Source organism: Streptomyces sp. NPDC017991, assembly GCF_044328075.1.
Taxonomy (GTDB): Bacteria; Actinomycetota; Actinomycetes; order Streptomycetales; family Streptomycetaceae; genus Streptomyces.
Window position 1 is genome coordinate 286,180 of sequence record NZ_JBIRGP010000012.1, and the last position, 57,671, is coordinate 343,850.

The 57,671-nt window shown below is 71.2% G+C and carries 47 protein-coding genes (2 of these 47 only partly in view); 31 read left to right on the top strand and 16 right to left on the bottom strand.

Features of this window, described 5'->3' with window-relative positions:
• On the bottom strand, positions 1 to 531 hold the 5' portion of the coding sequence (locus ACH4DZ_RS31980) for a LysR family transcriptional regulator (RefSeq protein WP_398291007.1). The gene continues 429 nt to the left of window position 1, outside the view; only the first 531 of its 960 coding nucleotides appear in the window; it begins with the start codon at positions 529 to 531; its stop codon lies beyond the left edge, outside the window.
• A 190-nt stretch (positions 532 to 721) separates the two neighbouring features.
• Here ACH4DZ_RS31980 and ACH4DZ_RS31985 point away from each other — a divergent pair, with 190 nt between their 5' ends.
• The 6 genes from ACH4DZ_RS31985 to ACH4DZ_RS32010 are packed head-to-tail and all read left to right on the top strand — an operon-like array spanning position 722 to position 7,721.
• Positions 722 to 1,612: an FAD binding domain-containing protein gene (locus ACH4DZ_RS31985; protein ID WP_398291009.1), complete on the top strand. Its 891-nt coding sequence runs from the start codon at positions 722 to 724 to the stop codon at positions 1,610 to 1,612.
• A 5-nt stretch (positions 1,613 to 1,617) separates the two neighbouring features.
• A complete protein-coding gene (locus ACH4DZ_RS31990) occupies positions 1,618 to 2,163 on the top strand; it encodes a (2Fe-2S)-binding protein (protein ID WP_398291011.1) in 546 nt (181 codons plus the stop codon).
• Complete coding sequence (locus tag ACH4DZ_RS31995; RefSeq protein ID WP_398291013.1) at positions 2,160 to 4,547, top strand: aerobic carbon-monoxide dehydrogenase large subunit; 2,388 nt, start codon at positions 2,160 to 2,162, stop codon at positions 4,545 to 4,547. Before ACH4DZ_RS31990 ends, ACH4DZ_RS31995 begins: the two co-directional genes overlap by 4 nt.
• Positions 4,544 to 5,569, top strand: a complete 1,026-nt coding sequence (locus tag ACH4DZ_RS32000) for an XdhC family protein (RefSeq protein ID WP_398291015.1) — start codon at positions 4,544 to 4,546, stop codon at positions 5,567 to 5,569. The genes ACH4DZ_RS31995 and ACH4DZ_RS32000 overlap by 4 nt, the downstream gene beginning before the upstream one ends.
• A complete protein-coding gene (locus tag ACH4DZ_RS32005) occupies positions 5,566 to 6,465 on the top strand; it encodes an AAA family ATPase (RefSeq protein WP_398291017.1) in 900 nt (299 codons plus the stop codon). Before ACH4DZ_RS32000 ends, ACH4DZ_RS32005 begins: the two co-directional genes overlap by 4 nt.
• A gap of 5 nt (positions 6,466 to 6,470) precedes the next feature.
• Positions 6,471 to 7,721 (top strand): VWA domain-containing protein, encoded by a 1,251-nt coding sequence (locus ACH4DZ_RS32010; RefSeq protein ID WP_398291019.1) that lies wholly within the window; start codon positions 6,471 to 6,473, stop codon positions 7,719 to 7,721.
• A 100-nt stretch (positions 7,722 to 7,821) separates the two neighbouring features.
• Here ACH4DZ_RS32010 and ACH4DZ_RS32015 read toward each other — a convergent pair whose 3' ends face one another.
• On the bottom strand, positions 7,822 to 8,841 hold the full coding sequence (locus tag ACH4DZ_RS32015; protein ID WP_398291021.1) for a winged helix-turn-helix domain-containing protein: 1,020 nt from the start codon (positions 8,839 to 8,841) through the stop codon (positions 7,822 to 7,824).
• 201 nt (positions 8,842 to 9,042) lie between these two features.
• On the opposite strand from ACH4DZ_RS32015, the gene ACH4DZ_RS32020 reads away from it, so the two are divergent.
• Positions 9,043 to 10,542, top strand: a complete 1,500-nt coding sequence (locus tag ACH4DZ_RS32020; protein ID WP_398291023.1) for a hypothetical protein — start codon at positions 9,043 to 9,045, stop codon at positions 10,540 to 10,542.
• Positions 10,543 to 10,694: 152 nt separating this feature from the next.
• On the opposite strand, the gene ACH4DZ_RS32025 is transcribed toward ACH4DZ_RS32020, so the two are convergent.
• A complete protein-coding gene (locus tag ACH4DZ_RS32025; protein ID WP_398291025.1) occupies positions 10,695 to 11,489 on the bottom strand; it encodes an aminotransferase class IV in 795 nt (264 codons plus the stop codon).
• A gap of 260 nt (positions 11,490 to 11,749) precedes the next feature.
• Between ACH4DZ_RS32025 and ACH4DZ_RS32030 the strand changes: the two genes are divergently transcribed.
• Complete coding sequence (locus ACH4DZ_RS32030; RefSeq protein ID WP_398291027.1) at positions 11,750 to 12,142, top strand: DUF6281 family protein; 393 nt, start codon at positions 11,750 to 11,752, stop codon at positions 12,140 to 12,142.
• A 111-nt stretch (positions 12,143 to 12,253) separates the two neighbouring features.
• Here the strand turns inward: ACH4DZ_RS32030 and ACH4DZ_RS32035 are convergent, their stop codons facing one another.
• Entirely contained in the window at positions 12,254 to 13,333 is a 1,080-nt protein-coding gene (locus ACH4DZ_RS32035) for a LacI family DNA-binding transcriptional regulator (protein ID WP_398291029.1), read from the bottom strand.
• Between the two features lie 196 nt (positions 13,334 to 13,529).
• Here ACH4DZ_RS32035 and ACH4DZ_RS32040 point away from each other — a divergent pair, with 196 nt between their 5' ends.
• The 6 genes from ACH4DZ_RS32040 (at position 13,530) to ACH4DZ_RS32065 (ending at position 21,471) form a co-directional block, all read left to right on the top strand.
• Positions 13,530 to 14,456 (top strand): carbohydrate ABC transporter permease, encoded by a 927-nt coding sequence (locus ACH4DZ_RS32040; RefSeq protein WP_398291031.1) that lies wholly within the window; start codon positions 13,530 to 13,532, stop codon positions 14,454 to 14,456.
• Between the two features lie 6 nt (positions 14,457 to 14,462).
• Positions 14,463 to 15,437, top strand: coding sequence for a carbohydrate ABC transporter permease (locus tag ACH4DZ_RS32045; RefSeq protein ID WP_398291033.1), 975 nt, complete (start codon positions 14,463 to 14,465; stop codon positions 15,435 to 15,437).
• Positions 15,438 to 15,514: 77 nt separating this feature from the next.
• The gene (locus ACH4DZ_RS32050; protein WP_398291035.1) at positions 15,515 to 16,855 is read left to right on the top strand and encodes an ABC transporter substrate-binding protein; all 1,341 of its coding nucleotides are present in this window, start codon (positions 15,515 to 15,517) and stop codon (positions 16,853 to 16,855) included.
• Positions 16,856 to 16,953: 98 nt separating this feature from the next.
• Positions 16,954 to 19,014, top strand: a complete 2,061-nt coding sequence (locus tag ACH4DZ_RS32055; protein ID WP_398291037.1) for a beta-galactosidase — start codon at positions 16,954 to 16,956, stop codon at positions 19,012 to 19,014.
• Positions 19,015 to 19,088: 74 nt separating this feature from the next.
• Positions 19,089 to 21,143 carry a glycoside hydrolase gene (locus tag ACH4DZ_RS32060; RefSeq protein ID WP_398291039.1) on the top strand — a complete coding sequence of 685 codons (2,055 nt, stop codon included), beginning with the start codon at positions 19,089 to 19,091 and terminating at the stop codon, positions 21,141 to 21,143.
• Between the two features lie 40 nt (positions 21,144 to 21,183).
• The gene (locus tag ACH4DZ_RS32065) at positions 21,184 to 21,471 is read left to right on the top strand and encodes a hypothetical protein (protein ID WP_398291041.1); all 288 of its coding nucleotides are present in this window, start codon (positions 21,184 to 21,186) and stop codon (positions 21,469 to 21,471) included.
• 100 nt (positions 21,472 to 21,571) lie between these two features.
• Here the strand turns inward: ACH4DZ_RS32065 and ACH4DZ_RS32070 are convergent, their stop codons facing one another.
• Positions 21,572 to 21,748: a hypothetical protein gene (locus ACH4DZ_RS32070; protein WP_210893339.1), complete on the bottom strand. Its 177-nt coding sequence runs from the start codon at positions 21,746 to 21,748 to the stop codon at positions 21,572 to 21,574.
• A 287-nt stretch (positions 21,749 to 22,035) separates the two neighbouring features.
• On the opposite strand from ACH4DZ_RS32070, the gene ACH4DZ_RS32075 reads away from it, so the two are divergent.
• The gene (locus ACH4DZ_RS32075) at positions 22,036 to 22,470 is read left to right on the top strand and encodes an ATP-binding protein (protein WP_107017340.1); all 435 of its coding nucleotides are present in this window, start codon (positions 22,036 to 22,038) and stop codon (positions 22,468 to 22,470) included.
• 123 nt (positions 22,471 to 22,593) lie between these two features.
• Here the strand turns inward: ACH4DZ_RS32075 and ACH4DZ_RS32080 are convergent, their stop codons facing one another.
• Complete coding sequence (locus ACH4DZ_RS32080; protein WP_398291043.1) at positions 22,594 to 23,073, bottom strand: ATP-binding protein; 480 nt, start codon at positions 23,071 to 23,073, stop codon at positions 22,594 to 22,596.
• A 233-nt stretch (positions 23,074 to 23,306) separates the two neighbouring features.
• A complete protein-coding gene (locus ACH4DZ_RS32085) occupies positions 23,307 to 23,678 on the bottom strand; it encodes a PRC-barrel domain containing protein (RefSeq protein WP_398291045.1) in 372 nt (123 codons plus the stop codon).
• A 282-nt stretch (positions 23,679 to 23,960) separates the two neighbouring features.
• Between ACH4DZ_RS32085 and ACH4DZ_RS32090 the strand changes: the two genes are divergently transcribed.
• Both ACH4DZ_RS32090 and ACH4DZ_RS32095 read left to right on the top strand, forming a co-directional pair.
• Positions 23,961 to 24,131, top strand: coding sequence for a hydrophobic protein (locus ACH4DZ_RS32090; protein ID WP_189767457.1), 171 nt, complete (start codon positions 23,961 to 23,963; stop codon positions 24,129 to 24,131).
• 75 nt (positions 24,132 to 24,206) lie between these two features.
• Complete coding sequence (locus ACH4DZ_RS32095; RefSeq protein ID WP_398291047.1) at positions 24,207 to 24,779, top strand: Dps family protein; 573 nt, start codon at positions 24,207 to 24,209, stop codon at positions 24,777 to 24,779.
• A gap of 104 nt (positions 24,780 to 24,883) precedes the next feature.
• On the opposite strand, the gene ACH4DZ_RS32100 is transcribed toward ACH4DZ_RS32095, so the two are convergent.
• The 3 genes from ACH4DZ_RS32100 to ACH4DZ_RS32110 form a co-directional block, all read right to left on the bottom strand.
• The gene (locus ACH4DZ_RS32100) at positions 24,884 to 25,828 is read right to left on the bottom strand and encodes an anti-sigma factor RsbA family regulatory protein (RefSeq protein WP_398291049.1); all 945 of its coding nucleotides are present in this window, start codon (positions 25,826 to 25,828) and stop codon (positions 24,884 to 24,886) included.
• Positions 25,829 to 26,119: 291 nt separating this feature from the next.
• Positions 26,120 to 26,398, bottom strand: a complete 279-nt coding sequence (locus tag ACH4DZ_RS32105) for a DUF5133 domain-containing protein (protein WP_398291051.1) — start codon at positions 26,396 to 26,398, stop codon at positions 26,120 to 26,122.
• A gap of 95 nt (positions 26,399 to 26,493) precedes the next feature.
• Positions 26,494 to 27,357: a SigB/SigF/SigG family RNA polymerase sigma factor gene (locus ACH4DZ_RS32110; RefSeq protein WP_398291121.1), complete on the bottom strand. Its 864-nt coding sequence runs from the start codon at positions 27,355 to 27,357 to the stop codon at positions 26,494 to 26,496.
• A gap of 483 nt (positions 27,358 to 27,840) precedes the next feature.
• Between ACH4DZ_RS32110 and ACH4DZ_RS32115 the strand changes: the two genes are divergently transcribed.
• The 5 genes from ACH4DZ_RS32115 to ACH4DZ_RS32135 all read left to right on the top strand — a co-directional run bounded on the left by ACH4DZ_RS32115 (position 27,841) and on the right by ACH4DZ_RS32135 (position 38,771).
• Positions 27,841 to 28,719, top strand: a complete 879-nt coding sequence (locus ACH4DZ_RS32115) for an RNA polymerase sigma factor SigF (protein ID WP_398291053.1) — start codon at positions 27,841 to 27,843, stop codon at positions 28,717 to 28,719.
• 441 nt (positions 28,720 to 29,160) lie between these two features.
• Entirely contained in the window at positions 29,161 to 33,438 is a 4,278-nt protein-coding gene (locus tag ACH4DZ_RS32120) for a HAMP domain-containing protein (RefSeq protein ID WP_398291055.1), read from the top strand.
• A gap of 220 nt (positions 33,439 to 33,658) precedes the next feature.
• Positions 33,659 to 36,046, top strand: coding sequence for a SpoIIE family protein phosphatase (locus ACH4DZ_RS32125; protein WP_398291123.1), 2,388 nt, complete (start codon positions 33,659 to 33,661; stop codon positions 36,044 to 36,046).
• A 230-nt stretch (positions 36,047 to 36,276) separates the two neighbouring features.
• Complete coding sequence (locus ACH4DZ_RS32130; RefSeq protein WP_398291057.1) at positions 36,277 to 36,660, top strand: STAS domain-containing protein; 384 nt, start codon at positions 36,277 to 36,279, stop codon at positions 36,658 to 36,660.
• 353 nt (positions 36,661 to 37,013) lie between these two features.
• Entirely contained in the window at positions 37,014 to 38,771 is a 1,758-nt protein-coding gene (locus ACH4DZ_RS32135) for a PP2C family protein-serine/threonine phosphatase (RefSeq protein ID WP_398291059.1), read from the top strand.
• Positions 38,772 to 38,777: 6 nt separating this feature from the next.
• Here the strand turns inward: ACH4DZ_RS32135 and ACH4DZ_RS32140 are convergent, their stop codons facing one another.
• Both ACH4DZ_RS32140 and ACH4DZ_RS32145 read right to left on the bottom strand, forming a co-directional pair.
• On the bottom strand, positions 38,778 to 39,269 hold the full coding sequence (locus ACH4DZ_RS32140; RefSeq protein ID WP_398291061.1) for a MarR family winged helix-turn-helix transcriptional regulator: 492 nt from the start codon (positions 39,267 to 39,269) through the stop codon (positions 38,778 to 38,780).
• A 188-nt stretch (positions 39,270 to 39,457) separates the two neighbouring features.
• Positions 39,458 to 40,426, bottom strand: a complete 969-nt coding sequence (locus ACH4DZ_RS32145) for an alpha/beta hydrolase (protein ID WP_398291063.1) — start codon at positions 40,424 to 40,426, stop codon at positions 39,458 to 39,460.
• A gap of 209 nt (positions 40,427 to 40,635) precedes the next feature.
• On the opposite strand from ACH4DZ_RS32145, the gene ACH4DZ_RS32150 reads away from it, so the two are divergent.
• From ACH4DZ_RS32150 to ACH4DZ_RS32160, 3 genes are all read left to right on the top strand, one after another.
• A complete protein-coding gene (locus tag ACH4DZ_RS32150) occupies positions 40,636 to 41,076 on the top strand; it encodes a MarR family winged helix-turn-helix transcriptional regulator (RefSeq protein WP_398291125.1) in 441 nt (146 codons plus the stop codon).
• Positions 41,077 to 41,226: 150 nt separating this feature from the next.
• On the top strand, positions 41,227 to 41,784 hold the full coding sequence (locus ACH4DZ_RS32155; RefSeq protein ID WP_398291065.1) for a GNAT family N-acetyltransferase: 558 nt from the start codon (positions 41,227 to 41,229) through the stop codon (positions 41,782 to 41,784).
• Between the two features lie 94 nt (positions 41,785 to 41,878).
• Positions 41,879 to 42,352 carry a carboxymuconolactone decarboxylase family protein gene (locus ACH4DZ_RS32160; RefSeq protein WP_398291067.1) on the top strand — a complete coding sequence of 158 codons (474 nt, stop codon included), beginning with the start codon at positions 41,879 to 41,881 and terminating at the stop codon, positions 42,350 to 42,352.
• 14 nt (positions 42,353 to 42,366) lie between these two features.
• On the opposite strand, the gene ACH4DZ_RS32165 is transcribed toward ACH4DZ_RS32160, so the two are convergent.
• Positions 42,367 to 42,570 (bottom strand): hypothetical protein, encoded by a 204-nt coding sequence (locus ACH4DZ_RS32165; RefSeq protein WP_398291069.1) that lies wholly within the window; start codon positions 42,568 to 42,570, stop codon positions 42,367 to 42,369.
• 178 nt (positions 42,571 to 42,748) lie between these two features.
• On the opposite strand from ACH4DZ_RS32165, the gene ACH4DZ_RS32170 reads away from it, so the two are divergent.
• The 4 genes from ACH4DZ_RS32170 to ACH4DZ_RS32185 all read left to right on the top strand — a co-directional run bounded on the left by ACH4DZ_RS32170 (position 42,749) and on the right by ACH4DZ_RS32185 (position 51,465).
• On the top strand, positions 42,749 to 43,699 hold the full coding sequence (locus tag ACH4DZ_RS32170) for a TauD/TfdA dioxygenase family protein (protein ID WP_398291071.1): 951 nt from the start codon (positions 42,749 to 42,751) through the stop codon (positions 43,697 to 43,699).
• Positions 43,700 to 43,844: 145 nt separating this feature from the next.
• Positions 43,845 to 47,687 carry a S8 family serine peptidase gene (locus ACH4DZ_RS32175; RefSeq protein WP_398291127.1) on the top strand — a complete coding sequence of 1,281 codons (3,843 nt, stop codon included), beginning with the start codon at positions 43,845 to 43,847 and terminating at the stop codon, positions 47,685 to 47,687.
• A 121-nt stretch (positions 47,688 to 47,808) separates the two neighbouring features.
• Complete coding sequence (locus ACH4DZ_RS32180) at positions 47,809 to 48,813, top strand: helix-turn-helix domain-containing protein (protein ID WP_398291073.1); 1,005 nt, start codon at positions 47,809 to 47,811, stop codon at positions 48,811 to 48,813.
• Positions 48,814 to 49,107: 294 nt separating this feature from the next.
• Positions 49,108 to 51,465, top strand: a complete 2,358-nt coding sequence (locus ACH4DZ_RS32185; protein ID WP_398291075.1) for a M4 family metallopeptidase — start codon at positions 49,108 to 49,110, stop codon at positions 51,463 to 51,465.
• A 187-nt stretch (positions 51,466 to 51,652) separates the two neighbouring features.
• Here ACH4DZ_RS32185 and ACH4DZ_RS32190 read toward each other — a convergent pair whose 3' ends face one another.
• Positions 51,653 to 52,297: a DUF6629 family protein gene (locus ACH4DZ_RS32190; protein ID WP_398291077.1), complete on the bottom strand. Its 645-nt coding sequence runs from the start codon at positions 52,295 to 52,297 to the stop codon at positions 51,653 to 51,655.
• Positions 52,298 to 52,474: 177 nt separating this feature from the next.
• Between ACH4DZ_RS32190 and ACH4DZ_RS32195 the strand changes: the two genes are divergently transcribed.
• Positions 52,475 to 54,223 (top strand): acyltransferase, encoded by a 1,749-nt coding sequence (locus ACH4DZ_RS32195; protein WP_398291079.1) that lies wholly within the window; start codon positions 52,475 to 52,477, stop codon positions 54,221 to 54,223.
• On the opposite strand, the gene ACH4DZ_RS32200 is transcribed toward ACH4DZ_RS32195, so the two are convergent.
• Both ACH4DZ_RS32200 and ACH4DZ_RS32205 read right to left on the bottom strand, forming a co-directional pair.
• Entirely contained in the window at positions 54,193 to 55,107 is a 915-nt protein-coding gene (locus ACH4DZ_RS32200; RefSeq protein ID WP_398291081.1) for an endonuclease/exonuclease/phosphatase family protein, read from the bottom strand. The two genes, ACH4DZ_RS32195 and ACH4DZ_RS32200, sit on opposite strands and share 31 nt — an antisense overlap.
• A 125-nt stretch (positions 55,108 to 55,232) precedes the next feature.
• The gene (locus ACH4DZ_RS32205) at positions 55,233 to 57,002 is read right to left on the bottom strand and encodes a glycosyltransferase family 39 protein (protein ID WP_398291083.1); all 1,770 of its coding nucleotides are present in this window, start codon (positions 57,000 to 57,002) and stop codon (positions 55,233 to 55,235) included.
• A gap of 172 nt (positions 57,003 to 57,174) precedes the next feature.
• Between ACH4DZ_RS32205 and ACH4DZ_RS32210 the strand changes: the two genes are divergently transcribed.
• Positions 57,175 to 57,671: the 5' portion of an NPP1 family protein gene (locus ACH4DZ_RS32210; RefSeq protein ID WP_398291085.1), read on the top strand. Its footprint extends 313 nt past the window's final position; 497 of the gene's 810 nt are visible here — the first part of the coding sequence; it begins with the start codon at positions 57,175 to 57,177; its stop codon lies beyond the right edge, outside the window.

Genomic DNA, 57,671 nt, shown 5'->3' on the forward strand with positions numbered 1-57,671 from the left:
CCGGTGTCTCAGCGGGTGGTCCGGTGCGGCGACGACGGCCAGCTGGAAGCGCAGGAACGGTACGGATTCGACGGCCGGTGCCGGGCGCGGGGCCGGACCGATCGTGACATCGGCACGGCGGTCGCGCAGCAGGTCGCCGAAGCTCGCCACCGGTACGGCGAGGGTCTCCACGTCCAGGTCGGGCTGCCTGCGCCCGAAGGACGTCAGCAGTGCGGGGAGCACCTGTTCCACACCGGCCTCGGTGGACGCCACGCGCAGATGGGTGGTGCCGGAACTCGCCTGCCGGACCCGGTGCCGGGTCTCCTCGGCGAGACCGACGATCTCGGCGGCCCCCGCGGCCAGTCTGCTGCCGCCCGGGGTCAGGCTGATCCCGCCCGCGGCCCGGATGAAGAGCACGTCGCCCAGTTCGCGGCGGAGCGCGGCGACCGCTCCGGAGACGGCTGCCTCGGTCACTCCGAGCGACTGAGCGGCACCCTTCACGGAACCCAGGCGGGCCACGGTGACGAATGCGCGCAGCTGAGTCAGCGTCATGTCCGCCATTACAACGGCTGTCCGGCCGGTAGGACCCGTTCCGTTACCGGCCGACTTAAGCATTCGCTTGAGTCGCCGTTGACCGGCCCGTACGTCCGCGCGATTGTTCCCCCGGACCCCCGGGACCCCCGGACCGCCGGACACCGGAATGCCGGACACCGGCCAGGTCCTCAAGGGGAGGGAACGTGCCGTGCAGGTACCCGCTTCGTTCGACTACCGGCGTGCGACGAGCGTGGCCGAGGCGCTGGACCTGCTGCGGCGCTACGGCGAGGAGGCCAGGGTCGTGGCCGGCGGACACAGCCTGCTGCCCATGATGAAGCTGCGCCTCGCCGGACCCGAACTGCTCGTCGACATCAACGACCTGCACGAACTCGACCACATCGAGCAGGTCGGGACCGAGCTGCGCATCGGCGCGCTGACCCGGCACCGCACCCTCCTGGAGTCGCCGCTGGTCGGCCGGTGCTTCCCCATCGTCCACGACGCGGAGAAGGTGATCGCCGACCCGCCGGTCCGCAACCGGGGCACCATCGGCGGCTCCCTGTGCCAGGCGGACCCGTCGGAGGACCTGTCCGCGGTGTGCGGGGCGCTGCACGCGCGTGTCGTGATCCGCGGGGAGGGCGGTGAGCGGATCGTGCCCATGGCCGATTTCCACCAGGGCCCGTACGAGACCGCGGTCGGCGTCGGCGAGATGCTGGTCCAGGTGCGTATCCCGGTCCTGCCGGGGGCGGGCAGCGCGTACGAGAAGGTCGAGCGCAAGTCCGGCGACTGGGCCGTCGCCGCCGCCGGGGTCGCCCTGACCCTGCGCGAGGGGCGGATCGCCGACTCGGGCGTGGGTCTGGCGGCGGTGGGCGCGGGCGCGCTGAACCTCGACGCGGTCCAGGAGCTGCTGAACGGCGGCGAGCCGTCCGAGGCGCTGTACGAGGAGGCGGGCCGGCTGGCCTCCGCGAACTGTTCGCCGGTCACCGACGGCCGGGGCAGCGCCGAGTACAAGCGCCATCTGGCCGGCGAACTCACCAGGCGGGCCCTGCGGCGGTCCGTCGCAAGGGCACGGACCGCCCAGGGCACCACAGGGGAGGCGTGAGGCATATGCGGATCACCGTCGACGTCAACGGCGAGGACCGGACCCGGGAGGTCGAACCCCGTCATCTGCTCGTGCGCTTCCTCCGCGACGACCTGGAGCTGACGGGCACGCACTGGGGGTGCGACACCAGCAACTGCGGCACCTGTGTGGTGCTGATGGACGGCGAGCCCGTGAAGAGCTGCACGGTCCTCGCGGTGATGGCGGCCGGTCATGAGATCCGTACGGTCGAGGACCTGGCGGACGGCGAGCGGCTCGACCCCGTGCAGCAGGGGTTCATCGAACAGCACGGCCTGCAGTGCGGGTTCTGCACCCCGGGCATGATGCTGACCGGCCGGGCGCTCCTCGACCGCAATCCGGACCCGTCCGACCAGGAGATCCGTGAGGCCATCTCCGGCCAGCTGTGCCGGTGCACCGGCTATCTGAACATCGTCAGGTCCATCCAGTGGGCGGCCAGGGAGCAGGCCGCTGCCGCCGCCCCGGAAGCCACGGCCTCGACAACGGCAACGGGAACGGGAACGGCCACAGCAACGGCCACGGGGAGCCGGCCATGACCGCCGTCGACGAACCCCCGGTGGCACCCCGGGAGCAGCAGCCCGAACGGCCCATCGGCTTCGGCCGGATGAAGCGCAAGGAGGACCCCCGCTTCGTACGCGGCAAGGGCCGCTATGTCGACGACATCAAGCTGCCCGGCATGCTGCACGGCGCGGTCCTGCGCAGCCCGTACGCGCACGCCCGCATCCTCTCCGTGGACACGTCCGCCGCCGAGGCGCACCCCAAGGTCAAAGCGGTGATCACCGGCGAGACCCTGGCCGGTCTGGGGCTCGCCTGGATGCCGACCCTGTCGATGGACACACAGGCCGTGCTCGCCACCGACAAGGTCCGCTTCCAGGGCCAGGAGGTCGCGTTCGTGGTCGCCGAGGACCACTACGCGGCGCGCGACGCGATCGAGCTGATCGACGTCGAGTACGAGCCGCTGGACCCGGTCGTCAACGCCCGGCACGCCCTCGCCGCCGAGGCTCCCGTCATCCGGGACGACCTGGAGGGCCGCACGGACAACCACGTCTTCGACTGGGAGGCGGGTGACAGCGCGGCCACCGAGGAGGTGTTCGCGCGGGCCGACGTCGTCGTGCGGCAGACCATGCTCTATCCGCGGGTCCACCCCGCGCCGCTGGAGACCTGCGGGGCGGTCGCCTCGATGGATCCGGTCGACGGCAAGCTCACCCTCTACTCCACCACCCAGGCCCCGCACGCCCACCGCACGCTCTACGCGATGGTGGCCGGCATCCCCGAGCACAAGATCCGGGTGGTGGCCCCCGACATCGGCGGCGGATTCGGCAACAAGGTCGGCATCTATCCCGGGTACGTCTGCGCGATCGTCGGATCGATCGTCACCGGGCGGCCCGTGAAGTGGATGGAGGACCGTTCCGAGAACCTGATGAGCACGTCCTTCGCCCGCGACTACCACATGGCCGGCGAGATCGCGGCGACGCGGGAGGGGAACATCCTGGGCGTCCGGGTCAAGGTCCTCGCCGACCACGGCGCCTTCAACTCCACCGCGCAGCCCACCAAGTACCCGGCCGGCTTCTTCCACATCTTCACCGGCTCGTACGACATCGAGGCCGCGCACTGCCAGGTCACGGGCGTCTACACCAACAAGGCGCCCGGCGGTGTCGCGTACGCCTGCTCCTTCCGGGTCACCGAGGCGGTCTATCTCATCGAGCGCCTGGTGGACTGTCTGGCCGACGAACTGGGCGCGGATCCGGCCGAGTTGAGGATGCGCAACCTGCTGCGGCCGGAGCAGTTCCCGTACGAGAACAAGACCGGCTGGACGTACGACTCCGGCGACTACCCCACCTGTCTGCGCAAGGCCATGGATCTCGCGGGGTACGAGGAGCTGCGCAAGGAGCAGAGCGAGAAGCGCGCCCGGGGCGAACTCATGGGCATCGGGCTCTCGTTCTTCACCGAGACGGTCGGTGCCGGGCCCCGCAAGCACATGGACATCCTGGGCCTCGGTATGGCGGACGGCTGTGAGCTGCGCGTCCATCCGACCGGCAAGGCGGTCGTCCGGCTGAGCGTGCAGACGCAGGGGCAGGGGCACGAGACGACGTTCGCGCAGATCGTCGCGGAGGAGCTGGGCATCCCGCCCGAGGACATCGACGTCGTGCACGGCGACACCGACCAGACTCCGTTCGGGCTCGGTACGTACGGCAGCCGCTCCACGCCGGTGTCGGGGGCCGCGGCGGCCGTGGTGGCACGCAAGGTGCGGGACAAGGCGCGGATCATCGCGGGCGCGATGCTGGAGGTCGCGCCGGACGATCTCGCCTGGACGAAGGGCCGTTGGTCGGTCAAGGGCGATCCCGCGATGACGAGGACGATCCAGGAGATCGCGCTGGCCGCCCACGGCTCGCTGGAGCTGCCGGAGGGCGTGGAGGGCCATCTGGAGGCGACGACCGTCTACAACCCGCCCAACATGACGTACCCGTTCGGCGCGTACGTCTGCGTGGTCGACGTCGATCCCGGCACGGGTTCGGTGAAGGTGCGGCGGTTCGTGGCGGTGGACGACTGCGGGACCCGTATCAATCCGATGATCATCGAGGGGCAGGTGCACGGCGGTCTCGCCGACGGCGTCGGGATGGCCCTGATGGAGATCATCGGCTTCGACGAGGACGGCAACTGTCTCTCCGGGTCCTTCATGGACTATCTGCTGCCGACCGCGCTGGAGGTGCCCGCCTGGGAGCTGGACCACACCGTCACGCCGTCACCGCACCATCCGTTCGGGGCGAAGGGCATCGGCGAGTCCGCGACCGTCGGTTCCCCGCCGGCCGTCGTCAACGCGGTCCTCGACGCCATCGGTGTACGCCATGCCGACATGCCGCTGACCCCGAGCCGGGTGTGGCAGGCGCTGCAGGGCGGCGAGGTGGAGGCCCCGCAATGAGTCCCCTCGTACCCGTCGTACCGCCGCGGGCCGGGCCGCTCGAAGCACGCATGGCCGAACTGACGGGCCGGCGGGTGCCGTTCGTGAAGGCCACCGTCGTACGCGCCCGGCGCCCGGCGAGCGCGCGCCCCGGCGACACCGCGCTGGTCCTCGCCGACGGCAGGATCGAGGGTTTCGTCGGTGGCGTCTGCGCGGAGGCCACGGTACGGGTCCAAGCCCTGCGGACCCTGCGTGACGGTGAGTCCCTGCTGCTGCGCATCTCACCGGAGGAACCGGCCGACGGGACCGGGGAACCGGTCGTCGAGGAGGGCGCGGTCAGTGTCCGCAACCCGTGCCTGTCCGGCGGTGAACTGGAGATCTTCCTCGAACCGCTGCGGCCCGCGCCCCGCGTGCTGGTGTTCGGCGAGTCCCCCGTCGCGCGGGCCCTGCTCGGCTTCGGACCGGCGCTCGGTTACGGGATCACGCCGGTGTCCGGCGCCGACATGCTCGACACCCCGGGTGCCGAGGCGCTGGCCGGGACCCGGGCCGTGGTGATCGCCTCCCACGGCCGCGACGAGGAACAGGCCCTGCTGTCGGCGGTACGGGCCGGGGTTCCGTACGTGGGTCTGGTCGCCAGTCCCCGGCGCGGGGCCGCGGTGCTCGCCGGGCTCGCCCACGAGCTGGACGAGGAGCAGCGGGCCCGCGTCCGCACTCCGGCGGGCCTGTGGATCGGAGCCCGTACTCCGGGCGAGATCGCGCTGTCGATCCTGGCGGAGGTGGTCCGGTCGGTGCGCTCGCCGGTGACCGAGGCGGTCGAGACGGAAAAGGCGGAAGGGGCCCAAGTGATCGCCCCGGTGGCGGTGGCGGCCATCGACCCGGTCTGCGGGATGGAGGTCGCCGACTCGCCGGCCACCACCCCGTACTCGGACGCGGGCGGCGCGGGCAGGCAGTGGTTCTGCTGCCCCTCCTGCCGCGAGGCGTACGAGAAGGATCCCGTCCGTTACGCGCGGGTGCGGGCGGAGACGGAGGCCGGGGCTTCGTGAGCGAGTACGTCGAGCGCTGCCTCCCGGGCGTCGGGAGTCTGCGCGCCGCGCTGGACGCACTGGGCTATCTCGCCGACGACGGCCTGGTCACCGCCCTCTTCCTGGCGCTGCGCCTGCCCCAGCCGTTGCTGCTTGAGGGCGAGGCGGGCGTCGGCAAGACCGAGGCGGCCAAGTCGGTGGCCGCCGTCCTGGGCAGCCCGCTGATCCGGCTGCAGTGCTACGACGGGCTGGACGTCGCCGAGGCGCTGTACGAGTGGAACCATCCCCGCCAGCTGCTCGGTATCCGGCTCGCCGAGGCGCGGCACGAACAGATCGGCGAGGACGACCTGTTCAGCGAGGCGTACCTGTTGCGGCGGCCCGTGCTCGCCGCGCTCAGCCATCCCGGTCCGGCGCCTGCCGTCCTGCTCATCGACGAGATCGACCGCGCCGACGACGACTTCGAGGCGTTCCTCCTTGAGGTGCTGGCCGAGGCCGCCGTCACCATTCCGGAGCTGGGCACCGTACGGGCCAAGGTGCCGCCGGTCGTGCTGCTCACCTCCAACCGCACGCGTGACCTCCACGACGCGCTCAAACGCCGGTGCCTTTACCACTGGATCGACTATCCGGAGACCGAGCGGCTCATCGAGATCGTGCGCCGCCGGGTGCCCGGAACGTCGCGCGAGCTGGCGGTCGCGGTGGCGGCGGCCGTACGACGGCTGCGGGCGCTGGAGCTGCAGAAGGCGCCGGGCATCGCCGAGACCATCGACTGGATCTCCGCGCTGAAGCTGCTCGGTGTGGACGTCCTGGACGCGGGGATCGCCGGACGCACCCTCGGCTCGCTGCTCAAGTACCGGGAGGACCAGGAGTCGGTGCGCGACCGCGGTCTGGACTGGCTGGTCGCGGGCCGGCAGCCGTGACCGCGGTGCGGGTTCCCCTGTTCGACCGGGCCGAGTTCGGCGTCCGGCTGGGCGCGGAACTGCGGCGCGCCGGGGTGGCGGTGACGCCGGAGCGGTCGGTGCGGTTCCTGGAGGCGCTGCGTCTGCTGCCGCCGGTGGACCGTGCGGCGCTGTACTGGGCGGCACGGCTGGCCTTCGTGACGGGGCGCGAGCAGATCGGTGCGTTCGACCGGGTCTTCGAGACGGTCTTCGGAGGCCTGCCGCGTTCCGTGTCGGTCTCCGTGCGCCACGACCGCGGACGGGCCGTGCCGGGGGTGGGCGCCGAGCCTGATTCCGTGGCCGGGCGGGCCTCGGTGCCGCCCCGGGCCGGTCCGGACGTCGTCACCACCGCGCCGCTGCCGGGCGGCGCCCCCGGCGCGGTGTCGGACCGCGACCGCGCACGAGAACAGGGGCGGGACGGGCGGACCGAGGCGCTGCCCTCCGTGGGCAGTGCGGCCGAGGTGCTCGGGCACAAGGACTTCGCCGCTCTCGACGCCGGTGAACTGGCCGAAGTCGACCGGCTGATCGCGCTGTTGGCGCTGCGGACACCGCTGCGCCGCGGTCGGCGCCAGGAGACCGGCGGGCGGGGGCACCGCGTCGACCTGCGCCGTACCCTGCGCGCCGGACAGCGCACGGGTGGCGAGGTGCTGTCACTGGCACGCAGCCGCGACCGGCTCCGGCGGCGACGGCTGGTGCTGCTGTGCGACGTCTCCCGCTCGATGGAACCGTACACACGTGCCTACTTGCGGCTCTTTCCGCGCGCCGCGGCCGGGGGCGCGGCGGAGGCGTTCGTCTTCGCGACCCGGCTCACCCGGCTCACTCCCGTGCTGCGGCACACCGGGCCGTCCGGCGTGGACGCGGCGCTGCACCGCGTGGGCGGCGCGGCCTCCGACTGGTCGGGCGGCACCCGGATCGGCCACGCGCTGGCGGAGTTCAACAACCGCTACGGCCGCCGGGGCATGGCGCGTGGAGCGGTGGTGGTGGTCTTCTCCGACGGGTGGGAGGGCGAGGATCCCGGTGCGGTCGGGCGCGAGATGTCCCGCCTCGCGCGGCTCGCCCATCGGATCGTCTGGGTCAACCCGCGCAGGGCGGCGGCCGGTTACGCCCCGCGCACCGGCGGGATGGCCGCAGCCCTCCCGCACTGCGACGCGTTCGTGAGCGGGCACAGCCTCACGGCTCTGACCGAGGTGATCGAGGCGATCGCGGACGACGGGAACCGGCGAACCCGCGGGCGGTGAGCCGTCTCACCGATCTCCCGTCGGGACCGGTCCGAACGGACGGGGGGCCCGGGGCACCGGCACCCTCCATGAGGGCAACGCTCGTCGGCGGTGGAGTACGTCAGTGCTCCGGGCCGGGCGGAGCTGTCCCGTGCGGCAGGCTGTCGATCGGCAGGTGTCCCTCGATCAGTGCCAGGCCCAGCGGAGTCAGGGTGTGCCGTGCGGTGTCGGCGCCCCGGTGCGTGGCGATCAGACCGGTGCTCCGCAGGACGGCGATGTGGTCGCTCGCCGACGCAGGCGACATGCCGAGCCGCCGCGCGATGTCCGCCGCTGTCGTTCTGCCGGACAGGGCGATCTCCTCCAGCACGGACGCCCGGGTCGGTCCCAGCAGCCGGGCGAGCGCCGACCGGCCCGGTCGTCCGGGTCCTGTGAGCAGGTGCAGGCCGCGGTTGGCCGGATAGACGAGGACCGGTGTCAGCTCCTCGTCGAGCAGGGTGATGGGCCTTCGCCAGCAGAAGTACGAGGGAATCAGCCGCAGCCCCCTCCCCCGGAGACGGAGCTGCTGGTCGAGGGGGTAGTCCACCGTCAGCACAGGGGGCTCCCAGCGGGCCGACGGGCCGAGGCCGCCGAGCAGTCCCTCGACTCCGCCGTCCAGGAAGTCGCCGGCGCGCAGGGTCCGTTCGGCCTCGGTCACCGCGCGGATGCGGTCCCAACGGCGGGCGAGCACGCGGTCGTGGTAGCGCTTCAGGGCGCTGCCGAGCCGGCCCATCGTCTCGGCGTCGCCCTCCGCCATCAGCCGTGTCCAGGAGGGCATCCGGCGCCGGACGGCGAGCTGCGCGAGGTCGGCACGCAGTTGCCTGCGGCCGGTGCTGAGCACGGCGTCGACGGCGGAGCGCACGTCGGGGGCACCGACGGGGGTGAGGAAGTCGGGCGAATACCCGCGGGGTGGCGCGAGCGCGAGCAGCATGCGCGTCGAGGGGTCGAGGCCCGTCAGCGTCTCGGACCTCCACGGGCCGAAGACCACGTGATCGGCCGGGCCCCCCAGGGCGTGGAGGCTCAGCAGGATCTCCCAGGCCGGATCCGGCTCCTGGGCGACGCGGATCCGGCTCAGATCCGCTGTGGAGAAATGTATGTGGAGCACGGATGATCCCCCCGAGTCCCAGAGCTCCTGGCGCGGGAGCAGGATCTCACGGCCACCGCGCCGGGCCGGGGTTCCGGTCGTGCACGGTCCGATCACGAACTCAATGAACGTAATGATCAAGCCATGGGTTTTCGCCGCGCCTCTCCTTAGCATCGGCCCCGCCGCGCAACGGTGCGCCGACGAGGAGAGGGAGAGCACGCCATGGACAGGACGAGGCCGAGTACGCCGGGGATCCAGGGCGGGTCCGGTTTCCTCCGGCGCCGCCGGGCGGCGGTGGCCGCCGGCATCGCGGGAATCCTCCTCGGCACACTCTCCGGGCCGGCCTCCGCGACCGCGGCCACGACCACGGCCACGGCCACGGCCACGGCCACGGACGCACCGGCGGCCGTGGAGTGCCCGGCGAACCTCGCGGGAAAGGCCACCTGCTACACCGGCCGGGACGCCGACGGCGCCTACTACGCGATCGCCGTCCCGAAGAACTGGAACAGGTCCCTCGTCGTGCACGCGCACGGCGGCCCCGACCTCGGCATGGAGTCCGACCCCGAGCGCAGCACGGGTGACCTGGAACGCTGGTCGGTGATGGTGGACGAGGGCTACGCGTGGGCCGGCTCGTCGTACCGTCGTGGCGGGTACGGAACCCGGATGGCCGCCGCCGACACGGAGAAGGTGCGCCGGCTGTTCGTCGAGGAGTTCGGCAAGCCGAAGCGGACGTATGTGCACGGGCAGTCCTGGGGCGGCGATGTCGCCGCGAAGGTCGTGGAGACGTACGGCGCGGGGAAGCACGGTCCCTACGACGGGGCCCTGCTCACCAACGGTGTCCTCGGCGGCGGGTCGCGCGGCTACGACTACCGCGTGGACCTGCGCGTGGTCTACCAGTACTACTGCCAGAACCATCCTCGTCCCACCGAGGCCCGGTACCCGCTGTGGGAGGGGCTGCGGGAGGGCTCGACCATGACGTCCGCCGGGCTCGGCGCCCGTCTGCAGGAGTGCACCGGCGTCGGGTCCGCGCCGCAGGACCGGACCGCTGCGCAGCAGCGCAACCTGGACGACATCCTCGGCGTCACGGGAGTTCCCGAGCGCACCCTGGAGTCGCATCTGCGCTTCGCGACGTTCACCTTCCGGGACATCGTGCACAACCGCCTCGGCGGTCGCAATCCGTTCAGCAACCAGGGCGTGCGCTACTCCGGATCCCATGACGACAAGGCGCTCAACGCGGGTGTCGAGCGTTTCTCCGCCGACCCCACCGCCGTGCGCGACCTCTCGTACGACAGTGATCTGACGGGCAAGGTCGACATTCCGGTGCTCACGCTCCACGCGATCGACGATCCGACGGCGTTCGTCGAGCACGAGTCGGCGTACCGGGACAGCCTCCGGGGCGCGGGGCGGGAGCGGTACCTCGTGCAGACCTTCTCCCGGGAGAGCGAGCACAGCGGGCTGAGCGACTCCGAGTACGCCAACTCGATCGCCGCGCTGGACTCCTGGGTGCGCACCGGCAGGAAGCCGACGCCGAAGTCGGTCGCGGCGTCCTGCCCCGCCTTCGACGCCGACCACGGCACCGGCTGCTTCTACGACCCGGGCTTCCGGCCCGGCTCGTACGCGTCGAAGGTCGATGCCCGCCCGGGCGGGCTGCGCTGGCCGGCCATGACGTCCGCCCAGGAGAGGGCCTGGAGCCGGATCGACGGTGTGGGCATCGCACCCTGAGCGCCCTGTTTGCCTCGCATGCCCTGTGCGCCCGCCTTCGCGCCACCGGTGTGCGGCCAGGCCTCGAAGGATTCGCGAATCCGCGTATGGCTTTGCGCGCCGGGCCGAGCTCGATCGGTCCGGCGCGCGTCTCCTTCCGACAGGTTCTCCGGTCAGTCCGCCGGCAGAGGTTCCATACGGCCGTCCAGCCACTCCTGCCATTCCTTCGCGCGTGGAGCCGGACCCGCGTCCATGGGCCGTCCCTCCCAGCCGACCACCGGACGAATTCCGTGCAGGGCGTTCACCAGCCACACCTCACGGCCGGCCAACTGGTCCAGGGTTCGTTCGCGGTGCCCCAACCGGACCCCGCTGCGCAGGGCGTGCTCCTGGACGAGGCCCGTGGTGACGCCGGCCAGGATCGGCAGCCGCGGCGGGGGCAGGCACAGGACCTCGTCCTCCCACCACAGGACGCTGGAGGTGGCCGCCTCAAGCACCAGGCCGGACGGGGCGATCAGCACCGCCTCCTGCGCGCCCTGTCCGGACGCCCGCTGCCGGACCCGCGCCAGGACGTCCAGGTCAGGTCCCTTGCGGCGGGGCACGGTGCGTGGATCGGGCTGACCCGCCGCCCACACCCGAACGTCCGGGGCGAGAGGAGGGGCGTGCCTCAGGAGCAGTCTCAGCTGGAGGGAGCCGGCCACCAGCTCGACGCGCGGGAACCAGGATCCCGTGCGGGGCAGCGCTGCCGTCATGTTCTGCCAGAACTCGGTGAGTTGTGGGAGAGATGGCCCTCCGCAGTCGCCGCAGGCCCGCAGGAACCGCTCCCGGTGCCGGTCGAAGCCGCGCACCTGCCCGTCCCTGAGCAGCCAGGAGTCCGCGACCAGCAGTTGTGTGTCGGCCGCGAGACCCGCGATCAGCCCGTGGCCGGGCACCCACGCCAACAGTCCTTCTGCGGTTGCCGGTTGTGTCATCAAAGAATCTCTCCTCTCAGTACATCCGTCAGTACGTCCGCCGACGCGTCCGGATTCAACTCCGGCGCGTCCGCATGATCGGTACTTCCGGCCGACGCTCGCCGCCGAGCCGTGTCCGGGGCAGGAGAATCCACGTGACAATGCCAGGAATCGCTTACCGAACACTCGAACGAGGTGACAGCATCCGTCCCGCAACCTCAGCGACTGAACGTGCCGGAAGAGATCACGTCCGTCGCGGCGCCCGACGGGCGATCCCCCGCATGCTCGCCGCGTCGTCCCTCTTCCTCGCGGTGGCGTGTACCGCGGCTTCCTCCGGTGAGGACGGCGGCGGTGCGGCGGCCTGCGCGTTCGCGGTCCAGTTCCGCGGCGAGCTGTACACGCGGGTGAAGTACGCGGACTTCACCGTGGGCGACGAGTTGGGCAGCAGCCGGCGGACCCTGTGCGACGACACGGGCGAGGACCCGTCATCGGACACGGCCGGTACGGAGACGTACGCGACGTACCGGATCGAGGAGCTGGACGCGGGCACGGCCGTCGCCGTGAAGGACACACCTCCCGGTTCGGACCGTCCGGACAGGCTCAACCTCTACATCCTGCAGCTCGACGGCGGACCTCCGGACGAGGCGAAGAGGTTCCTCGACGCGAAGCGGTAGAGGTCTCGCGGCGGCCCGCCGCGTGTGAGGTGCGGGTCCCCGCCGTGCACCGGCCGGGACCCGCACCGAGCGCCGGCCATCGGCCACCGGCACCCAGCCACCCGGCGTGGCCTACCGCGACCGCGGCGCCGCCGCGCTGTCCCGCACCACGAGCCGCGTCGGGACCAGCGTCGTGCCGTGCTCCGGGGCGTCCTGGCCCATCTGCCGCAGCACACCCTCGACACAGCGCCGCCCCACCTCGGCGAAGTCCTGGTGGACGGTGGTCAGGGGCGGCAGGAAGGAGCCCGCCTCGGGGATGTCGTCGAAGCCGATGACACTGACGTCGTCGGGCACGTACCGGCCCCGTTCGTGCAGCGCCCGCAACAGGCCCAGCGCCATCTGGTCGTTGGCGGCGAACACGGCGGTGCAGTCCGGCTGTTCGGCCAGTTCGAGGCCCGCCCGGTAGCCGGACTCGGCCGACCAGTCGCCGCGTACCAGCGGGGGCGTGGCACGGCCCGCCCCGGTGAGCTCGGCGCGCCAGGCGTCGGCCCGGCGCTGGGCCGCGAAGGACTCCTCGGGGCCCGCCAGGTGCCAGACCGTCTCGTGGCCGAGGCCGAGCAGATACCGCACGGCGTCACGGCTGCCGCCCGCCTGGTCGGTGTCGACGACGGTGTACCGGTCGCCGGCGTCCGAGTCCGCCACCACGACCTTGATGTGGGGCGGCAGGGAGAGGGTCACCGCGTCGAGCAGGTGCACCTCCAGGATGACGATGACGGCGTCCACGGCCAGCTCCCCCAGCCGGGAGAACGCGCCGCGCACCTCGTCCTGGGTGGGCACGGCGACGGGCAGCAGCGTCACGGCGTAGCCCTCGTGCGCGGCGGAGGTCGCGATCGCCTCCAGGGTGCGGACGTTGCCGGTGGTCGACAGACCGAAGGTGATCACGCCTATGGTGCGGAACTCGCCACGCTTGAGCGCGCGGGCGGCGCTGTTGGGCCGGTAGCCCAGCTCGCGCATGGCCTCCAGCACCTGTTGGCGTGTCTCCTCGTTCACACCCGCGTAACCGTTGGAGACCCGCGAGACGGTCTGCGAGGAGACGCCCGCCAGCCTGGCCACGTCCGCCATGGAGGCGCTCGGTGCCCGGCGGGAAGCCCGTTTCCTGGTGCGCGCCGCGGCCTGCGGTCTGCTCGCCGAGGCGCTGTCCGCTGTGTCCACCCGTCCCCCTCGTCGTTCCGAACCGTAGTTTCCTCAAATGACCCTTGACCACCGTCAACGGGGCAGTGTAGACATGCCGCCATCAGATGTTTACGTAAACATAACAGGCCACGGGCCTTCGAGGGTCTTCGTGTTTACGCAAACATCATCGGCGCAGGACGCCGGGTTTTCGCGAGAGGGACGAGCGAGGAACGACATGACGACGCTACAACCGCCGGCGGCCGCCAAGCCGCGCAGGTCACGGCCTCCGGCGCAGGGTGACCGCCGCTCCTGGACGGGGTGGGGTTTCATCGGCCCCTTCGTGGCCGTGTTCGCCCTCGTCTTCCTGGCCCCGATCGCGTACTCGATCTATCTGAGCCTGTTCCGGGACCAGTTGATCGGCGGCACCCAGTTCGTCGGCTTCGACAACTACCAGCAGGCGCTGCAGGACGAACGGTTCTGGGACTCGCTCGGCCGGGTCTCGCTCTTCCTCGCCGTCCAGGTGCCGATCATGCTCTTCATCGGCCTGCTGATCGCCCTCGCACTGGACAGCGGCCGTCTCTACGGCACGGACTTCTTCCGCATCACGATCTTCCTGCCGTACGCCGTGCCCGCCGTGGTCGCCACCCTGATGTGGGGCTTCATGTACGGCACCAAGTACGGGCTGGTGGGTGACATCAACAGCGCGTTCGGTGTCACGCTGCCCGACCCGCTCTCCAGCGACCTGGTGCTGGCCTCCATCGGCAACATCGTGACCTGGGAGTTCATCGGCTACAACATGCTGATCTTCTACTCCGCGCTGAAGGTCATCCCGAACTCGCTCTACGAGGCCGCGGAGATCGACGGGGCCGGACAGTTCCGGGTCATCACCGCCATCAAGCTCCCCGCGATCCGCGGTGCCCTCGTCATCGCGACGATCTTCTCGATCATCGGCAGCTTCCAGCTCTTCAACGAGCCGAGCATCCTGCGACCGCTGGCCCGCAACGCCATCACGACCGACTTCACCCCGAACTTCTACACGTACTCGCTGTCCTTCAACGGCCAGCAGCACAACTACTCCGCGGCGGTCGCCATCATCATGGGGCTGATCACCATGGTCATCGCCTATGTCGTGCAGCTTCGCGGCATGCGCAAGGGAGCGTGACCAGCAATGAGCAGCATGAGCGGCACGAGCAGCACCAGCGGTTCGGCCACCTCCGCCTCCCCGTCCGCGTCCGTTCCGGCCACCGGTACGACCAAGGGCGTGCCCCGGCTGCGCAAGCGCCCTGAGCACTCCGCGAAGCGACCGAAGCGCAGCGTCCTGCTGACCGTGCTCACCGGCCTGATCCTGGTCTACACCGTGGTGCCGCTGATCTGGCTGGTCATCAGCGCGACCAAGACCCAGGAGGGGCTCGCCGACTCGTCCGGACTGTGGTTCGCCGACGACTTCGCCCTATGGGACAACATCCGTGACACGTTCACGTACCACGACGGCATCTTCGTCCGCTGGCTGCTGAACACGCTGCTGTACGTCGGGCTCGGGGCCGGCGGTGCCACCTTCCTGGCGATCCTGGGCGGGTACGCGCTGGCCAAGTTCGACTTCCCCGGCAAGCGCGGTGTGTTCGCCGTGGTCATCGGGGCCGTCGCCGTGCCGGGCACCGCGCTCGCGGTGCCGACCTTCCTGATGTTCAGCAAGATGGGACTGACCGACACCCCGTGGGCGGTCATCATCCCCTCGCTGGTCTCGCCCTTCGGTCTGTATCTGATGTGGGTCTTCGCCACCGAGGCGATCCCCGTCGAACTGCTGGAGGCGGCGCGGATCGACGGGGCGGGCGAGGCGCGCACCTTCTTCACGGTCGCCCTGCCGCTGCTCGCTCCCGGCATCGTGACCGTCCTGCTCTTCACCACGGTCGCGACCTGGAACAACTACTTCCTGCCGCTGATCATGCTGAAGGACCCGGACTGGTACCCGCTGACCCTGGGTCTGGACGCCTGGAACAACCAGGCCCAGACGATCGGCGGCGACGTGATCTTCAACCTGGTGATCACCGGTTCGCTGCTCACCATCGTGCCGCTGATCGCCGCGTTCCTGCTGCTGCAGAAGTACTGGCAGTCCGGCCTCGCCGCCGGAAGCGTCAAGGAATGACCCGCCCACAGGCCCCCCTCGGTCCCACCTCCTCCACCCTCACCCCGTCCCGCCCACGAAGAAGTGGAAGCACCTCCATGCGCAGAACGACCAGCCGCCTGATGCGCGGCCTCGCCGTCCTCTCCGTCCTCACCCTGGGCGCGACCGCCTGCGGTGGCTCCGACGACGACAGCTCCGGCTCGAAGCCGGTCTCCGCCGGTGACGTCCAGGCGGCCCTCAAGAAGGGCGGCTCGGTCACGGTCTGGGCCTGGGAGCCCACGCTGAAGACGGTCGCCGCCGACTTCCAGAAGAAGTACCCCAAGGTCAAGATCAACCTCGTCGCCGAGCGGTCGGGCGACAAGCACTACACCGCGCTGTCGAACGCCATCTCGGCCGAGAAGGGCGTCCCCGACGTCGCGCAGGTCGAGTACTTCGCGCTGGGGCAGTACGCCCTCACCAAGGGTCTCAGCGACCTGGCTCCCTACGGCGCCGACAAGCTGAAGTCCAAGTACACCGCCGGCCCGTGGAACGCCGTGACCCAGGGCAGTGACAAGGTCTACGGCCTGCCGATGGACTCGGGCCCCATGGCGCTGTACTACAACAAGAAGATCTTCGACAAGTTCAAGATCGCGGTGCCGACCACCTGGGACGAGTACCTCGACGCGGCCCGCAAGCTGCACAAGGCCGACCCGAAGGTCTACATCGCCAACGACGCCGGCGACGCGGGTCTCACCACCAGTCTGCTGTGGCAGGCCGGTTCGCGCCCCTACAAGGTCGACGGCACCAACGTGAAGGTCGACTTCTCCGACGCGGGCGCCAAGAAGTACACCGACGTCTGGCAGAAGCTGATCGACGAGAAGCTCGTCGCGCCGATCAACGGCTGGACCGACGACTGGTACAAGGGCCTGGGCGACGGCACCCTCGCCACCCTCCCCAGCGGCGCCTGGATGCCCGCCAACTTCGTCACCGGCGTCCCGAACGCCGCCGGTGACTGGCGCGCGGCCCCCATGCCGGCCTGGACCAAGGGCGACAAGGCGAGCGCGGAGAACGGCGGCAGCTCGCTGACCCTGCCCGCGCTCGGCAAGAACAAGGAACTCGCCTACGCCTTCGTCGAGTACGCCAACTCCGGCGCCGGTGTGCAGAGCCGTGTCAAGGAGGGCGCCTTCCCGGCGACCAACGCGGACCTCCAGGCGGACTCGTTCCTCAACACCGAGTTCGAGTACTTCGGCGGCCAGAAGGCCAACAAGATCTTCGCGGACTCCGCCGCCAACGTCGCCGACGACTGGTCGTACCTGCCCTTCCAGCAATACGCCAACTCGATCTTCAACGACACCGTCGGCAAGGCCTACGTCGGCAGCACCAAGCTCACCGACGGCCTGAAGTCCTGGCAGGACGCCTCCGTCAAGTACGGCGAGGAGCAGGGCTTCACCGTCGAGTAGACGAGCCCAGCCCCGACGCCTCCCCCAGGTCCTGTCGTCGCCTCCCCGCCCGCCGGGGACGCGACGGCAGGACCCAGTGAAACCCCGGAAGGACCACGATGATCTCCACCCTCCTGTCCCAGCTGGACGGGCCGGACGGTGACCGCACCCCGCGACTCGCGTACGGCGCCGACTACAACCCCGAGCAGTGGCCTCGCGAGGTGTGGGAGGAGGACGTCCGGCTGATGCGTGAGGCCGGCGTCAACCTGGTCTCCGTGGGGATCTTCTCCTGGGCCCGCCTCCAGCCGGACCGGGACCAGTGGGACTTCGAGTGGCTCGACGAGGTCATGGACCTGCTGCACGCGAACGGCGTCGGCGTCGACCTGGCCACCGCCACCGCGTCCCCGCCGCCCTGGCTCACCACGGCACACCCGGAGATCCTGCCGGTGACCGCCTCCGGTGAGACGGTGTGGCCGGGGGCGCGCCAGCACTGGCGGCCCACCTCGCCCGTCTTCCGCGACCACGCGCTGCGCCTGGTACGGAAGATGGCCGAGCGGTACGCGAACCACCCGGCGCTGGTGGCCTGGCACGTCTCCAACGAGCTGGGCTGCCACAACATCTACGACTACTCGGACGACGCGGCCCACGCCTTCCGGAACTGGCTGCGCGCCCGCTACACCACCCTCGACGCCCTCAACCACGCCTGGGGAACGGCCTTCTGGTCGCAGCGCTACAGCGACTGGGGCCAGATCCTGCCGCCCCGGCTGGCCGGGTCCCACCCCAATCCCACACAGCAGCTGGACTTCAAGCGCTTCTCCTCCGACGCGCTGAAGGAGTACCTGGTCGCGGAGCGGGACGTGCTGCGGGAGATCACGCCGGACGTGCCGGTCACCACCAACTTCATGGTGATGGGCGGCACCAAGGGCATGAACTACCCCGACTGGGCGGGCGAGATCGACTTCGTCTCCAACGACCACTACGTCCACCCCGGCCCGCAGGACCGCGACGAGCTGTCCTTCTCCGCCAACCTCACCAGCGGGATAGCGGGCGGGCAGCCCTGGTTCCTGATGGAGCACTCCACCAGCGCGGTCAACTGGCAGCCCGTCAACGTGGCCAAGCGGCCGGGTGACCTGGCCCGCGACTCGCTGCTGCATGTCGCGCACGGCGCCGACGCCGTGTGCTTCTTCCAGTGGCGCCAGTCGGCCGCGGGCGCCGAGAAGTACCACTCCGCGATGGTGCCGCACGCCGGTGCCGACAGCGAGGTCTTCCGCGCGGTCGTCGAGCTGGGGCGGACCCTCAAGGCGCTGGCACCGGTCGCGGGCTCCGAGCGCGAACCGGCCCGCGTGGGCATCGTCTACGACTGGGAGTCGTGGTGGGCCAGCGAGCAGGACTCGCACCCCTCCGCCCTCCTCGACTACCGCCAGGAGGCCCTGGACTGGTACGCGGCGCTGCACACGCTCGGCATCCGCGCCGACGTCGTGACCACCACGACCGACCTCGACCGGTACGACGTCCTGATCACCCCGGTACTGCACGTGGTCCCGGCGCCGCTCGCCAAGGAGCTCACGCGGTACGCGGAGGCCGGCGGCCACCTCGTCACCACGTACTTCTCGGGCGTGGTCGACGAGAACGACCACATCTGGCTCGGCGGTCATCCGGGCGCCCTGCGCGACCTGCTCGGTATCCGCGTCGAGGAGTTCGGGCCGCTGCTCGACGGTGACTCCGTCGAGCTGGACGGCGGCGCCACGGGCACCCTGTGGACCGACCGGATCGACGTCACCGACCCCGCGGTGGACGTGCTGGCCCACTACCGCAGCGGCGCGTACGCCGGGCGGCCCGCGGTCACCCGCCGCGCGGTGGGCCAGGGCTCGGCCGCGTACGTCTCCACCCGGCTCGGTGCCGAGGGGCTCGCCGGGCTGCTGCCCGCGCTGCTCGGCCCGGCGGGCGTCGAGAGCGAACTGCCCGCCGCGGCACGGGGATCGGTCGAGCAGACCGTGCGCCGCGGACCCGACGGCCGCTTCCTGTTCCTCGTCAACCGGACCGACGAGGACGTGGCCCTTACCGGTCTCGCCGGAGAGGTCCTCGTCGGCGGCACAGAAGCCGGCACCGGCACCGACTCCGAGGGCGGTCTCGTCCTCGGTCCCCGGGGCGTCGCCGTACTGCACCAGCCCACCGCCTGACCGCAAACGCCCCCGCACTCCCCGCACCTCCGCACTCCACCGCGCAGCGACCACACCTCAGTTGGGAGCACACGATGGCACGCCGTACCCGCAGCAGACGTCTCCTCGGAGCCGCCGGACTCACCGCACTGGCCACAGGGGCCGCCCTGACCCTGGCGCCCCCGTCCACCGCGCAGGCCCCGGCGGCGGACACCCCGTCGGTCACCGTCCGGCCCGACCCCTCGTACGAACAGCAGAAGTTCGAGGGGTGGGGCACCAGCCTGGTCTGGTTCGCCAACGTGACCGGCGGCTATCCGAAGGAGATACGCGAGAGGCTCGCGAAGCTCCTCTTCGGGGACGACGGGCTGGCGCTGAACATCGCCCGGTACAACATCGGCGGTGGCAACGCCCCGGACGTCAAGGACTATCTGCGGCCCGGTGGTGCGGTGGAGGGCTGGTGGCAGGCGCCGGCCGGCACCACCCGCGAGGACACCGACTGGTGGAGCGCCGACGATCCGGCCGACTGGAACAAGGACGCCGACGCCACCCAGCGCTGGTGGGTCGACCGGATCAAGGACGACATCGACCACTGGGAGACCTTCAGCAACTCCCCGCCGTGGTTCATGACGAAGAGCGGCTATGTGTCGGGCGGCTTCAACGCCACCGAGGACCAGCTCAAGACGGAGTCCGTGGACGACTTCGCCGCCTATCTGGCGGGCGCGACCAAGCGCCTGGAGAAGGCCGAGGGCATCAAGGTCGACACGATCGACCCCTTCAACGAACCCAACACGAACTACTGGAGCACCCGTCTGGGCGCCGACGGCGAGCCCGTCGGGGGCCGGCAGGAAGGGGCGCACATCGGCCCCGAGCTCCAGCAGAAGGTGATCGCCGCCCTGGCCCCGGCGCTGAAGAAGGCGAAGGCCAAGGCGGACATCTCCGCGATGGACGAGACCAACCCGTCCATCTTCGCGCAGAACTGGAACACCTACCCGCAGGAAGTGCGGGACCTGGTCGGCCAGTTGAACGTCCACACCTACGGCACCGGCCAGCGCACCACCGTACGGGACCTGGCCAAGGCGGCCGACAAGCCGCTGTGGCAGAGCGAGGTCGAGGGCGACTGGGGCGACGGGCAGAGCTTCACGGACATGCGGCCGGGACTCGGCCTCGCCCAGCGCATCGTCGACGACCTGCGTGAACTGGAGCCCAAGGCCTGGGTGTTCTGGCAGCCCGTCGAGGACTACGACAACATGAAGCCGGGCGGTGAGTCCGCCAAGGGCGGCAACTGGGGCAGCATCCAGCTCTCGTTCAACTGCACCTCGAAGGACACCCTCAAGTCGTGCCCGATTTACACGAACACGAAGTTCGACACGGCCCGCAACTTCACGCACTACATCAAGCCCGGTGACCGGCTGATCAAGACGGACGACACGTCCAGCGCGGCGGCCGTCTCCAAGAAGGGCGACGGAGCGACGGTCGTCCACGTCAACAGCACCACCGAGTCCCGCGCGGTCACCGTCGACCTGTCGAAGTTCGGCAAGGTCGGCCGCAACGCCACCGTCACCCCCGTGGTGACCAGTGCCGACGGCAAGCTGGAGCGTCACCGGGCCGTCAAGGTCAGTGACCGCAGAGCCACCTTCGCCGTGCCCGCCCAGTCCGTGACCTCCTTCCTGGTCAGGGGCGTCTCGGGCGTCGCGAAGGACGCCGCCGAGCTGCGCGAGGGCCACTCCTACGAGCTGACCGGCGTGCAGAGCGGGAAGGCCCTCACCGTCGCCGACAACGGCACGGGCCTCGTCATCAGAAGCGCGACCGCCGACGCCGCGGGACAGCAGTGGAAGCTGCGACAGGTCTCCGGCGACACCGGCAACCGGCAGCGGTACGTGTTCAGCAACCCCGTGGAGGGCAGGCGGCTGGCCGTCCGTGACGGCGCCCCGGTCCTTGAGGCCGACACCGGCCCGCGCGACAGGGCCACCCAGTGGATCATGTCGTCGACCGGCGACGGCACCTGGACCCTGGTCAACGCGGCGACCGGACGACTCCTCGAAGTCGGCGGCCAAGCGACGAACGAGGGCGCGGCCGTGACGCTGTGGACACCCAACTCCGGCACCAACCAGCGCTGGAAGGTCACGGAGGTGTCCAACCCGGCGGCCTAGCCGCCGCGTTGCGTGTGATTCCGTTCCCTACGATGATCGGGTGACCAGGGACACCGTGTCGGAGCCGGGCGTCGCAGCCTGCTCCGACGCCGACGCGCAGACAGAGACCGTGAAGACGGAGTCCGGCGCCCGGGCGGAGCGGTGGCGCTCCACCGGCTCGCCGGGGCGATGGGCCGGCTGGGCCCGCTCCTGGCGCCGCGACTGGCGGGCGGGGGCCGTGGTGCTACTGATCGTCTATAACTTCGTCTGCTTCTTCCCGATCTACTCGGGCGCGACGATCCCGTACTCCGACCGGCACTCCAGGATGTGGTGCGACACCTGCACATGACCGTTCGTACCGGCCACGACGCGAGGACCGCACGGCGACAGGAAAGTCGCCATGCGGTCCGTTCTCGTGCTGTGTGCGAGCCTTGGCGGTGTCTCGCACCTCACCGCCTGCGGCTCCTGCTCCCCCACCCGGTGCCCACCCCGGCGACGTGCAGTGCCAGCACTGTCAAACCGATGAGCATCACGTTCGTCGATGTGAAAGTGTCGTTGGTCGCGATGTCCGCGGCGTTGATCAGAAACGCGATGAAGAACAGGACTGCAGCTGCTATGCCGAGCACGGATTCTCCTCTTTCCGGTTGCGGGACGGGAGCGGCTCCCGTCCCAGACCTCCGTGTGCCCCGGCCCGGCCGAAACAGACGTGGGAATCAGCGGCGGACAAGCACCCATGAGTCGGTCCGATCGTGGTACTCGGCGATCACACGGGAACCACCAGAGACCACCGCGTTCCGGTTCACCTACCATCCCCACCGGACCCGGACGAGTAAGGCCCTCGCCGTCGGGAAGCAGCAGCGGTGGAAGCAAAGGATCAGCACAGCCCTGTGGGGAGTGGGCTGGGGAAGGCGCAATGGCGACCGAGCCGCGTTGGGACGACAAACTGCCTTCTGAGGAGATGTACACCCGGACGACCACCTTCCCGGGCGAGCTGCCCAACGTGACGGGCGCACGACTCGCCGCGGAGGAGTTCCTGCTCGCGCTCACCCGCACCTCGCCACCGGCCGCACCGGAACACTGGGACGACATCCTGCTGGTCGTGACGGAGCTGGCGGCCAATGTGGTGCAGTACGCGCCGGGCCCGTTCGAGCTGCGTCTGCGGCGTACGTTCGACGGCGTGCACGTGACCATGCGCGACACCAGCACCACACCGCCCGCACCTCGCCCGTTCCATCCCGGCCGGGGTGACGGGGGTGTCGGGTGGCATCTGATCCACACGCTGTGTGATCAGGTGAGCGTGGTGGTGACCGACAAGGGCAAGGACATCCATGTGTTCCTGCCCTGGTGAGGACCGCCGCCCGGCAGGGAACACCGTTCCAGGACGGCCTCGGACGCGATCGCCCGAGGCCGTCGGCGTGCCGGTCGCCATACGTCGGAGCCGTACATCGGAGCCGTACGCCGGAGCCGTACGTCAGAGGAGCGGCACCAGCACGCTGACGGTCTTGCCGCCTCCCGGACGCGGGTCGACGGCGACGTCGCACGCCAGCCGGAGGATGACCGGCCAGCCGTAACCGTTGCCGTGGTGCTTCGTCGGCAGGCTTCCCGGGCCGAAGGCGGCGGCGGGGACGACATCGCTGTTGTCGTGCACGGCCAGCCGCACTCCCCGGAGCGTGGGCGTCACCTCGAATCCGGCCAGCCCTCCCCCGTGCCGGACGGCGTTCGCGGCCAGCTCCGAGACGACCAGCGAGAGATCGATGAGGGCCGCCTCCGTCGCCGTGCGGTCGGCGCTGTTCCACTGTTCGAGCACCACGCTCCGCGCGTACGCGCGGGCCATGGCCGCGGTCGTGATGGGGGCCGGCGCCGCCGCGTTCGCGGCCGGGGCCGGCGCCCATGACATCACCTCGGGCGGACTGGTCGCGGACGCGACGGTGGTCGTGTCGGTTCGGTCCATATGCGTCGTGTCCCTGCGGTCTGGTTCTTCGGTGCCCGGTGCCGGCCCGGAGCCGCCAAGCGGCTTCACGGACCGGTCACCGTCCCCGGCACCGCCTTCACCTGCGCCTCGTCACGGGGACGAGTGGCTGCGCGGTCGTGATCGGCGTCATCGCTGTCTCCTTGCTCCGCGCCCTCTGGGGATCCGCCTTCCCGCTGAATCCCCATCCATTGCGGCGGACGCGTCGCACCGGCTCAGGTCGTGGACGTCTGCCGTGGGGGCAGGCTCCGGTAGTAGTCGCCGACTCCGGCGAGATAATCGGGGTCCAGCGTCTCGCGGTCGGTCCTGAACCGGGGCGCGGCCTTGATCTCGTCCTCGGTGCACGCCACCTTGATCTCCTGGGCCTCCGGGTCGACGGAGGTGACCAGCCCCACAGGTATCAGGACGCTCCTGCCGAACACCCAGACACCGGTGTCGACGATCAGATGCCGCATCCCGGATTCGTCCACCTGCCGGTCCACGTGCCCGATGGTCCCGTCGGCCGCGGCGACCGTGAACCCCGTGAGCAGCAGTCCCTCCGCGTATCCGCTGGCCGGTGCGTACGACCAGATTCTGTCGGTGGTCACGTCGCTGCTTCCTTCCCGTGGTCGAGTTGCGAACGGAGCACCGCGGGCGGTGTGCGCCGCCCGCCGTCCTCCTGGGGCAGCCAATACCCTGTTGCCCGGACCGCATTCCCGGCGGTTTTCCCGCAGCGGCCATCGGGCCCGCCATCGCACGGGTCGGTGCAGGTCCACACGGAGGCCCGTACGAGATGGCGGAGGTCCGTAAGGGAAAAGCGTGCCGCCTTCGAAAAGTGCAGGCGTACCACCGGGAAAGCAGGGAACCAGCAGTCCTGGAGGTTGATAACAATGGTTCCCATCATTCTTGTTCTTCTGCTCGCCCTTCTCCTTTTCGGTGCGGGTTTCGCGCTCAAGGCTCTGTGGTGGATCGCAGTCGTCGTGCTGGTCGTCTGGCTGCTCGGCTTCGTCGTGCGGCCGACCGCCTCCGGTGGCCGCCGCGGTCGCTGGTACCGCTGGTAGGAGGGCCGCGAGCCCTCGGACACCGGCCATCGCGCCCGCCACCTCGCACCATGAATTCCCAGGGAGGAATGAGAAATGACGTCGTCTCGAACCGAGCCCAAGTACACCGTTCCCGGACTCAGTGTCCAGGACGGCGGGAAGGTTATCGAACTGCTCCGCCTGCGGCTGCACGCACTCAATGACCTCTCGCTCACGCTGAAGCACATTCACTGGAATGTGGTCGGCCCGCATTTCGTCGCCATCCACGAAATGCTCGACCCGCAGGTCGACCGGGTCCGGGCCATGGCCGACGACACCGCCGAGCGGGTCTCGGCGCTGGGCGGGGTGCCCGTGGGGACTCCCGGCGCCCTCGTCGCCGAGCGGACCTGGGACGACTACGACGTGGGGCGCGCGGACGCGATCGCCCATCTCGGCGCCCTCGACCTGGTCTACACCGGCATCGTCGAGAGCCATCGTGCGGTGCTGGCCGAGGTCGGCAAGTTCGACCCGGTGACGGAGGACCTCCTCATCGAGCAGCTGCGCTCCCTCGAAAAGTTCCAGTGGTTCGTGCGCGCCCACCTCGAAAGCTCCGGTGGCGACCTCGCCACGGCGGGCGCCCACACCGAGCATGAGGCCGCGCGCTCGGCGCACGAGGACGGGGCCCGATAGCGGGGCCGGCGGCGCGCAGGGGCCCGGATCCGTCGCGGATCCGGGCCCCTGCGCGCGCTTTCTGTGCTTTCTGTGCTTTCGGTGCTTTCGGTGTTTGGGGTGCCTCAGACGCGTGAGAGGTAACTGCGGATCGTCGTGCCGACGTCGCCGGTGTGCAGGCGCACCAGATCCGAGAGGTAGTGCACGAGCAGCAGGCCACGGCCGCCGATCTGGCCGGGATGCGCGGGGCGACGGCCCGCGAGGGGGTCGGCCAGCTTGCCGAAGTCCTGTACCTGGCAGACGATCTGCTCGTCCTCCGCCCACAGGCGCAGGGTCCCCGTGCCACCCGCGTGCACCACGCTGTTCGTGGTCAGCTCGGCGACGACCAGGGCGAGATCCTGCAGACGGACCGCGCTCATCCCCCGCTCCCTCGCCTGCCCGAGTGCGAAGTCACGGACGGCGGGCAGCGCTTCCGCGTCGTAGCGGAACGTCGCGGCGCCGGGCAGATGGGACAGCGGTTCGTTGCAGCGCGCGAGCACCTCTTCGGGGTCGTACGTCTCGCTGGCCCACTCGCGTCCCCCGGTGATGAGGACCGGGTGGGTGGCGTGGGCGTCGGCGAGCACGCCCTTCGACAGGGACCGGGCGTCGTACGGGCACAGGATGGTCACTTCCCGGCCGCTGAACGCCTCGTTGATGAGGGCCTCGTGCTGGACGCAGGCGGGATACTCCACGGCGGTGCGGCCGGGCCAGACCGGCTCACCGATGATGCGGACGCGGACGCCCGTCCGGGCGTCCGCGAAGGCTCGCAGGACCGAGGGGATGATGCGGCCGGGGTTGCGGCCCGCCAGGGTCATGTCGACGAGGTGCACGGCTTCCGCCGCCGGGCCCAGCGCCGCCGTGATCAGTTCGAGCCGCGCGGCGGGAGCGGCCACCGCCACGGGCTCCGAGGTCGCCAGCCCTTCCCGTATGAAGGGAACCGTGCCCGCCAGGTACTCCTGGTCGTCACGGTAGAAGAGCGCGGGGTGCACGAAAGGCGCGCCGGTCGTCGGCTCGATGGCCGTCGTCGTCACGTCGGCACTCCTGTCGGGGGCAGTACGGCACGGCCCTTCCGGCGGCTTTGCCGCGAGGTCCGGACGGCGTGGGCGGCGTGCGCCGGACGTGCCGGCGGCCGGGTGGTTCGCGTCGGTTCGCCGTCGTCCGACGGCGGCATCGACGACGAGCTGTCCGTGCTGTCCCTCAGGTCCACCGGTCTCACCCCGGGGCCCACCCTACGCCGTCGCACGGACGTTCCCTCGTCACTCGGGTGTTCCCCGCGCACGCGGCGGGCCGGCCGCACCCTGTGCGGCCGGCCCGAGGACGCGCTACGCGACGGCCTCACCCGCGTCATGGGACTCGGCGGCCCCGGGCCCGGTGGGCCGCAGGGGTGTCGGTGCCGCGGGACCCTGCGCGGCGGCGATGTGGCCGCGCGCCTTCTTCAGCGCCAGGTTCACATCCCGGGTGCCGGTCGACACGCAGAGGGTGTAGGCGAGGTCCTGCGCCCGTTGGCCCGCCTTCACCGCGCCGCTCCCGGCCTGCTGCGCGACGAGCGCCTCGTACTCCCCCACGAGCTTGCGCAGGGTCGCGGGATGGGGCATCAGCATCCGGTTCACTCCTTGACCACCCGATCGTGGGTCCACCGCCGGTTCGGGAGGGCCGGGCAGGGCGCCGCGTGCGTCGTCGGGACCGCGGTGGCGCATCACGCGGCTCCCGTCCCGCCGTCGGCGTCCCCGCGGCCAGGGCGGGCCTGTGCGCCCAGCGCCTCGTCCCGCACCCGTGCGCAGCTGCGGGTGATGAGCCGTGAGACGTGCATCTGGGAGATGCCGAGCTGGTCGGCTATGCGGTTCTGCGTCATGTCCTCGAAGAAGCGCATGTACAGGATGTTCCGCTCGCGTTCCGGCAGCCGGCGCAGTCCTTCCTTCGCCGCTTCGCGGTCGACGACCATGTCGTAGGAGGAGTCGAGATCGCCCAGGGTGTCCGCGAGGCTGTAGTTGTCGTCGGCGGACGACAGTTCGGCGTCGAGGGACAGGGTGCTGAAGCTCTCCATCGCCTCCATCCCCGCGCTGACCTCGTCCTCCGTCAGCCCGGCGTGCGCCGCGATCTCGGCCGTCGTCGGCTCGGGGGCACCGGGGTTCATCGCGAGGTCGCGCCGGGCGATGCGCACCTTGTTGCGCAGCTCCTGGACCCGGCGGGGCACCCGCAGCGCCCACATGCGGTCCCGGAAGTGCCGCTTCACCTCACCGGTGATGGTGGGCACCGCGTAGCTCTCGAAGGCCCCGCGGGAGGGGTCGAACCGGTCTATCGCCTTCACCAGGCCGACGGCCGCGACCTGGCGCAGATCCTCTATGTTCTCGCCCCGGTCGCGGAACCGGCCGGCGATGCGGTGGGCCATGGGCAGCCACGCCTTCGTCAACTCGTCACGGACCGCGTCCCGCTCGGGCCCCTCCTCCAGGGCGGCCAGCCGGGCGAAGTCGGTCGCCGAGTCAGGAGCGTCGTCGTGCGGGTGCCTCGCTGTACCGGTCCGGGCCGAAGGGCCCGGCGCGGCTGTCGTGACGGTGGACATGGACCGGGCCTCGGCAGGTACGGACTCCTCCGGGCTGTTTATCGACAAGTCGATGCTCATGCGGATTCGCTCCTGAACAAGTGGCGTGCGAGGGGATGCCGCAGGGACGATGACTTCCGGGGATGCCGGAGGGCCACCGCAGCCGGCTGAGCCGTTTCCTGCGGGCGTGCCTCCGGTCCGAAGCACGAAATTCCGCTTGCCCTTGTCTCCGGAGAGGAAACACCCCGTCTTGAAATCGACGGCCCGTCACGGCGGCGTACCGGCGCCGCCCCGCGTGGGAAACGGCGCGCGGCCCACCCGTGCGTACCGTCGGCGGCCGGCTCGTGCGAGAGTTCTCCGACGAGGGCGGACCCGATGCGGAGCGGCGACTTTTGGCCAGATCCTCAGTGGCCCCGATCTCTTTCGGAATGGGGTGGCATGAGCCGCGAGAAGCAGGGCACACGGCGTGTGTCATCAACAGCGACGGTGAGTGGGGTGGACGGCATGGCAGCCGTGACGGCAGGCGGGGCAACGGCCACGGCGCAGGGAACCAGGACTACGGACGAGACGGAACTCCCCCTCATCGAGGACCCGTCGCGCGTCCGGCCGAAGGACGCCCGCGAGCTGTCGCGGCAGTTCTTCGACCGTCTGGCCGTGCTGGAGGAAGGCACCCCCGAATACCAGTACGCCCGCAACACCCTGATCGAGATGAACCTCTCCCTCGTCCGGTACGCGGCCTCCCGCTTCCGCAGCCGGGGCGACTCCATGGAGGACATCGTCCAGGTCGGCACGATCGGACTGATCAAGGCGATCGACCGCTTCGAGCTGTCGCGCGAGGTGGAGTTCACCTCCTTTGCCGTCCCCTACATCGTCGGCGAGATCAAGCGCTTCTTCCGTGACACGAGCTGGGCCGTCCATGTGCCGCGGCGTCTGCAGGAGGCCCGGGTCGAACTGGCGAAGGCCACGGAGGAACTGCGGACCCGGCTGGGCCGTGCCCCCACCACCGCCGAGCTGTCCCATCTCATGTCGCTGCCCGAGGCGGAGGTCGTCGAGGCCCGCAAGGCGGCGAACTGCTACAACTCCTCCTCGCTCGACGCGGCCCTGACCTCCGACAACGGCTCGCACGGCGAGTCCGTCCTGGCCGACTTCATCGGCGAGGACGACCGGGCGCTCGAACTCGTGGAGGACCTGCACTCGCTGGCACCCCTGGTCGCCGAGCTCGACGAGCGTGAGCGCCGCATCATCCACCTGCGGTTCGTCGAGGAGCGCACCCAGGCCGAGATCGGCGAACTGCTCGGTATCTCCCAGATGCATGTGTCGCGCCTGATCAGCCGCATCATCAAGCGGCTCCGCGTCGGCCTGCTCGACCCCTCGGTGGCCTGACGCCCCCAAGCCCCTCCTGACCGGCATCCCCCCGCCGGTGACCGAGCCCGCCGTCGCGGTCCCCACGAGCCCCCGCTCACCGGATCGCGACGGCGGGCTCGGTCGTGCGATCCGCCGGCCGGGGACCCGCCGGTCTCGGCCGTCGTTCCGTCGGATCCGGGCGCCGCGTCACCCTCGCCACAGCACCCTCACATCACCCGGACACCCCTCTGGCCTCGGCTTGTCCCCGACTTGGCCCCGCCTTGTCCTCGGCTTGGCGATTTTGGCACCACACTTTGTTCACAACCTCACTTACGGGTTAGCCTGCGGCGTATTTCCTCGTCCGGCGACCCCGTGCAACAGGATGTCCGACGAGGATGTGGTCCGGCAGTGGGCCTGTAGTTCCGAGTCCCTTTCGCACAGGTTGCACAGGGACCCAAGAGGCATGGAACGAGGGTGCGCATGACCAGCCAGACGACCGACACAGTCGACCGCACGCCGGGCGACCAGGAGCTGCGACAGCTGCTGGCCGGCCTCACGGCCGTACGGGACGGCGACTTCGGTACCCGTCTGCCGGACGACGGAGACGGCCTTCTGGGCGACATCGCCACCGTGTTCAACGGCATGGTCGACCAGCTGTCCGTGTTCACGTCCGAAGTCACCCGCGTCGCGCGCGAGGTCGGCACCGAAGGCACCCTCGGCGGCCAGGCGGAGGTGCCGGGCGTCTCCGGCACCTGGGCCGATCTCACCGACTCGGTCAACGCCATGTCGGGCAATCTCACGACCCAGGTGCGTGACATCGCCCAGGTGGCGACCGCGGTGGCCAAGGGCGATCTGTCGCAGAAGATCGACGTGCCGGCGCGTGGCGAGATCCTGCAGCTCAAGGAGACCGTCAACACGATGGTCGACCAGCTCTCCGCGTTCGCCGACGAGGTGACCCGCGTCGCCCGCGAGGTCGGCAGCGAGGGACGGCTCGGCGGCCAGGCCCAGGTGCCCGGCGTCGGCGGTGTCTGGCGCGATCTCACCGACTCGGTCAACCTGATGGCGGGCAACCTCACCGCGCAGGTCCGCAACGTCGCCCAGGTGACGACCGCGGTGGCCAGGGGCGACCTGTCCCAGAAGATCACCGTGGACGCCCGCGGCGAGATCCTCGAACTCAAGAACACCATCAACATCATGGTCGACCAGCTGTCCGCCTTCGCCGACGAGGTCACCCGCGTCGCCCGCGAGGTCGGCACCGAGGGACGGCTCGGCGGCCAGGCGGACGTCAAGGGCGTCAAGGGCACCTGGCGCGACCTCACCGACTCGGTGAACTTCATGGCGGGCAACCTCACCGCGCAGGTCCGCAACGTCGCCCAGGTGGCGACCGCGGTGGCCAGGGGCGACCTGTCCCAGAAGATCACCGTGGACGCCCGCGGCGAGATCCTCGCCCTGAAGGAGACCCTCAACACGATGGTGGACCAGTTGTCCGCCTTCGCCGACGAGGTGACCCGGGTGGCCCGCGAGGTCGGCACCGCGGGCAACCTGGGCGGTCAGGCCACCGTCCGCGGCGTCTCGGGAACCTGGAAGGACCTCACCGACAACGTCAACGTGATGGCGTCGAACCTGACGGGCCAGGTCCGCTCGATCGCCCAGGTCGCCACGGCCGTGGCCCGCGGCGACCTCAGCCAGAAGATCACCGTCGAGGCCAAGGGCGAGGTCGCCGCCCTCGCGGACGTCATCAACACGATGGTCGACACGCTGTCCGCCTTCGCCGACGAGGTCACCCGCGTCGCCCGCGAGGTCGGCACCGAGGGCCGCCTCGGCGGCCAGGCCCAGGTGCCGAACGTGGCGGGCACCTGGAAGGACCTCACCGACAACGTCAACTCGATGGCCAACAACCTCACCGGCCAGGTACGCAACATCGCCCTGGTGACGACGGCGGTGGCCAAGGGCGACCTGTCCAAGAAGATCGACGTCGACGCCCGGGGAGAGATCCTCGAACTCAAGACCACCATCAACACGATGGTCGACCAGCTCTCCGCCTTCGCCGCGGAGGTCACCCGCGTCGCCCGCGAGGTCGGCAGCGAGGGACGGCTCGGCGGCCAGGCCGAGGTGGAGGGCGTCTCCGGCACCTGGAAGCGCCTGACGGAGAACGTCAACGAACTCGCGGGCAACCTGACGCGGCAGGTGCGCGCGATCGCCGAGGTCACCAGCGCCGTCGCCGAGGGCGACCTGACCCGCTCGATCACCGTCGAGGCCTCGGGCGAGGTCGCCGAGCTCAAGGACAACATCAACTCCATGGTGGAGTCCCTGCGCGAGACCACGCGGGCCAACCAGGAGCAGGACTGGCTCAAGACCAACCTCGCACGGGCCTCCGGCCTCATGCAGGGCCACCGGGACCTGTCCGTGGTGGCCGAGCTCATCATGGACGAGCTCGCGCCCCTCGCCTCCGCCCAGTACGGCGCGTTCTACCTCGCGGAGGAGACGGGGAACGGCAGCGAGCTGCGGCTCGTCGGCTCGTACGGATATCCCGACGAGGACGACCGGCCCGACCGCATCCCCTTCGGCCGCTCCCTGGTCGGCCAGGCCGCGCGCAGCCGGCGCGCCATCACCGTCGACGAGCTGCCGCCGAACTACGTGTCCATCTCCTCGGGGCTCGGCCGGACGGTGCCGACCGCCCTGGTGGTGCTGCCCATCATGGTCGAGGACCAGGTGCTCGGAGTCATCGAGCTGGCCTCGGTCACCCGCTTCACCCAGATCCACCTGGACTTCCTGGGACAGCTGATGGAGACCATCGGCGTCAACGTCAACACCATCGTGGCCAACGCCCGTACCGATGAACTGCTCGACGAGTCCCAGCGGCTGACCGCCGAACTGCAGGCCCGCTCCGAGGAGTTGCAGGTCCAGCAGGACGAGCTGCAGCGCTCCAACGAGGAGCTGGAGGACAAGGCCTCGCTGCTGGCCGCGCAGAACAGCGACATCGAGGCGAAGAACCTGCAGATCGAGCAGGCCCGTCAGGAGCTGGAGACCCGGGCCCAGCAGCTGTCGCTGGCCTCCAAGTACAAGTCGGAGTTCCTGGCGAACATGAGCCACGAACTGCGCACCCCCCTGAACAGCCTGCTGATCCTCGCCCAGCTGCTGGCACAGAACCCGTCCCGCAACCTCACGCCGAAGCAGGTCGAGTACGCGGGCATCATCCACTCGGCGGGCTCCGACCTGCTCCAGCTGATCAACGACATCCTCGACCTGTCGAAGGTCGAGGCCGGGAAGATGGACGTCAGCCCCGAGGTCGTGCCGCTGCGCCAGCTCCTGGAGTACGTCGAGGCGACCTTCCGCCCGATGACGACCCAGAAGAGCCTCGACTTCACCGTACGCACCGCGCCCGGCGCACCCGCCGACCTGCTCACCGACGACTCCCGGCTGCGCCAGGTCCTGCGCAACCTGCTGTCGAACGCGGTCAAGTTCACCGAGCAGGGCGGCGTCGAGCTGCGGATCGAACCGGCGGCCGACCACGAGGTGCCCCGCGGAGTGTTCCGCGGCGGCACCATCGTCGCCTTCCGGGTGCAGGACACGGGGATCGGGATCCCCGAGCAGCATCTGGAGACGATCTTCGGCGCCTTCCAGCAGGCGGACGGCACCACGAGCCGCAAATACGGTGGCACCGGTCTCGGCCTGTCCATCACCCGCGAGATCGCCCATCTGCTCGGCGGTGCCGTCACGGTCGACAGCACGCCGGGCCAGGGCAGCACCTTTACGCTGTTCCTGCCCGTGGCGCGCCCCGACTTCGAGAACCTGGTGATCGGCGACCGCATGCTGGAGCCCGCGCCGGACGCGTCCTCCTCGCAGGAACCGGCGGCCAACGCCCCGGCCCAGGGTCCGGCCGGACCCGCCAAACGCCGGCGGCGCCGGCTGCTCGTCGTCGAGGAGCGGCAGCGCGGGCTGCTGACCCTTGTCGCGGAGAGCGCGGTCTCGGACGTCACCCGGGGCCAGGACGCCGGTGACCCGCGCGGCACGGTCGACGTCATCACCGCTTCCGGAGCGCACGAGGCGGCGAGCGCACTGGCCGCGGGTCCCTGCCACTGCGTCGTTCTCGAACTCGGCATGCCCGGCGGTGAGGCGCCCCGCTTCCTCGACGCGATGCAGGGCGACGCCGCGCTCGCGAACGTTCCGGTGCTCGTCCACAGCGGCCACCGCGCGGACCTGGCGCAGGAGCAGGAACTCCAGGCCCGTTCCGGCACCCGTGCCCTGGAGTTCCTGTCCAGTCTCGACGAACTGCGGGAACGCATCGCCCTCCACCTGTCGGCCGAGGAACTGGGGGACGTGCCGTCCCTGGCCCGCGTGGAGGAGCCGCAGTCCAGTTCGCCCCGGGCCGTCGAGGACGCCTTCGTCGGCCGTACGGTTCTGGTGGTCGACGACGACGCGCGCAACCTCTTCGCGCTGAGCGGGATCCTGGAACTCCAGGGATTCCACGTCCTGCACGCGGACAACGGCCGCAAGGGCATCGAGACGCTGGTCAACCACCCCGACATCGCCCTCGTCCTGATGGACGTGATGATGCCGGAGATGGACGGCTACGCCGCCACGGCCGAGATCCGCAAGATGCCCCGGTACGCGGGGCTGCCCATCATCGCCGTCACGGCGAAGGCGATGCCCGGTGACCGGGAGAAGTCACTCGCTTCCGGAGCCAGTGACTACGTCACCAAGCCGGTCGACACCGAGGACCTCATCGCCTGCGTCCGCCGTTGGCTGCCTGCGTGAGCGACCGCGCCCGGCCGTGTGTGCGCACCGGCCGGGCGCAGGTCCCCGCGACCCGCCCCCATGGGCATCCCCGCCGAGGAGCAAGGGCATCGTGAGCCTTCCAGAAGAACACCCTGATCCGGCCGACGAGACCGGCCACGACGCCGTCGCCGACGCGAACGCGGACGCAGGCGCAGACGTAGATGTAGATGTAGATGGCGATGTGCACGTACACGCGGACGTGGACGTGCCGGAGGGCGAGCGGACCGCCCTCACCACCAGCTACCCCGTGGGCAAACTCGCCGCGACGGTGGAGCGGCTGCGCCGTGAGGTGCGGGCCGCCCAGGCGGAGGCCGACGGGCGCGCCCTGATCGAACTCGCCAAGGGCATCCTCGTCGAGCGGCTGGGATGCGGCCCGGCCCAGGCCGCCCGCCAGCTCGCCGAGCTGGCCGAACAGGCGAAGGTGACACCGCTCGAACTCGCCGTCGACGTCATCAACCAGTCCGCCCGCGACCGCCTGTCGGACGTGGCCGGCGCCTTCCTGGCCGGCGCGAAGGGCGACGAGGGCACAGCCGCGGACCGCCGGGAGAGGGAGCGCTCCGCCGCGGTACGGCTGCGGGAGGCCGAGAGCGGCGCGCTGGCGGCTCCCGACACACAGGCCGTCGCCGACTCCCTCTTCCATCACGCGCTGACCCCGCTCGGCGCGGTGGCCGTGGCCATCTGGACCGCGGGGACCGACGGTTCGCTGACGCTCGCGGGCAGCGCCGGGTTCTCCCCCGCGGAGGCCGGACGCTGGCGCTATGTGCCCCCCGGGGTGGTGACGGTGGCCCGTACGAGTCTCACCGAGCGCACGGGGCAGTGGATCGGCTCCCTCGCGGAGACCGGCCTCCCCTCCATCGGCCAGCACCACTTCCCCGACGGAGGAAGGGCCGCCCTGCCCGCCGGCACCGGCGGGCGGGTCCACGGCGTCCTCGAAGTCGTCTGGCCCGCTCCCCTGGAACCGCAGTCGCCCCAGGTGATCCGCCAGGTCGAGGCACTGGCGGAACTGTGCGCCCACACACTGGAGACGTACGCGTTCGTGCACGGCGGCGACACCGTCAGCGAACCCCGTGTCCTGCCGGACGCCGCCGAACTGGTGGACCTCGCCGACGGACTGCACGATCCCGCGCTGGTCCTCGTCCCGTACCTCGACGACGGACATCTCGTCGACTTCCACATCCATCACGTCAACAGCCGTTTCCTGGATCCGGCGGGGCGGCCACGCGGCCTCGTCAACGGCGCCCTGCTCCTTGAGGCCTATCCGATGGCCGCCGGGGAGAGCGAACTCTTCCAGCGGGTCGAGCGCGTCTACGCCACCGGGGAGCCGTTCCGCGCGCAGCGCATGAACCTCACGGCTCTCGTCGACCAGGTGACGCTGGCGTCCGTGGCCGACATCAGCATCAGCCGCCACGGCAACAGCGTGCTGCTGATCTGGCGCGTCGAGGACGAGACGGCACGGCTGGCGAGCCTGCTCCAGCACGCGCAGCGCCTGGGCCGCATCGGCGGCTTCGAGGAGAACCTGCTCACGGGTGAGATCACCTGGAACGGCCAGCTCTTCAGCCTGTACGGCAGATCGCCGTCGAGCGGTCCCGTGCCGCTGGAGGAGCTGGCCCTGCACGCCCACCCGGACGACGCCGTGGCCATCGGCCGCTTCCTGCGCACCCTGCTCCACCACCGGCGTCCGGCAGCCGCGGCCTTCCGGCTCCAGCGCCCCGACGAGGTGACCCGCCACATCCGCGTGGTGGCGGAACCGGTGCTCGACGCCGACGGCCGGCCGTTCGTCCTGCGCGGGGCCTACCAGGACATCTCGGCCCAGCACTGGACGGAGGTCGCGCTGGCCGCCACCCGGGACCAGCTCGCGCACTCCGAGCAGCAGGCGGCCGAACGCAACCGGCTGACGCTGCAGTTGCAGCACGCCATCATGCCCCCGACCCGGGCACCGCTGCAGGCTCCCCGGCTCGACGTGGCCGTCCGCTACCGGCCCGCCGAGACCGAACAGCTCGTGGGCGGCGACTGGTACGACGCGGTCGTGCTGCCGTCCGGTCTGGTGCTCCTGTGCGTGGGTGACGTGGCCGGGCACGGCATAGAGGCCGCGACGAGCATGGTCGTGCTGCGGAACGCCCTGCGCGGGCTCGCGGTGACCGGGGCGGGCCCCGGCCAGCTGCTGACCTGGCTCAACAGCGTGGCGCACCATCTGACGGGTTCCATCACCGCCACCGCGGTCTGCGGCATCTACGACCCGGACAGCCGTACGTTGCGCTGGGCCAGGGCGGGTCATCTGCCGCCCGTACTGGTGCGGGACGCGGAGGCGGTGTCCCTGCCCCTCCTCAAGGGCCTGCTGCTGGGCGCCGTGCCCGATGTGGTGTACGGCGAGGACGAGGTGCAACTGGCGGTCGACGACACGCTGTTGATGTACACGGACGGCCTGATCGAGCGGCGGGACCGCACGATGGAGGAGTCCATGACCCAACTGCTCACCACGGTGCGCACGGCGCCGTGCACGCTCGACCAGCAGCTGGACCGGCTCCTCACGTACAGCAGGTCGGACACCGACGACGACACCTGCATCGTGGGCATCCGCGTGTCGTAGCCTCCGCACCGACCATGAACGAGAAGGTCCGCATGCGGCGGCGAAGCCGGGGTAGACGCGCGGGCATGTGCGACGAGAGACACAGACCCGCTGGTGAGGCCACTGCCTGCGCGTGCCGCGAGAAAACGCCGACGAGAGCTTGATCACGTCGCGCGTGCCGTCGGCGACGGCATCGAATACGCGTACGGGGGTAGCTGCCCCAGACCGTTATGACTTTGTGGGAGGTACTTGTGTCCATAGCCCAGAACCCGTTGTCCGTAGAGGTCTCCCTGCCTCGCGAGGACGTCGTGCTGCTCACGGTCGAGGGACATCTGGACATCGACACCGCGACGGGACTCCAGCACCATCTGGCGAACCAGTTCCAGCACGGTCGTCGTCACTTCCTGCTGGACCTCTCGGCCGTTCCGTTCATGGACTCGTCCGGTATGAACATCATCATCAGGGCGTACCAGCAGACGCGGGAGCTCGATGGGAGCGTGCACATCATCTCGCCGACGCCGCCTGTGCGACGGATCCTCGACCTCACCGGTGTGAGCATCACCGTGCCCGTGTCCGACAGCGTCGAGGACTCGCTCGCGCTCGTGGACAAGCAGCAGCGCAGCGACTCCGCCTGAGCCTCACGCACGCTCCGCCATCGGGGGACGGCGGAGCACAGTCACGTACAACAGTTGTTGTTTGACAACATTTGACCAAGGCAAGGAATGTGAGCAGTGCCGGGCCGGGCGTACGCCGTCTCCGCGCGAGGAGCCGTGATGTCCGGTCCCGGCGTCATCCGCGCGTCGCGCGTCGCCATGACCGGTCATGGTCTGCCGAGCCGACGGGCTTCGCCCTCGGACACGGCTCTCACGTCCTTCCAACCGGCTGTGATCGCCGCCCCGCCGACACGCGATGCGAGCAGCTCCGCCCGGCCCGTAGGGGACGCCATCGCCGTCGCCGCACCGGCCCCCACTCCGTCGGACCGCACACCATGATTCGTACCTGGCACATCTCCACCGTCCCCGACGCCGCCCGGGCCCGTGTCGACACGGCACGCCTGGCCGCCGCGCACGGGGTCTCCGACATGGAGCGGACCCGTCTGACGGCTTCACTCGGCGCACAGTTGCGGCAGTGCCTCGCGCGGGGCGGCACCTGGCGACTGGATCTGGAGGCGGCCACGGAACCGTCCGAGGACGGTGTGCTGCGGGCCGTCGTGACCTCGTGCGACGGCGCGGACGCCGAGGGCGGGCCGGCGTGGCACATGACGGTCGCCCGCGCCGAGGGCGCGCCCACGACGGAGGCCGGGTGCGTGGCCGACGACCACGAGGCGCTGGCCGAGGCCCTGCTGGGTGCCGACGAGGACACAGCCCTGGTGCTGGAGAGACTCGGCGAGCGGGAGGACCTGGTCACCTTCCACCGGGAGGAACTGGATCAGACCAATCAGGGCGTCCTGGCCCTGCACGCCGAGCTGGACGCGGCCGGCCGGGCCCAGCGCGACCTCCTGGCCGCCGAACGGAAGGCGCGCAGTGAGGCGGAGACCGCCCGCCGCAGACTGACGTTCCTGGCCGACGCCAGCGCGGTGCTGACGGCCTCGCTCAACCACGACGAGGTCGTCCGCCGGCTGCAGGGCCTGCTGGTCCCCGAGTACGCCGGCAGTGTCGACGTATGGCTCTTCGACGGGGACGACGAGGACCGCGTGCACGCGCCCCGTCCGGCCGCCGCCGTGGTCGCGGCCCGCACCGGGCGCCCGCAGTACGCGGCCGACCATCCCGGCGACCTGCCCGGTGTCGACGACCATCCCTCCTCGACGCCGCTTCCCGCGGCGCCCCTGCTGTGCATTCCGCTGGGGACCCGGCGGACACCGCAGGGGGTCCTGATCCTCTCGCCGCCGGCCGCGCGCTGGGACGCCGACGACGTCGTCATGCTGATCGAACTCACCCGCCGGGCCGGCGTGGCGATCGACAACGCCCGGCGCTTCGAGCACAACCGGGACATCGCCGAGACCCTGCAGCGGGCCCTGCTCACGGACCTGCCCACCACCCCGGGGCTGCGTCTGGCCGCGCGCTATCTGCCGGCCACCCACGGTCTGAACATCGGCGGCGACTGGTACGACGCCTTCCGCCAGCCCGACGGCAGCCTCATCACCGTCATCGGAGACGTGACCGGGCACGGCCTGCACGCCGCCGTCATGATGAGCCAGTTGCGCACCGCACTGCGCGCGTACGCCGTCGACGGCGGCACCCCGGGCCAGCTCCTCACCCGGCTGCACATCTTCCTGCACCACCTGCAGCCCGATCTGTACGCCACCGCCGTCATCGCGCGCTTCCACCCCGACGACCCGACGCTCACCTGGGCCGCGGCGGGCCACCCGCCGCCCGTGCTGCGCACCCCCGACGGCCAGGTGCACACGCTCGACGCCAAGCCCGGTGCGATGCTCGGCATCCCGCTGCAGCAGGTGATCCGGGACCACACCGTCACCCTCGCGCCCGGTTCGACGCTGGCGCTCTACACGGACGGTCTGGTCGAACGCCGCGCCCAGGGCATAGACCCGGGCATCGAGCGGCTCGCCACCGCGCTCGGCACCTTCCGTTCCGCGGACCTCGACGCCGACCTGGACGCCTCGGCCGACAGTCTGCTGCATCCGCTGCTGGCCGATTCCGAGCGGGACGACGACGTGTGTCTGCTGCTGTGCCATCTGCACAGCCGGGCGGCGCAGCCGGCGAGGACCCCCACCAAGCTGGCGTTCTGAGCGGTCTCAGCCGGCTTGTGGCGGCTGCGGACGTACGAGGGTGTGGGCCCGGTGGAAGGCGCGCAGGCCCTGCTGCAGGGAGGCCCGCTCCCCCGGCGTCATCACCGCGAACACACCGGTGAGACTCAGGGAGCGGTGCTCGGTGACCTCGGCCAGGAGCCGCCGCCCCTGGGAGGTGACCACGAGCTGCACCTCACGGCGGCTGTGCGGCTGCACCGTCCGCCGCAGCAACCCGGCGGCTTCGAGGCGGCCGCACAGCCGGCTCGCGGTGGGCAGCCCTATGCCCAGGTGCTCGGCCAGGGTGGTGAGATTGAGTTCGGGCAGTCTTCGGACGGTCTGCAGCGCGAGCAGTTGCCGGGTGGGCAGTCGGGGCGGGGCGTCCGCGGCCGCCCCGAACCACAGCGTCACCAGACTCTCCACCGCGTCGAGGACCTGATCGGCGAGCGAGTCCGGCGGGTGGCCGGCGCGCTGCGGGCGATCCGGCACGGGAGTGGTCACACGCACTTCTCTTTCGGTTCTCTCGGCCGGCTCCGGCCAGGACAGGGGTCGTGTACGTCGGCCCTACCCGAACAAACGGACCGTACACGGCCCGCACTCCCCCGTGGCGGCGAACAGCCCGGCCCTCCCCCTCCCGCGTGCGTGGTACGGGAGGAGCAGGACCGGGCCGTCTCCGGTGGCCGCGACGGTCAGCCGGTGGCCAGGGCCCCCTTGAGCACGGTGATCGCCTGGCTGATGGCGGCCTCGGCGGCGTGGGTCCCGCGCAGGGCGTTGAGCATCACGAAGTCGTGGATGATGCCCTGGTAGCGGACCGCGGTGACGGGCACGCCGGCCTCGCGCAGCTTGTTGGCGTAGGCCTCGCCCTCGTCGCGCAGGACGTCGGCCTCACCGGTGACGACGAGGGCCGGCGGCAGACCCGTGAGCTGCTCGGTGGTGGCCCGCAGCGGGGAGGCCGTGATCTCGGCGCGCTGCTTCTCGTCGGTCGTGTACTGGTCCCAGAACCACTGCATGCCGTCGCGGCGCAGGAAGTAGCCCTCGGCGAACTGGTGGTACGAGCCGGTGTCGAAGGAAGCGTCGGTGACCGGGTAGAACAGCACCTGCTGGACGAGCGTGACGTCGCCGCGCTCCTTGGCCATGAGCGTCAGGGCGGCGGCCATGTTCCCGCCGACGGAGTCGCCCACCACGGCGACGCGGGACGCGTCGAGCCCGTGGTCGGCGCCGTTGCCGGCGACCCACTGGGCGACGGTGTAGTTCTGCTCGATGGCGACGGGGTAGCGCGCCTCGGGCGAGAGGTCGTACTCGGGGAAGACGACCGCGGCATGGGCGCCGACGGCGAGTTCGCGCACCAGGCGGTCGTGGGTGTGGGCGTTGCCGAAGACCCAGCCGGCGCCGTGGATGTAGACGATGACCGGGAGGGTGCCGGTCGCTCCCGCGGGGCGGACGATCCGGGTGCGGACCTCTCCGGTGGGGCCGCCGGGGACGGTGATCCACTCCTCGTCGACGGCCGGCTCGGCGATCTCGCCCGACTGGACCTCGTCGACGGCCTTGCGGCCTTCGACCGGGCCGAGGTCGAACAGGTAGGGCGGGTTGGCGGTCGCCTCGGCGAAGGCCGCGGCGGCGGGTTCCAGGACGGGGCGGACACCGGTTGTGTCGGTCATGACGATCTCCTCGGATCTGGTGGCACTTCCAGAACAGTAGCTCACGACTTAGTCGTGCACAACTAATTAGGGCGCGATACGATCGGGGAGACTCGACGGCAGCCTCGGCGCTAGGGTGGGGATCACCGAGGCAGATCGAGGCAGATCACCGAGTACGGAGGTACGCCGTGAGCACCGCCGGAGCCGAATCGGCACAGGGGGACGCACCCGTGTCGCCGCAGGGGGGCTCCCTCCTGCTGGAGGACCAGCTCTGCTTCGCCCTCTACGCGGCCTCCCGGGCGGTCACCGCCCGCTACCGCCCCCTGCTGGACGAGCTGGGTCTGACCTATCCGCAGTACCTGGTGATGCTCGCGCTGTGGGAGCAGGACTCGCTCTCCGTACGCGACCTGGGCACGGCTCTCCAACTGGAGTCCAGCACCCTGTCGCCCCTCCTCAAGCGCCTGGAGGCGAACGGGCTGCTGCGGCGCGAACGCAGGGCGGAGGACGAGCGTTCCGTCGCCCTGCACCTCACCGAGGCCGGGACACGACTCCAGGACCGGGCGAACGCGGTCCCCCTCGCCATGGGCGACGCGATGGCCCTGACCCCCGAACAGGACGCCACAGCCAAACACCTGCTCCGCCTACTCACCACAAACGTCAGCACCGGATAGAGGCGCACCCCCGCCCGCCAGGGGCGCGGGGAACTGCGCGATCAGCCCCCACCGAGCCCGCGGACAAAGGGGCAGGCCGGGGCGCAGCCCCGCCTGGAAGGGGCGCGGGGAACTGCGCGACCGCCCCCACCGGCGTGGGACGATCGGGACATGCTGCTGGAAACCCCCAGGCTCACCCTGCGCCGCTTCCGCGCCGAGGACGCGGCCCCCCTGGCCGCCTACCGCTCCGACCCCGCGGTGGCCCGCTACCAGAGCTGGACCGCGCCGCTGCCCCTCGACACGGCCGCCCACGTCGTACGGTCGCTCGCCGAGGGGTCCCCGGAGAGTCCGGGCTGGTTCCAGTACGCGATCGAGCTCAAGGCCGACCGGTGCCTGGTGGGCGACGTGGGGGTCTGTCTGCACGAGAACCTGATGCAGGCCGAGATCGGGTTCACGCTGGCCGGCGACCGGCAGGGGCACGGCTATGCCACGGAGGCCGTGGCGTCGGTGCTCGACGACCTGTTCGGGCGCCGGGGGCTGCACCGGGTGTCCGCCGAGTGCGACGCGCGCAACACCCCTTCGGCCCGGCTGCTGCGACGGCTCGGATTCGTGCAGGAGGGCCTTCTCCGGCAGGCCAGTCGGCTCAAGGGCGAATGGACGGACGACCTGCTGTTCGGCCTGCTCGCCTCGGACCGCCGGCACCCCGCCCCCGCCCCCGCCCCCGATTAGGACCCGAGACGCACGTCACATTCCCCCATGTCACACTGCGCGCACGGTGGGCGTCATGAATGTGCAACTCCCTACAACGACAGAGGAGCACATCATGGAAGCCCGTCTGAACCTCATGGGCAGCCCGGCCGCGGCCACCTTCATCAAGCACCTCTCCTCGGCGGGCAAGGTCGTCTCCGACTCAGGGCTGCCGGCCTCGACGCAGGAGCTGGTGAAGATCCGCGCGAGCCAGATCAACGGCTGCGGCTTCTGCACCGACATGCACACCAAGGAAGCCACCGCCGCGGGAGAGACCCCGACCCGGCTCAACCTCGTCGCGGCCTGGCGCGAGGCCAAGGTCTTCACCGAGGCGGAGCGGGCCGCGCTGGAACTGGCGGAGCAGGGCACCCGTATCGCCGACGCGGCCGGCGGGGTCACGGACGAGGCCTGGGAGAACGCCGCCAAGCACTACGACGAGGAGCAACTGGCCGGCCTGGTGTTCCTGATCTCCCTCATCAACGCCTTCAACCGGGCGAACGTCATCGTCCAGCAGCCCGCCGGGGACTACCGCGTCGGCCAGTTCGGCTAACCGGCACGCCCCGGTCAGGCGTCGGCCGCCGCGTAGACCCGGCGGCCCTCGACGGTCGAGTCGCCGGCCGGGGGGGGGAAGGACTGGGTGCCCTCGGGCGCGTCGGGGGCGATCCGGTTGACGGCGACATGGATCGCGACGAGGGGGTCGGGGCTGCTGGTGTCCGCCGGGTTCCCGCCCGCCCATGCCGTGTGTCTCCACCTGGCCTTCCTCGACACGGCCCTCAGCCACGCGGCCCTGTACGCCGCGTGCCAGGCACTCTCCCGGGAGCGGCGCGAGGCCGACGAGCAGGCGTGGACGGCGGCCTACCGGTCGGTCGAGGCGCACTGTCGCCCTCCGGAGGAAAGGGGTCATGCTGGCCCCGACCAGTCGCCGCGCACGATCAACGGAGCACGTATGACGACGGACAGGGGTACGCAGATCGAGGTCAGGCCGGTCGCGGGCCACATCGGCGCCGAGGTCGTCGGCGTCGATCTGGCGGGGGACCTGGACGACACGGTGGTCGCCGGGATCCGGGCGGCGGTGCTGCGCTGGAAGGTGGTGTTCTTCCGCGGGCAGCGTCTGGACCACGCCTCGCACGTCGCGTTCACCCGCCGGTTCGGCGAGCCGGTCCGCCTGCGCAAACGCGGCAGCGCGTCACCCGCCGACGTCCCGGAGATAGAGACGACGGCCGACCGGCTGGAACTCGGCGGGCGGTACGGCATGGAGCACGACGAGTGGCTGCGCAGGCGCCGCCACTCGCTGCTGCGCGGCTGGCACTGCGACCACGGCGCCCGCGTCGATCCGCCGGCGGCGACGATCCTGCGCGCCGAGACCGTGCCCCCGTACGGCGGCGACACCACCTGGTCGAACCTGGCGGCGGCCTACGCCGGGCTGTCGGCCCCGCTGCGGGACTTCGTCGACGGGCTGCGCGCCGAGCACCGCCTCGGGGTCGGCTACCAGACACGGCCCGGCGAGGACGCGTACGCACGCCATCTGCTGGACCGGCAGATCGCCACCGAGCATCCGCTGGTGCGGGCGCATCCCGAGACGGGCGAGCGCGTGCTGTTCGTCAACGGCTACTACGTCGAGCAGATCCTCGGCCTCTCCCGGATGGAGAGCGCGCCCCTCCTGGAGATGCTGCTGGGCCAGGCGACGCGGCCCGAGTACACCGTGCGGTTCCGCTGGGAGCCGGGCAGCGTGGCCTTCTGGGACAACCGGGCCACCATCCACCTGGCTCCGAGCGACACCACGCAGGTCGACCATCCGCGGGTCATGCACCGGGTGATGCTCGCGGGCGAGGTCCCCGTCGGGGTGGACGGCAGGCCCTCGGCCCCGGTCGTGGGGAGCGAACCGGGGGTCTGGTGAGGGTCTTTCGGGGCGGTCGCCCGGGTGTCGTGGTTGCGACATGTCCCACCTGTGCCACCCGAATCGAGTGACATGACATTCCGCGCCACCGGATTCTGTCCAGCGCATGAACTTCTCTGTGCGTACGACGGAAGGCACGGCACTGATGAGACGGATTCGCCTGGTGGCGGCGATATCGACAGGACTCGCCCTGGCTGCCGGCGCGGTGGCGCCGGTGGCCGCTCGCGGCGGTACGGGGCCCACGGCGACGGCGGCGGCCGAACTCCCCGCGCCGAAGAGCCTCGGCACCGTGCGCCTGATCACCGGTGACCGGGTGACCGTGGGCGCGGACTCGGAAGGGCGCCGGACCGCCTCGGTCACGCCGGGGCCGGGGCGGCGGCACATCCTCTTCAGGACCTACGAACAGGACGGGCGGCTGACCATCCTGCCGTCCGACGCCGGAGAGCTGGTCTCGGCGGGACGCCTGGACCGGGGGCTGTTCGACGTGGGCGCGCTCCTCGCGCAGCGGTACGACGAGGCGCACAGCGACGCGCTTCCGCTGATCGTGGCGGGGGCGGCCGGCGCGGCGGAGTCCGCCGTGCGGCGGCTGACCTCTCTCGCCGAGGACGGGTCGCCGGTCCGCCGGCTGGACAGCATCGGGGCGCGGTCGGTGCGCGTCGCCGAGGGGGATCTCGGCCGGTTCTGGAAGCAACTGACCGCGACCGAAGGCACGGTGAGTGCGGCTCGGTCCGCCGACGCCCCCCGGGTGTGGCTCGACGGCCGGGTGAACGCCTCGCTGGACCGCAGTGTCCCGCAGATCGGCGCGCCCACCGTGTGGCAGGCCGGTCAGCGGGGCGAGTCCGTGAAGGTCGCCGTCCTGGACACGGGCGCGGACCGATCCCATCCGGATCTGGTCGGACGCGTCTCCGAAGCCAGGGACTTCTCCGGCAGTTCCGGTACCGGGGACGCCTTCGGGCACGGCACCCATGTCGCGTCCATCGTCGGCGGCAGCGGAGCCGCGTCCGACGGCGGAGGCAAGGGGGGCAAGGGAGTGGCGCCCGCCGCCGACCTGCTCGTCGGCAAGGTACTCGGCGACGACGGCTACGGCAGCGAGTCCCAGGTGATCGCCGGCATGGAGTGGGCGGCGGCCTCGGGTGCCAAGGTCGTCAACATGAGCCTGGGCTCGGACAGTCCGAGCGACGGCACCGACCCGATGAGCCTCGCGCTGAACGAACTCACCGAGCGCACCGGCACGTTGTTCGTCGTCGCGGCGGGCAACAGCGGTGAGCAGGGCATGAGCACCATCGGCTCGCCCGGCGCCGCGGACGCGGCCCTCACCGTCGGCGCGGTCGACCGCGATGGCGCCCTCGCCCCGTTCTCCAGCCGCGGCCCGCGCTCCGGCGACGACGCGGTCAAGCCCGACGTGACGGCACCCGGCGTCGGCATCGTGGCGGCCCGCGCGGCCGGCACGACCATGGGCGACCCGGTCGACGCACAGCACGTGGCGGCTTCCGGTACGTCGATGGCGGCCCCGCATGTGGCGGGCGCCGCCGCGCTGCTCGCCCAGCGGCACCCCGGCTGGAGCGCCCGGCAGTTGAAGGACGCGCTCGTCAGCACCGCTCGTACGGCGGCCGGCCAGGAGGTCACCGAGCAGGGCGGCGGTCTCGTCGACGTGGCCGCGGCGGCGCTGGGTCCGGTCACCGCCACGGGCACCGTCGCCCTGGGCCCGTTCGAGACCGGCGGCGGAGACACCCGTACGACGGAACTGAGGTACACCAACACCTCCGGTGCCGATGTCACGCTGGCGCTGGGCGTCCGGCTGGCCACGGCGGGCGGCCGTACGCCGGCGGAAGGGGCGGTGAGGCTCGGCTCCGGTTCGGTGCGGGTGCCCGCGGGTGCCACCGCCGAGGTTCCGCTGACGGTCGATCCGGCCCGGGTCGAGCGGGGCGACTACTACGGATACGTGACCGCGGCCTCCGCGGACGGCAAGGTCAGCGTGCACACCACGGTGAGCCTGGCCGTGCAGGGGCCGACCCACCGGCTCACCGTCAGGACCATCGATCTCAAGGGCAGGCGCATCGAGGCGCTGCCGACGATCTGGGGCACCGACGGCTTCGTGGGCTACACCGACCCGGGCAGCGGCACCGATCCGGCCGTCGCCGAAGTCGAGGAGGGCACCTACCAGTTGGACCACTCGTCCCTGGAGACGGTTGCCGACGGACAGGAACTGCGGCACGTGGTCCTGCCCGAGGTGAAGGTCACCAAGGACATGTCCGTCACGCTCGACGAGCGCAGGACGACCCTGGTCGACATCCGTACGCCCCGGCCGGCCGAACAGCGCGGCATCCTCAGCTACCAGACGTACCGGAAGATCGACGGGCACAGCCTGATCCAGGGGACGATGTACTTCGACCTCGGCAGGCGTCTGTATGTGAGTCCGACCTCCGCCGTCACCGACGGCACCTTCGAGTTCGCCTCGCGCTGGCAGCTCGTCGCACCGCTGCTCGCCATGGCGGTGTCGGGCGGCAAGGGCGGCAAGGAGACGCCGGACGCCTACTACATGCCCGCCTCGCCGCTCTTCGACGAGAAGGCAACCGACGGGAAGGGAAGCGGCGGGAAGGGGACGCGGCTGACCGCGGTCGCCGCGGGGGACGCCGCCGCGCCGGACTTCGTCGGGGCCCGCGGGAAACTCGCGGTCCTCACCAACGAACAGAACGTCGATGAGAGGGAGTTGGCCGAGCAGGCGGCGGCTGCCGGAGTACGCGGCATCGTGCTGGTCCACTTCAGCGACATCGCGTGGACCCGCTGGCATCCGCAGGGCGACCGCTGGGGTGTGCCGACCGTCAGGATCGGCGCGAAGGCGGGAGCAGCTCTGCTGCAGCGGATCGGCAAGGGGCGGACCACGGTGGACTTCACCGGCACGGCCCGCAGCCCGTATCTGTACGACGTCATGCAGGTGTCTTCGCAGCGCGTCCCGGACAAGGTGGTGCACACGGTGTCCGAGCGCAACAGCGCGGTGGTGAAGGCCCGGTACGCCGACAACGGCGGCGCGCGGTGGGCCGCTGAGCAGCGCTTCGCGCGGCGGCCGTACCAGGACACCGCCTGGCTGCAGTACACGCGTTATGTGCCGACCGGCTTCGACCGGACCGAGTACGTGAGTTCCGGTGACACCGAGTGGAAGCACGTCGTGCACCACGAGACCACGTTCGACGTGGACACCCCGCTGGTCGTCGGCATGGCGGACGCCGCGCGCACCTACCGGGCGGGCGAGCGGACGAGCGACACCTGGCAGGGGGCCGTCGTCCGGCCGTCGATCCCGCGCGGCACCACGACGCCGTCCGTGCGCTCGGGTGACGTACTGAGCCTGCGCATCCCGGAGTTCACCGATTCGCAGGCAGGGCATCGGTCGCGGCTGCTCGCAGGGGGCGGCGGCATCGGCACCTCGGGCGGGGCGAAGGCGGCGCAGGGCGACTCGGCCGCCGCCGTGCTGTACCGCGACGGCCACAACGCCGCGGAGGCCGACGGCGGGTACGCGGACTTCGAGGTCCCGTCCGGTGCGGCCGTCTACCGGCTGGACCTCACGACCTCACGGGTGTCGCCGGAGTGGGCGTACGGGACCGGCACCGAGACGTCCTGGTCGTTCCGCTCGGGCAGCACGGGCGCGACGACGGTCCTGCCGCTGCTCCAGCTCGACTACGACGTCCCGGTCGACGCGTACAACGCCGTCCGTTCCGGCCGTACGCACTCGGTCGGACTGTCGGTCCGCGCCCAGGACGGACTGGCCGCGCCGCGAGGGGTGAGCGTCCGGGTCGAGACCTCGTACGACGACGGCCGGAACTGGAGCCGGGCCGAGGTGAGGAGCCGCGGGCACAACGAGTTCGAGGCCGCCGTCAAGAAGCCGTCACGGGTACGCGGTGACGCCTACGTGACACTGAGAGTGACGGCACGCGACGCGGCGGGCAACTCCGTGCGGCAGACCGTGCAACGGGCCTACCTGCAGCGCGGATAGGCACTCGGGCCCACAGCGGGGGTGAGCGGGGCGCCAGCCGTCCCGCTCACCCTCACCGCCTGTAACACCCGTGGAGTACGGTGTCCGATCAGTGAAGCCGGTCGGTCTCGGGGAGGGCGCCATGACGCTGGAGGCTGCAGGGGTGACGGACGCCGAGGAGTCCGTCTACCGGCATCTGGTGACGGCGGGCCAGGCGTCGGCGGGTGATGTGGCCGCGCGCACCGGGCTGAGCCCGGCGGAGGCCGAGGCGGTGCTCGACGCACTGGCCGTCAAGGGCATGGCGAGCCACACCGACATGCTGCCCCGGCACTTCCGGGCCACTCCCCCGGACGTGGCGCTGATACCCCGGCTGAAGCGGAACGCCGACGCGCTCGACCTGGCCCGCGCCGAGGCCACGAGCCTGCTGCAGGTGTACCGCGACACGATGCGCCGGCGGGACGCGGGCGAGCTGATCGAGGTCATCACGGGCGCCGAGGCGCTGCGCCAGCACCTGCGGCAGATCCAGGCGAGCGCCCAGGACGAGATGCTGTGGTTCTGCAAGGCCCAGTACGTGGCGATGCCGTCGGGCAGCAACAGTTCGGAGTTCGAGGCGCTGGCGCGCGGCGTGCGTTACCGGGTGCTGTACGAGAAGGCGTTCTTCGACGACGAGGGAGCCGTTGACAACGTTGTTGCGGGGGTGCGCGCCGGGGAGACCGCCCGTGCGGTGCCGCATCTGCCGCTGCGGCTGGCGGTGGCGGACCGTGCCATCGCGGTCTGCCCGCTCGTGCCCGGCGGCCCCCAGGGCAACCCGGACGAGCCCACCGCCGCACTCGTACGGGACAGCAATCTGCTCGCCGCTCTGGTCGCCCTGTTCGAGCGCTACTGGGAGGACGCCGTCCCGCTGGACGTCGACGACTCGGGCGCGGTCGCCGGGACGGACGGGGTCGGCGGTCCCGATCCGCTGTCCGCGGTCGACCGGCGGCTGCTCGCCCTGCTGGTGGCCGGCGTCACGGACAAGGCCGTGGCCACACAACTGGGCCTGAGCCGCCGCACGGTGCAGCGGCACATCCAGCGCATGATGGAGCTGGCGGGCGCGGCGACCCGGATGCAACTGGCCTGGCAGGCCGCGCGCCGGGGCTGGCTGTGACGGACGTCCGCCGGTCCGGCCGTAGGGCGAGAAGTGGCCAAAGTGGCTGATGAAAGCTGTGTTGCCACCGCGTAAAGGCCCATGTGATCCACCGCGCGCGACGACACTCACAGCGGACCGCCGCCGACCGGATTCCGGACAATGATCTCCGCAGTGATGACACTCACCCCTCTCACTGAAACGATCCAGTGACCGCGCGGTCGTCTCCCACCCCCTCTTCCGCCGGGGCACTCCGTCCCCGGCGCCAGATCTGACGTGCCGTCACCAGACGGCAGGACACCAGGAGTTGCAGCAGTGACGGACATCCTCCGTACGACCGGGACGGCAACCTCGTCCCCAGGTCCCGCACCATCCCGCCGTCGCACCCTCACCCGCTCGCGTACGACGGCGATCGCGGTCACCGCGCTGGGCGCGCTTCTCGGCTCGGCGCTCCCCGCCTGGAGCGCCGAACCCGAGGCCGCCCGCGCGGACAGGGCGCCCCGGCAGATCGAGGCGGAACCCAGACCCGGCGCCAGAACGGTCGAACTCTCCCCCGCGCAGCGCGAGGGGCTGCTCGCGGCGGCGGCCGACTCCCGTACGGCCACGGCCCGTTCGCTGAAGCTGGGCGAGCGGGAGAGGCTGATACCGAAGGACGTCGTCAAGGACGCCGACGGGACCGTGCACACCCGCTACGAGCGTACGTTCGCCGGGCTGCCCGTCCTCGGGGGCGATCTGGTGGTCCACGAGCGCGGCAGGGCCCGCAGTGTCTCCAGGTCGTCTCCGGCGACGATCGCGGTACCGACGACCCAGGCCGCCGTACCGGCCGCGAAGGCCCAGAAGTCGGCGCTGGAGGCCGCCGAGTCGGAGAAGACCGACGAGGCGGCGGCCGAAGGGGCCCCGCGGCTCGTCGTCTGGGCGGGCGAAGGCGCCGCCGAACCGGTGCTCGCCTGGGAGAGCGTCGTCGACGGCGTTCAGGAGGACGGGACCCCGAGCAGTCTGCGGGTGGTGACCGACGCCGGGAGCGGTGCACGGCTCGGCAGCTTCGAGCAGGTCCACTCCGGTGAGGGGGCGAGCCAGTACAGCGGCACCGTGCAGGTCGGCTCCGTGCGCGACGGCGACCTCTACCGGCTGACCGATCCCCAGCGCGGCGGCCACACGACGTACGACATCAGCGCGGGCGGAAACGGTACGCCACTGACGGATGACAACGATGTCTGGGGCGACGGGACACCCGCCGACCGGCAGACGTCCGCCGTGGACGCCGCCTACGGGGCGCAGAAGACCTGGGACTTCTACCACGACCGGTTCGGCCGCAACGGCATAGCCGACGACGGTGTGGGCGCCCGCTCCCGGGTGCACTACGGCAAGGGGTACGCCAACGCCTTCTGGGACGACCTCTGCTTCTGCATGACGTACGGCGACGGCCTGGACGACGCCCGGCCGCTCACCGAACTCGACATCGCCGCCCATGAGATGACCCACGGCGTCACCTCCGCGACCGCGGACCTCACATACTCCGGCGAGTCGGGCGGCCTCAACGAGGCCACCAGCGACGTCATGGGCACCGCCGTGGAGTTCTTCGCCGACAGCGCCGAGGACGTGCCGGACTACCGGATCGGCGAACTGGCCGACGTACGCGGCACCGGAAAACCCCTGCGGTACATGGACCAGCCCTCCAAGGACGCCTCGGCGAAGGGCACTTCGCAGGACTACTGGACCGAACAGACCCGCAAGCTCGACCCGCACTTCAGCTCCGGCGTGGGCAACCACTTCTTCTATCTGCTCGCCGAGGGCAGCGGCGAGAGGACCGTCAGGGGCGTCGCCTACGACAGCCCCACCTACGACGGTCTGCCGGTCGCGGGCCTGGGCCTGCACAACGCCACCAACGTCTGGTACCGGGCCCTGACCCGCTACATGACCAGCAACACCGACTACGCGGGGGCCCGCACCGCCACGCTCCGGGCGGCGGCCGACCTGTTCGGCACGTCGAGCGACGCGTACGAGGCGGTCGGCAACGCCTGGGCGGCCGTCAACGTCGGCCCGCGGTACGTCAACCACATCGCTGCGGCGACGCCCTCCACCCGGGACTCCGCGGTGGGGCAGCCGGCCAGCCGTGCGTTCGAGGCGACGAGCACCCGCCCCGGCGCCCTGACCTACTCCGCCACCGGCCTGCCCGACGGCCTGTCCATCGACCCCGCCACCGGGGTCGTCTCCGGCACCCCGACGGCGGCCGGCGCCTTCGCCGCCGCCGTCACGATCAGGAACTCCGCCGCCGAGACCCGCACCCTCTCCTTCACCTGGACGGTCCTGGCCTCCGGCGGCGACCACTTCGTCAACCCCGACCGCTTCGACATCCCCAACTGGCGCACCGTCGAGTCGCCGATCGTCGTCACCGGCCGCGAGGGCAACGCCTCCAGCGACCTCAAGGTCACAGTCGACCTCGTGCACGACTTCATCGGCGGCCAGGTCGTCCACCTGGTCGGCGAGGACGGCACGGCGCTGCTGGTGAAGGACTTCGTCTGGGACACCGGTTCCGAACTGCACGCGACCTTCGCGGTCGACGCGTCGGCGCTCCCGGCCAACGGCACGTGGAAGCTGCGCGTCACGGACAACACGCCGGGCATCTTCACCGTCGACCCGGGCCACCTCGACGGCTGGAGCCTCACCTTCTGAGCGACCGGGAGACGGACAGCCCCCTTGGCACTGGTCACCGCCGCGTCCGGCAGCCTGCCGGGCGCGGCGGCGCCCCGGTCGGCAGGCCGGCGGGACTGCGGCCTCAGCCCCGCCACCGACCCCCGGTCACAGGTCGCCTTCACCGTGACCGTCGTCGTCACCGTGACCTTCATCCTCACCGTGACCGTCACCGTCCGGCGGACACCCTGGGCACGCCCGGTGACACGGACCGCCCGCGCACCCAGCCGTACATCACCAGTGAGCACACCGCCGCGAAGGCGCACCACGTCGAGACGAACTCCGCCTCCCACAGCGCCCAGCAGGTCGCCGCCGCCACGGTCACCAGGACGCCCAGGGCGCGCAGGTGCCGGTCGCCGGAGAGCAGCAGTGACCCGATCGTGGCCAGCAGGTAGCCCGCCACGAGCAGCTCCGAGACGGGCAGGGAGATGGCGTAGCCGACGGTGTGGCCGCGGATCTCCGCCGTCGCGCCGTGCGTGGCGAGACAGTACGAGAGAACGGCCGCGGTGACGATTCCCGCGACGAGCGGGATCATCAGCCGTCGCCGCGCGCCCGGCTGCGCCACGCACAGCACGCCCGCCGGCACCCACACCGCGAGCAGCGGCAGAGCGATCGCCGCCCAGGCGACGGTGGCGGGGCCCGTACCTCCGCCGGAGCGCCAGACCAGCGACTCGACGATCTGATGGCCGCCCAGGATCAGGGGCAGCGCGGCCATCGGCAGATCGGTCGTCCTGCGGGTCCGCGCCACGCAGGCCACCCCTACGGCGGCGATGCCGCAGCCCGCCACGAGATCGGCCGTCGCACTGAAACACATCGCGCCACCAGGGGTTCGAGTCGGTTCGTGTCAGGCTCAGGTCACGGCATCCAGGTCTGCCGTGGTCACGCTACGGCCCGGGCCCGCCGGAAGCCGTGCCCGATACACCCATACGGACCCCCGCCCGACATCCGGAGACGTTGCCGGGGAAGTAAGCGCTCTCTATGATCGGGGGTGATGGATTCGGAACGCGCCCTCGACGACTCCTACTTCGACCACTGCCCCTGGGACTTCGGCGGTCGCGCCTCCGCCGCGCAACGGGACGCGCAGGCCGCCCACCAGAAGCGGCTGACAGAGAGTGGCGCGGGTATCGGCCCGCACTGTTTCGTCTCGCCCGCCGCCGGTGTCTTCACCGACGTGCTGCGGCTCGGCGGGAACTCGTACATCGCCGGTCACGCCTACGTCACCGGCGAGGTCACCACCGGCTCCGACTGCACCGTCAATCCGTACGCCACCGTGCGGGGCCGGATCGCGCTGGGCAACGGGGTGCGGATCGGCGCCCACAGTTCGCTGCTCGGCTTCAACCACGGGTTCGCGCCCGACCGCCCCGTGCACCGGCAGCCCCTCACCAGCAAGGGCATCACCGTCGGCGACGACGTGTGGATCGGCTCGAACGTCGTCGTCCTGGACGGGGTGACCATCGGCGACCACTGCGTGGTGGGCGCGGGAGCGGTGGTGACCAGGGATCTGCCGCCCTGGTCCGTCGCCGCCGGCAATCCGGCCCGTCGGCTGCGCGACCGCCGGGAGTCCGGCCCCGCCCGGCGCGGGACGGCGGAGGGCGGTGGCGGGCTCGGGGACGCGGTCGCCCGGTTCGCCGACCGGGCCCGGGTGCAGGCCGTAAACCTTCTCGCGCGCGCCTGGGACGCCGACGCGGGCCGCTACCGCGACCGGCCCGGCGCGCCGCTGACCGTCCGGGCCCACTGCGACGCCGTGGAGATCGCCGATCTGCTCCTCGGCTCACCTCCGCCGCAGTTGTCCGGCGCCGAGCACGCCGAGCGGCTGCGCGCGCTGCAGGAGCCGGCCGGGGGAATGGTGCCCGAACTCGCCGACGACGGCGGCCCCGGCGTGCTGCCCGCCCCCGCGGCGGACGGCTGGATCGACGACGGCGCTGCCGAGTACCACGTACTGTCCGCGGGCTACGCGCTGGATCTGCTGGGCTCCCGCTTCGCCCACCCGGTCCGTGCGGTGGAGCGCATGACGGCGGGGCAGTTGCTCGCACGTCTGGAGTCGCTGCCGTGGCGGACCCGGACCTGGTCGGCCGGTGCCTGGGTGGACTGCTGGGCGACCGGCGCGCACCACAACCTCGGGCTCGGCGCCGGGGCGGGCGAACCGGGCGCCCTGGAGGCGCTGTTCGGCTGGCTGAGCACCCGGGTGGACCCATGGACCGGGATGTGGGGCCGGGCTTCCTCGCCGGCCGGGGGCAGGCTGCAGCTCGTCAACGGCCACTACCGGCTCACGCGCGGCTCGTTCGCCCAGTTCGGGCTCCCGCTGCCGTACGCGGAGCGGGTGGTGGACACGGTGCTCGACCACGGCGCGGATCCGCGCTGGTTCGCCGCGGGCCGTCAGAACGCGTGCAACGTGCTGGACGTGGCCCACCCGCTGTGGCTGGCCGGCCGGCAGAGCGGCCACCGGGCCGCCGAGGCGCGGGCGTGGGCCGGGGAACAGCTGGCGCACGCGCTGGGAGAGTGGCGGGACGGAACCGGCTTCGGCTTCGGCCCGCCGGGCGAGGACGGTACGGGGCCCGGCCGTGAGCCCGGTCTCCAGGGCACCGAGATGTGGCTGGCCGTCGTCTGGCTGCTGGCCGATCTGGTGGGAGTGGCGGACCGGCTGGGGTACCGGCCCCGTGGCGTCCACCGCCCCGAGGCCGCCCGCTCACCCGTGCCGGGGCCGCCCGCTCATCCGGCGCCCGTCGACAGCACGCTGTAATAGAAGCTGTGGTCCGAGTGGACCGTCCGGCGCGCGCCGGTGCAGTGCCAGCGCCCTGCCGCCCCCTCGCCCCAGGTGAACAGGTAGTCGATCTTGCGGCCGTCGTCGTAGGTCGGCCGGACGTACGACGGTCCGGTCTCACGGAGGCCGCTCGCCTCGCTGCCGTTGCCGCCGTACAGGACGTCGAGTTCCGGCGCGTCGGGCGGTGCGTTCAGGTCGCCCGCCAGGACGACCGGGCCCGTGGCGCCGAGCCGGTGGATGCCGTCCGGCTTCCATTCGTCGTGGATGAACCGGGTCTGCGCCTGCCGTTCCGCGTCCTTCGCGCCGCCGACGGTCAGGTGCGTGCTGCACGCCGTGACCGGTGTCCCCGCCGGGTCCGGCCGGCCCGCGGCACGGACGACGGCACAGATGATGCCCCGCTCGCCGCCTCTGCCGTCCGGGTTGGGCAGCAGTGCCGGTGGCAGGATCCTGGCGGCCGAGTGGAACAGGAGGGTGTTCCCGTACGGCTGGCCGTCGGCGCATTTCGTACCGGTGTCGACGAACGCGCTGCGCAGGCCCAACTCCCGGGCGAAGCGCTCCCCTTGGGTCTTGCAGACTTCCTGGAGGCCGATGAACGACCACCGGCCGATGTCACCGAGGGTGAGGTCCCGGATGGCCTCGGCCTCGTCCCTGATCCAGTCGCCGGCGTCGCCCCGGTGGCCGATGTTCCCGTAGATGTTGAACGTGCCGACGTAGAGGTCCCGGGCGGTGTCCGGTGCGGAGGCGGCCGCCTCCGGCGCGGCACCGCTTCTCGCGGGGATTGCCACCAGTACGCACAGGAGGGCCGTCACGATCGCCCTGGCCGCGCCGCGTCTCCTCACAGGACTTGTGCGACGCGTCGTCATGACGGGACGGTACCCTCCCCGCGGCCGAACCAGTGGGCCGCGAGCGGCAGTTGTGACTGAACCGTCCTTCCGTGGCGGCCCGCGGCGTGACGGTGCGTGACGGTCGAGTCCGTTGAGCGTCGGTGTCAGCGACGCCGGAACACCGTGATCGAGTGGCCGACGTCGTCGATCGGCGTGCTGGTGTCGAGCAGTGCGGCCAGCCGCCCGTCCGCCTTCGCCACCGCGGAGTCGGACACCACCAGCAGACCGTGCACCTCACCGAGGGGGGCCTTGAGCGGGTCGGACGCGTCGATGCCGTAGTACGAGGGCACACCGGCGCCCTTGTGGACCAGCCAGACCCGCTCACCGAAGTGGCGCCGGTCGAGGTGGTCCGCGAGACGGCCCAGGTCCTGGCCCCAGTCGACGTTCGAGTCGTGCAGCCGCAGATGCGTCTTCGACGGACCGCCGAACGCCTCGTTGGAGTACGGCAGGTAGTACGGGTAGGTGCGCAGCGAGCTGACCGCCACGAAGCAGAGCAGTGCCGCCGTCGCCCAGTGGGCGGGTCGCCGCCGTGAGAGCGTCACTCCCGCGGCGGCGACCGCCAGGAACATCGGCATGAACACGGCGTAGCGGACGCCCAGATCCCGGGCGCCGTGCATGGAGATGGCGAGGAGTACGGCGGCGGGGACGAGCACGTACGGAGCGGCCGGGCGCAGTCCGCGTACGGCGAGGATCGCGACGGAGCCCGCGGTCCACAGCGCGAGCATGCCGAGCGGGGTCTTCACCAGGAGCGCGGCGGGCAGGTAGTACCAGAGCGAGCCCTCGTAGAGCCGCCCGAACAGGAAGCCCTCCCAGATGTCGTACTCGAAGCCGAACTGGATGCGCAAGCCGTCGCGGTAGGCCTCGGGGAACGGCAGCCAGGCCGCGACCCGGCCGCGCGTCCCGCGGATGTCCGGCACGTTCTCGGGGGCCGCCCAGCGCATCCACGGGTCGACGACGAGATAGGTGGCCCACACGACGGAGACCGCGACCAGCGCCATGCCTACGGCGGCCAGCGCGCCGTACGCGAGGAGCCTGATCCGGGCGCGGGTGTCGGGCGCCGGGATCCGGGGCCGCGCGTCGAGTTCCGGGGTCCGGTGGGCGTGCCGGAACGACAGGACGCCCAGCAGCATCAGCACCGGGATCACGGGCAGCACGCTCATCTTGGTGGCCGCCGCCGCTCCCAGGGCCACGCCGGCGAGCGGGAGGCAGAGGTACGGCCGCCGTCGGGCCCGCCACAGCAGCCAGAGGGCCGTGAGCAGGAACCCGGTCGCGGGCACGTCGAGCGTCGCCAGCGAGCCGTTGGCGATGACGTCCGGCGAGAACGCGTACAGGGCCAGTGCCACGAGGCCGCCGGGCGGGCCGGTGAGATCGCGGGCGAAGGCGAGGACGACCAGCCCGAACAGCAGCGTCAGGACGATGACCGGCAGGCGTGCGTACAGCATCAGCCGGCCGGGGTCGTTGCCCGACTCGTACAGGACGTGCCGGCCGAGTGCCGTCTGGCTTCCGACGAAGTCGGGGTCGAGGTGCGCGTCGGTGAACACCAGGCCGGACGCGATGATCAGCTTGCCCAGGGGCGGGTGTTCGGGGTTGTAACGGAAGCTGCGTTCCTTGAGGTACACCTCGGCCGAGGCCACGTACACCGGTTCGTCGATGGTGGGGGTCTGCTCGACGGCGGTGGTGACCATCGCGAACGCCATCTCGGCGAGGAGCCCGACGACGGCCAGCCCGTACAGCCACCGGCGGCGCCGCGCCGAGCGGACATACCGCAGCAATCCGCCGAAGCGGCCCGGCCGTTCGTCTTCGGTCGCCGGTTCGTGCGGGCGGGGGGCGGTGTGCCCGTCACCTGTCGGCCGGGTGACCTGCGGCGCGCTCATGCGGCACAGCTTTCCACCAACCCTCCTCGTGTGTGACGTTCTTGCGCCGGTCGAGCGACAAGTGTTGGGCGCTCCGTAACCGTTGTGACCGCTGAAGCCTCTTGGCACGCGAGTGAAAATCCGCGACTCTGAGCTGCACATGTCACAAAGGGCGTTGGCCTGTACGGGGCCGATGAGGAGGACACCTGTGAACGGCAGACCGGCATCGAAGTTCCCCGGATCCCGGCGTCTGGGCCGGAAGTCGCTCGGCGTACTGGCGGGCGCCGCGGCTCTGGTCCTCGTATTCCCGGCCACCGCCCTGGCGGCGCCGCCCGCCGCGCTGCCCGCCGACGCGGAGGCGCTGGACTCGACGTTCCAGCCCACGTACGACTACGACACGGACGGCTGCTACGCCACGTCGGCCATCGGCCCCGACGGAACGGTCAACGGCGGACTCAACCCGAGCGGCGCCGTGAACGGCCAGTGCCGCGACGCCTCCGACCTGGACAGCGTCAACACCTACTCGCGCTCCAAGTGCAACAACGGCTGGTGCGCGATCGTCTACGGCTCCTACTTCGAGAAGGACCAGGCCGTGGCGGGAAGCGGGCTCGGCGGGCACCGGCACGACTGGGAGCACGTCGTGGTCTGGGTGCAGAACAACGAGGCCCAGTACGTCTCGACGTCCAACCA

What these genes read in the sequence shown, in the direction of transcription:
- ACH4DZ_RS31990 (WP_398291011.1), top strand. Translation starts at nt 1,618, where the DNA reads ATGCGGATCACCGTCGACGTCAACGGCGAGGACCGGACCCGGGAGGTC.
- ACH4DZ_RS31995 (WP_398291013.1), top strand. Translation starts at nt 2,160, where the DNA reads ATGACCGCCGTCGACGAACCCCCGGTGGCACCCCGGGAGCAGCAGCCC.
- ACH4DZ_RS32000 (WP_398291015.1), top strand. Translation starts at nt 4,544, where the DNA reads ATGAGTCCCCTCGTACCCGTCGTACCGCCGCGGGCCGGGCCGCTCGAA.
- ACH4DZ_RS32020 (WP_398291023.1), top strand. Translation starts at nt 9,043, where the DNA reads ATGGACAGGACGAGGCCGAGTACGCCGGGGATCCAGGGCGGGTCCGGT.
- ACH4DZ_RS32025 (WP_398291025.1), bottom strand. Translation starts at nt 11,489, where the DNA reads ATGACACAACCGGCAACCGCAGAAGGACTGTTGGCGTGGGTGCCCGGC.
- ACH4DZ_RS32030 (WP_398291027.1), top strand. Translation starts at nt 11,750, where the DNA reads ATGCTCGCCGCGTCGTCCCTCTTCCTCGCGGTGGCGTGTACCGCGGCT.
- ACH4DZ_RS32040 (WP_398291031.1), top strand. Translation starts at nt 13,530, where the DNA reads ATGACGACGCTACAACCGCCGGCGGCCGCCAAGCCGCGCAGGTCACGG.
- ACH4DZ_RS32045 (WP_398291033.1), top strand. Translation starts at nt 14,463, where the DNA reads ATGAGCAGCATGAGCGGCACGAGCAGCACCAGCGGTTCGGCCACCTCC.
- ACH4DZ_RS32050 (WP_398291035.1), top strand. Translation starts at nt 15,515, where the DNA reads ATGCGCAGAACGACCAGCCGCCTGATGCGCGGCCTCGCCGTCCTCTCC.
- ACH4DZ_RS32055 (WP_398291037.1), top strand. Translation starts at nt 16,954, where the DNA reads ATGATCTCCACCCTCCTGTCCCAGCTGGACGGGCCGGACGGTGACCGC.
- ACH4DZ_RS32060 (WP_398291039.1), top strand. Translation starts at nt 19,089, where the DNA reads ATGGCACGCCGTACCCGCAGCAGACGTCTCCTCGGAGCCGCCGGACTC.
- ACH4DZ_RS32075 (WP_107017340.1), top strand. Translation starts at nt 22,036, where the DNA reads ATGGCGACCGAGCCGCGTTGGGACGACAAACTGCCTTCTGAGGAGATG.
- ACH4DZ_RS32080 (WP_398291043.1), bottom strand. Translation starts at nt 23,073, where the DNA reads ATGGACCGAACCGACACGACCACCGTCGCGTCCGCGACCAGTCCGCCC.
- ACH4DZ_RS32090 (WP_189767457.1), top strand. Translation starts at nt 23,961, where the DNA reads ATGGTTCCCATCATTCTTGTTCTTCTGCTCGCCCTTCTCCTTTTCGGT.
- ACH4DZ_RS32095 (WP_398291047.1), top strand. Translation starts at nt 24,207, where the DNA reads ATGACGTCGTCTCGAACCGAGCCCAAGTACACCGTTCCCGGACTCAGT.
- ACH4DZ_RS32105 (WP_398291051.1), bottom strand. Translation starts at nt 26,398, where the DNA reads ATGCTGATGCCCCATCCCGCGACCCTGCGCAAGCTCGTGGGGGAGTAC.
- ACH4DZ_RS32110 (WP_398291121.1), bottom strand. Translation starts at nt 27,357, where the DNA reads ATGTCCACCGTCACGACAGCCGCGCCGGGCCCTTCGGCCCGGACCGGT.
- ACH4DZ_RS32115 (WP_398291053.1), top strand. Translation starts at nt 27,841, where the DNA reads ATGGCAGCCGTGACGGCAGGCGGGGCAACGGCCACGGCGCAGGGAACC.
- ACH4DZ_RS32120 (WP_398291055.1), top strand. Translation starts at nt 29,161, where the DNA reads ATGACCAGCCAGACGACCGACACAGTCGACCGCACGCCGGGCGACCAG.
- ACH4DZ_RS32135 (WP_398291059.1), top strand. Translation starts at nt 37,014, where the DNA reads ATGATTCGTACCTGGCACATCTCCACCGTCCCCGACGCCGCCCGGGCC.
- ACH4DZ_RS32145 (WP_398291063.1), bottom strand. Translation starts at nt 40,426, where the DNA reads ATGACCGACACAACCGGTGTCCGCCCCGTCCTGGAACCCGCCGCCGCG.
- ACH4DZ_RS32155 (WP_398291065.1), top strand. Translation starts at nt 41,227, where the DNA reads ATGCTGCTGGAAACCCCCAGGCTCACCCTGCGCCGCTTCCGCGCCGAG.
- ACH4DZ_RS32160 (WP_398291067.1), top strand. Translation starts at nt 41,879, where the DNA reads ATGGAAGCCCGTCTGAACCTCATGGGCAGCCCGGCCGCGGCCACCTTC.
- ACH4DZ_RS32170 (WP_398291071.1), top strand. Translation starts at nt 42,749, where the DNA reads ATGACGACGGACAGGGGTACGCAGATCGAGGTCAGGCCGGTCGCGGGC.
- ACH4DZ_RS32175 (WP_398291127.1), top strand. Translation starts at nt 43,845, where the DNA reads ATGAGACGGATTCGCCTGGTGGCGGCGATATCGACAGGACTCGCCCTG.
- ACH4DZ_RS32180 (WP_398291073.1), top strand. Translation starts at nt 47,809, where the DNA reads ATGACGCTGGAGGCTGCAGGGGTGACGGACGCCGAGGAGTCCGTCTAC.
- ACH4DZ_RS32190 (WP_398291077.1), bottom strand. Translation starts at nt 52,297, where the DNA reads ATGTGTTTCAGTGCGACGGCCGATCTCGTGGCGGGCTGCGGCATCGCC.
- ACH4DZ_RS32195 (WP_398291079.1), top strand. Translation starts at nt 52,475, where the DNA reads ATGGATTCGGAACGCGCCCTCGACGACTCCTACTTCGACCACTGCCCC.
- ACH4DZ_RS32200 (WP_398291081.1), bottom strand. Translation starts at nt 55,107, where the DNA reads ATGACGACGCGTCGCACAAGTCCTGTGAGGAGACGCGGCGCGGCCAGG.
- ACH4DZ_RS32205 (WP_398291083.1), bottom strand. Translation starts at nt 57,002, where the DNA reads ATGAGCGCGCCGCAGGTCACCCGGCCGACAGGTGACGGGCACACCGCC.